At 74.6% G+C, this 55645-nt stretch carries 59 protein-coding genes (2 of these 59 cut by a window edge); 25 read left to right on the forward strand and 34 right to left on the reverse strand.

Annotated features, from left to right (window positions below):
• The 5 genes from N555_RS0119420 to N555_RS0119440 all read left to right on the forward strand — a co-directional run.
• On the forward strand, positions 1–383 hold the final stretch of the coding sequence (locus N555_RS0119420; RefSeq protein WP_029433157.1) for a hypothetical protein. The gene continues 721 nt to the left of window position 1, outside the view; only the last 383 of its 1104 coding nucleotides appear in the window; the start codon falls outside the window, past its left edge; it ends in the stop codon at positions 381–383.
• Between the two features lie 71 nt (positions 384–454).
• Entirely contained in the window at positions 455–895 is a 441-nt protein-coding gene (locus N555_RS0119425; RefSeq protein ID WP_029433158.1) for a hypothetical protein, read from the forward strand.
• 113 nt (positions 896–1008) lie between these two features.
• Positions 1009–1266 (forward strand): type II toxin-antitoxin system Phd/YefM family antitoxin, encoded by a 258-nt coding sequence (locus N555_RS0119430; RefSeq protein WP_034511514.1) that lies wholly within the window; start codon positions 1009–1011, stop codon positions 1264–1266.
• Positions 1263–1688, forward strand: a complete 426-nt coding sequence (locus N555_RS0119435; RefSeq protein WP_029433160.1) for a type II toxin-antitoxin system VapC family toxin — start codon at positions 1263–1265, stop codon at positions 1686–1688. The genes N555_RS0119430 and N555_RS0119435 overlap by 4 nt, the downstream gene beginning before the upstream one ends.
• A 103-nt stretch (positions 1689–1791) precedes the next feature.
• The gene (locus N555_RS0119440) at positions 1792–2823 is read left to right on the forward strand and encodes a hypothetical protein (protein WP_051684264.1); all 1032 of its coding nucleotides are present in this window, start codon (positions 1792–1794) and stop codon (positions 2821–2823) included.
• A gap of 48 nt (positions 2824–2871) precedes the next feature.
• Here N555_RS0119440 and N555_RS0119445 read toward each other — a convergent pair whose 3' ends face one another.
• Entirely contained in the window at positions 2872–3909 is a 1038-nt protein-coding gene (locus tag N555_RS0119445) for an aldo/keto reductase (RefSeq protein WP_029433162.1), read from the reverse strand.
• Between the two features lie 148 nt (positions 3910–4057).
• Between N555_RS0119445 and N555_RS0119450 the strand changes: the two genes are divergently transcribed.
• A complete protein-coding gene (locus N555_RS0119450; protein ID WP_029433163.1) occupies positions 4058–4675 on the forward strand; it encodes a hypothetical protein in 618 nt (205 codons plus the stop codon).
• A 3-nt stretch (positions 4676–4678) separates the two neighbouring features.
• On the opposite strand, the gene N555_RS0119455 is transcribed toward N555_RS0119450, so the two are convergent.
• Positions 4679–5542: a tryptophan 2,3-dioxygenase gene (locus N555_RS0119455; RefSeq protein WP_029433164.1), complete on the reverse strand. Its 864-nt coding sequence runs from the start codon at positions 5540–5542 to the stop codon at positions 4679–4681.
• Between the two features lie 139 nt (positions 5543–5681).
• A complete protein-coding gene (locus N555_RS0119460) occupies positions 5682–6176 on the reverse strand; it encodes a DUF4234 domain-containing protein (protein ID WP_081866366.1) in 495 nt (164 codons plus the stop codon).
• A 219-nt stretch (positions 6177–6395) separates the two neighbouring features.
• Between N555_RS0119460 and N555_RS0119465 the strand changes: the two genes are divergently transcribed.
• Positions 6396–6764 (forward strand): DUF6221 family protein, encoded by a 369-nt coding sequence (locus N555_RS0119465; RefSeq protein WP_029433166.1) that lies wholly within the window; start codon positions 6396–6398, stop codon positions 6762–6764.
• A gap of 77 nt (positions 6765–6841) precedes the next feature.
• On the opposite strand, the gene N555_RS0119470 is transcribed toward N555_RS0119465, so the two are convergent.
• Together N555_RS0119470 and N555_RS29165 are read right to left on the reverse strand one after the other, a co-directional pair.
• Positions 6842–7624, reverse strand: coding sequence for a hypothetical protein (locus N555_RS0119470; RefSeq protein WP_029433167.1), 783 nt, complete (start codon positions 7622–7624; stop codon positions 6842–6844).
• Between the two features lie 255 nt (positions 7625–7879).
• On the reverse strand, positions 7880–11140 hold the full coding sequence (locus N555_RS29165) for a DEAD/DEAH box helicase (protein WP_029433168.1): 3261 nt from the start codon (positions 11138–11140) through the stop codon (positions 7880–7882).
• Positions 11141–11434: 294 nt separating this feature from the next.
• Here N555_RS29165 and N555_RS0119480 point away from each other — a divergent pair, with 294 nt between their 5' ends.
• Positions 11435–11758, forward strand: a complete 324-nt coding sequence (locus tag N555_RS0119480; RefSeq protein ID WP_156036458.1) for a hypothetical protein — start codon at positions 11435–11437, stop codon at positions 11756–11758.
• Between the two features lie 81 nt (positions 11759–11839).
• Here the strand turns inward: N555_RS0119480 and N555_RS0119485 are convergent, their stop codons facing one another.
• The 5 genes from N555_RS0119485 to N555_RS27045 all read right to left on the reverse strand — a co-directional run bounded on the left by N555_RS0119485 (position 11840) and on the right by N555_RS27045 (position 14964).
• Positions 11840–12424: a dihydrofolate reductase family protein gene (locus N555_RS0119485; protein WP_029433170.1), complete on the reverse strand. Its 585-nt coding sequence runs from the start codon at positions 12422–12424 to the stop codon at positions 11840–11842.
• An 83-nt stretch (positions 12425–12507) separates the two neighbouring features.
• A complete protein-coding gene (locus N555_RS0119490) occupies positions 12508–12879 on the reverse strand; it encodes a type II toxin-antitoxin system death-on-curing family toxin (RefSeq protein ID WP_029433171.1) in 372 nt (123 codons plus the stop codon).
• Positions 12876–13082, reverse strand: a complete 207-nt coding sequence (locus tag N555_RS0119495) for a ribbon-helix-helix protein, CopG family (protein ID WP_029433172.1) — start codon at positions 13080–13082, stop codon at positions 12876–12878. Before N555_RS0119495 ends, N555_RS0119490 begins: the two co-directional genes overlap by 4 nt.
• Before the next feature lie 59 nt (positions 13083–13141).
• Complete coding sequence (locus N555_RS0119500; RefSeq protein ID WP_051684265.1) at positions 13142–14011, reverse strand: DUF4253 domain-containing protein; 870 nt, start codon at positions 14009–14011, stop codon at positions 13142–13144.
• 92 nt (positions 14012–14103) lie between these two features.
• Positions 14104–14964 (reverse strand): MaoC/PaaZ C-terminal domain-containing protein, encoded by an 861-nt coding sequence (locus tag N555_RS27045; protein ID WP_051684266.1) that lies wholly within the window; start codon positions 14962–14964, stop codon positions 14104–14106.
• Between the two features lie 101 nt (positions 14965–15065).
• Between N555_RS27045 and N555_RS0119510 the strand changes: the two genes are divergently transcribed.
• The gene (locus N555_RS0119510) at positions 15066–15686 is read left to right on the forward strand and encodes an antibiotic biosynthesis monooxygenase (RefSeq protein WP_029433175.1); all 621 of its coding nucleotides are present in this window, start codon (positions 15066–15068) and stop codon (positions 15684–15686) included.
• Positions 15687–15776: 90 nt separating this feature from the next.
• On the opposite strand, the gene N555_RS0119515 is transcribed toward N555_RS0119510, so the two are convergent.
• The 6 genes from N555_RS0119515 to N555_RS0119540 form a co-directional block, all read right to left on the reverse strand.
• Entirely contained in the window at positions 15777–16301 is a 525-nt protein-coding gene (locus N555_RS0119515) for a hypothetical protein (RefSeq protein ID WP_029433176.1), read from the reverse strand.
• 76 nt (positions 16302–16377) lie between these two features.
• A complete protein-coding gene (locus N555_RS0119520; protein ID WP_029433177.1) occupies positions 16378–16782 on the reverse strand; it encodes a MaoC/PaaZ C-terminal domain-containing protein in 405 nt (134 codons plus the stop codon).
• Positions 16782–17276, reverse strand: coding sequence for an FAS1-like dehydratase domain-containing protein (locus N555_RS0119525; RefSeq protein ID WP_029433178.1), 495 nt, complete (start codon positions 17274–17276; stop codon positions 16782–16784). Before N555_RS0119525 ends, N555_RS0119520 begins: the two co-directional genes overlap by 1 nt.
• Positions 17269–18360, reverse strand: a complete 1092-nt coding sequence (locus N555_RS0119530) for an acyl-CoA dehydrogenase family protein (protein ID WP_197029093.1) — start codon at positions 18358–18360, stop codon at positions 17269–17271. The genes N555_RS0119525 and N555_RS0119530 overlap by 8 nt, the downstream gene beginning before the upstream one ends.
• A 2-nt stretch (positions 18361–18362) precedes the next feature.
• Positions 18363–19286: an SDR family oxidoreductase gene (locus tag N555_RS0119535; protein WP_029433180.1), complete on the reverse strand. Its 924-nt coding sequence runs from the start codon at positions 19284–19286 to the stop codon at positions 18363–18365.
• Positions 19283–20500 (reverse strand): acyl-CoA dehydrogenase family protein, encoded by a 1218-nt coding sequence (locus N555_RS0119540; protein ID WP_029433181.1) that lies wholly within the window; start codon positions 20498–20500, stop codon positions 19283–19285. The genes N555_RS0119535 and N555_RS0119540 overlap by 4 nt, the downstream gene beginning before the upstream one ends.
• Positions 20501–20608: 108 nt before the next feature.
• Between N555_RS0119540 and N555_RS0119545 the strand changes: the two genes are divergently transcribed.
• Positions 20609–22174, forward strand: a complete 1566-nt coding sequence (locus N555_RS0119545) for a Na+/H+ antiporter (protein WP_029433182.1) — start codon at positions 20609–20611, stop codon at positions 22172–22174.
• Positions 22175–22177: 3 nt separating this feature from the next.
• Here N555_RS0119545 and N555_RS0119550 read toward each other — a convergent pair whose 3' ends face one another.
• From N555_RS0119550 to N555_RS0119560, 3 genes are all read right to left on the reverse strand, one after another.
• Positions 22178–23572 (reverse strand): DUF4407 domain-containing protein, encoded by a 1395-nt coding sequence (locus tag N555_RS0119550; protein WP_029433183.1) that lies wholly within the window; start codon positions 23570–23572, stop codon positions 22178–22180.
• A gap of 47 nt (positions 23573–23619) precedes the next feature.
• Positions 23620–24645 (reverse strand): isopenicillin N synthase family dioxygenase, encoded by a 1026-nt coding sequence (locus N555_RS0119555; protein WP_029433184.1) that lies wholly within the window; start codon positions 24643–24645, stop codon positions 23620–23622.
• Positions 24646–24900: 255 nt separating this feature from the next.
• On the reverse strand, positions 24901–25878 hold the full coding sequence (locus N555_RS0119560) for a TIGR03619 family F420-dependent LLM class oxidoreductase (protein ID WP_029433185.1): 978 nt from the start codon (positions 25876–25878) through the stop codon (positions 24901–24903).
• 20 nt (positions 25879–25898) lie between these two features.
• On the opposite strand from N555_RS0119560, the gene N555_RS0119565 reads away from it, so the two are divergent.
• Complete coding sequence (locus N555_RS0119565) at positions 25899–26939, forward strand: zinc-binding dehydrogenase (RefSeq protein ID WP_029433186.1); 1041 nt, start codon at positions 25899–25901, stop codon at positions 26937–26939.
• Here the strand turns inward: N555_RS0119565 and N555_RS0119570 are convergent.
• Genes N555_RS0119570 through N555_RS0119580 form a run of 3 tightly spaced genes read right to left on the reverse strand, consistent with a single transcriptional unit; the run spans position 26936 to position 29233 of the window.
• Positions 26936–27691: an enoyl-CoA hydratase-related protein gene (locus N555_RS0119570; RefSeq protein WP_034511637.1), complete on the reverse strand. Its 756-nt coding sequence runs from the start codon at positions 27689–27691 to the stop codon at positions 26936–26938. The two genes, N555_RS0119565 and N555_RS0119570, sit on opposite strands and share 4 nt — an antisense overlap.
• A gap of 55 nt (positions 27692–27746) precedes the next feature.
• Entirely contained in the window at positions 27747–28631 is an 885-nt protein-coding gene (locus N555_RS0119575) for an SGNH/GDSL hydrolase family protein (RefSeq protein ID WP_156036460.1), read from the reverse strand.
• A gap of 17 nt (positions 28632–28648) precedes the next feature.
• Positions 28649–29233 carry a TIGR03086 family metal-binding protein gene (locus N555_RS0119580; protein ID WP_029433189.1) on the reverse strand — a complete coding sequence of 195 codons (585 nt, stop codon included), beginning with the start codon at positions 29231–29233 and terminating at the stop codon, positions 28649–28651.
• Positions 29234–29335: 102 nt separating this feature from the next.
• Between N555_RS0119580 and N555_RS0119585 the strand changes: the two genes are divergently transcribed.
• The 4 genes from N555_RS0119585 (at position 29336) to N555_RS0119600 (ending at position 32501) form a co-directional block, all read left to right on the forward strand.
• On the forward strand, positions 29336–30094 hold the full coding sequence (locus N555_RS0119585) for a DUF6308 family protein (RefSeq protein WP_051684268.1): 759 nt from the start codon (positions 29336–29338) through the stop codon (positions 30092–30094).
• A gap of 138 nt (positions 30095–30232) precedes the next feature.
• A complete protein-coding gene (locus tag N555_RS0119590) occupies positions 30233–30544 on the forward strand; it encodes a hypothetical protein (RefSeq protein WP_029433191.1) in 312 nt (103 codons plus the stop codon).
• A 5-nt stretch (positions 30545–30549) separates the two neighbouring features.
• On the forward strand, positions 30550–31338 hold the full coding sequence (locus tag N555_RS0119595) for a hypothetical protein (protein ID WP_029433192.1): 789 nt from the start codon (positions 30550–30552) through the stop codon (positions 31336–31338).
• Positions 31335–32501 carry a hypothetical protein gene (locus N555_RS0119600; protein ID WP_029433193.1) on the forward strand — a complete coding sequence of 389 codons (1167 nt, stop codon included), beginning with the start codon at positions 31335–31337 and terminating at the stop codon, positions 32499–32501. Before N555_RS0119595 ends, N555_RS0119600 begins: the two co-directional genes overlap by 4 nt.
• Here N555_RS0119600 and N555_RS0119605 read toward each other — a convergent pair.
• Positions 32449–33996, reverse strand: coding sequence for a class I adenylate-forming enzyme family protein (locus N555_RS0119605; RefSeq protein ID WP_029433194.1), 1548 nt, complete (start codon positions 33994–33996; stop codon positions 32449–32451). The two genes, N555_RS0119600 and N555_RS0119605, sit on opposite strands and share 53 nt — an antisense overlap.
• A gap of 175 nt (positions 33997–34171) precedes the next feature.
• On the opposite strand from N555_RS0119605, the gene N555_RS0119610 reads away from it, so the two are divergent.
• Both N555_RS0119610 and N555_RS0119615 read left to right on the forward strand, forming a co-directional pair.
• A complete protein-coding gene (locus N555_RS0119610) occupies positions 34172–34591 on the forward strand; it encodes a DUF1810 domain-containing protein (protein WP_029433195.1) in 420 nt (139 codons plus the stop codon).
• Positions 34592–34634: 43 nt separating this feature from the next.
• Positions 34635–35675 carry a glutathione S-transferase family protein gene (locus N555_RS0119615; RefSeq protein ID WP_029433196.1) on the forward strand — a complete coding sequence of 347 codons (1041 nt, stop codon included), beginning with the start codon at positions 34635–34637 and terminating at the stop codon, positions 35673–35675.
• 9 nt (positions 35676–35684) lie between these two features.
• On the opposite strand, the gene N555_RS28445 is transcribed toward N555_RS0119615, so the two are convergent.
• Together N555_RS28445 and N555_RS28020 are read right to left on the reverse strand one after the other, a co-directional pair.
• Complete coding sequence (locus tag N555_RS28445) at positions 35685–35975, reverse strand: hypothetical protein (protein WP_197029094.1); 291 nt, start codon at positions 35973–35975, stop codon at positions 35685–35687.
• 387 nt (positions 35976–36362) lie between these two features.
• Positions 36363–38084, reverse strand: a complete 1722-nt coding sequence (locus N555_RS28020; protein WP_156036461.1) for a hypothetical protein — start codon at positions 38082–38084, stop codon at positions 36363–36365.
• 96 nt (positions 38085–38180) lie between these two features.
• Here N555_RS28020 and N555_RS0119630 point away from each other — a divergent pair, with 96 nt between their 5' ends.
• Both N555_RS0119630 and N555_RS0119635 read left to right on the forward strand, forming a co-directional pair.
• On the forward strand, positions 38181–38834 hold the full coding sequence (locus N555_RS0119630; RefSeq protein ID WP_231503019.1) for a nucleoside/nucleotide kinase family protein: 654 nt from the start codon (positions 38181–38183) through the stop codon (positions 38832–38834).
• Between the two features lie 104 nt (positions 38835–38938).
• The gene (locus tag N555_RS0119635; protein ID WP_029433199.1) at positions 38939–39559 is read left to right on the forward strand and encodes an antibiotic biosynthesis monooxygenase; all 621 of its coding nucleotides are present in this window, start codon (positions 38939–38941) and stop codon (positions 39557–39559) included.
• 39 nt (positions 39560–39598) lie between these two features.
• Here the strand turns inward: N555_RS0119635 and N555_RS0119640 are convergent, their stop codons facing one another.
• From N555_RS0119640 to N555_RS0119655, 4 genes are all read right to left on the reverse strand, one after another.
• Positions 39599–40672: an acyl-CoA dehydrogenase family protein gene (locus tag N555_RS0119640; RefSeq protein ID WP_029433200.1), complete on the reverse strand. Its 1074-nt coding sequence runs from the start codon at positions 40670–40672 to the stop codon at positions 39599–39601.
• The gene (locus tag N555_RS0119645) at positions 40669–41832 is read right to left on the reverse strand and encodes an acyl-CoA dehydrogenase family protein (protein WP_029433201.1); all 1164 of its coding nucleotides are present in this window, start codon (positions 41830–41832) and stop codon (positions 40669–40671) included. The genes N555_RS0119640 and N555_RS0119645 overlap by 4 nt, the downstream gene beginning before the upstream one ends.
• Before the next feature lie 86 nt (positions 41833–41918).
• Positions 41919–44183 (reverse strand): SpoIIE family protein phosphatase, encoded by a 2265-nt coding sequence (locus N555_RS29170; protein ID WP_304412926.1) that lies wholly within the window; start codon positions 44181–44183, stop codon positions 41919–41921.
• 5 nt (positions 44184–44188) lie between these two features.
• Positions 44189–45004, reverse strand: a complete 816-nt coding sequence (locus N555_RS0119655; RefSeq protein ID WP_029433203.1) for an alpha/beta fold hydrolase — start codon at positions 45002–45004, stop codon at positions 44189–44191.
• 166 nt (positions 45005–45170) lie between these two features.
• Between N555_RS0119655 and N555_RS0119660 the strand changes: the two genes are divergently transcribed.
• Positions 45171–45902, forward strand: coding sequence for a hemerythrin domain-containing protein (locus N555_RS0119660; protein ID WP_029433204.1), 732 nt, complete (start codon positions 45171–45173; stop codon positions 45900–45902).
• 18 nt (positions 45903–45920) lie between these two features.
• Here the strand turns inward: N555_RS0119660 and N555_RS29010 are convergent, their stop codons facing one another.
• Positions 45921–46055 carry a hypothetical protein gene (locus N555_RS29010; protein WP_255347371.1) on the reverse strand — a complete coding sequence of 45 codons (135 nt, stop codon included), beginning with the start codon at positions 46053–46055 and terminating at the stop codon, positions 45921–45923.
• Between the two features lie 219 nt (positions 46056–46274).
• On the opposite strand from N555_RS29010, the gene N555_RS27055 reads away from it, so the two are divergent.
• Positions 46275–46982 (forward strand): hypothetical protein, encoded by a 708-nt coding sequence (locus N555_RS27055; protein WP_051684270.1) that lies wholly within the window; start codon positions 46275–46277, stop codon positions 46980–46982.
• 40 nt (positions 46983–47022) lie between these two features.
• On the opposite strand, the gene N555_RS27060 is transcribed toward N555_RS27055, so the two are convergent.
• Positions 47023–48423: a BTAD domain-containing putative transcriptional regulator gene (locus N555_RS27060; protein ID WP_197029095.1), complete on the reverse strand. Its 1401-nt coding sequence runs from the start codon at positions 48421–48423 to the stop codon at positions 47023–47025.
• 34 nt (positions 48424–48457) lie between these two features.
• Between N555_RS27060 and N555_RS0119680 the strand changes: the two genes are divergently transcribed.
• A complete protein-coding gene (locus tag N555_RS0119680) occupies positions 48458–49123 on the forward strand; it encodes an alpha/beta fold hydrolase (RefSeq protein WP_051684272.1) in 666 nt (221 codons plus the stop codon).
• A 73-nt stretch (positions 49124–49196) separates the two neighbouring features.
• Positions 49197–51500, forward strand: coding sequence for a HelD family protein (locus tag N555_RS0119685; protein ID WP_029433208.1), 2304 nt, complete (start codon positions 49197–49199; stop codon positions 51498–51500).
• 100 nt (positions 51501–51600) lie between these two features.
• Here the strand turns inward: N555_RS0119685 and N555_RS0119690 are convergent, their stop codons facing one another.
• The gene (locus tag N555_RS0119690) at positions 51601–52338 is read right to left on the reverse strand and encodes a hypothetical protein (protein WP_029433209.1); all 738 of its coding nucleotides are present in this window, start codon (positions 52336–52338) and stop codon (positions 51601–51603) included.
• 185 nt (positions 52339–52523) lie between these two features.
• Between N555_RS0119690 and N555_RS0119695 the strand changes: the two genes are divergently transcribed.
• On the forward strand, positions 52524–54548 hold the full coding sequence (locus tag N555_RS0119695; RefSeq protein ID WP_029433210.1) for a sensor histidine kinase: 2025 nt from the start codon (positions 52524–52526) through the stop codon (positions 54546–54548).
• Positions 54545–55207, forward strand: coding sequence for a response regulator (locus N555_RS0119700; RefSeq protein ID WP_231503020.1), 663 nt, complete (start codon positions 54545–54547; stop codon positions 55205–55207). The genes N555_RS0119695 and N555_RS0119700 overlap by 4 nt, the downstream gene beginning before the upstream one ends.
• Before the next feature lie 5 nt (positions 55208–55212).
• Here the strand turns inward: N555_RS0119700 and N555_RS0119705 are convergent, their stop codons facing one another.
• Entirely contained in the window at positions 55213–55446 is a 234-nt protein-coding gene (locus tag N555_RS0119705; RefSeq protein WP_029433212.1) for a hypothetical protein, read from the reverse strand.
• A gap of 121 nt (positions 55447–55567) precedes the next feature.
• Positions 55568–55645 carry the end of a cytochrome P450 gene (locus N555_RS0119710; protein ID WP_029433213.1) on the reverse strand. It continues 1152 nt past the right edge of the window, so the window shows 78 of its 1230 coding nt (coding positions 1153–1230); the start codon falls outside the window, past its right edge — the gene reads right to left on this strand; its stop codon occupies positions 55568–55570.

Here is a 55645-nt window from a genome sequence, read left to right on the forward strand (position 1 = left end):
TGCCGGGGAGCATCGACGACGTCGACCTCGACGCAGTCACCGCCGACTTCCTGGCCAGCCCGTGGGGCCGTCCCTGGACTCGCGGAGGTCTCCCACTGCTCGCCGAATCGGTCCTCGGAGACGGGCTGGGCAACGGCATCGGCGATCCGCTGCTGTGGGCTCCTCACCACGTCCGGCGGCTGCTCAGCCCCGATCCCTCCTACGAGATCCTCGAGCACCTGGACGCCGACCGCACGCCTGAACTGCTACGGGACGTGATCCGCTACGGCCACGCAAAGAGGGGCCTGCGCCCGGAGCTGACGGACCGCACCCTGGCCGCGGTCGACCGGTACGCCGGCGCGTTCCTCGATTCCGTCCGCGGATGGGACGCCGATGCGGGTTGACCGTCTCCGCGCCCGGGGGTCCTGTGGACAACTCCGGACGCCGTCCGCCGAATGGGCCAGAGTGCCGGGCCATGTCGACCCGACCGCACCCCGACGTCCGCACCACCAACGACGCCGAGCTGACCGAGCGCTGGCGCGCGCTCCTGCAGCTCGACGGCCCTCCGGCCCGCCGCTCGCTGTGGCTGGCCTGGCTGCGCCGCGACGGCTCCATGGTCCCGATGCTGATGCCCATCGATGAAGTGCCGCTCGAGCCGGACCGCATGGTGCTCGGCAACCTCGCGCTCATGCACGACACCGTCGCCGAGACCGAGGACGTCGAGCCGAGCGAGCTGCACCTGGCCATGCTCTTGGAGCGCCGCGGCCCGGCCGGTCTGTCGCCCGACGACCACGCGTGGTCCTCAGCGATCGAGGCGGTCCTGCGCGACCGTGCCGGCGTGGACTGCAGCCTGCACGTCGGGAACGGGCGGACCGCCGTCGCCGTCCTCCCGCGGTTGCGGTGGCCGACGCGGTGAGTCCCTCAGGACCTGCCTCGGGCAAGAGCGGGGATGACGTGCCCGTCAGACAGTCTCGGGGCGATTGGGTTGTGGCTACAGTTGAGAGAAGAATTGTGGCCACAGGAGGTGGGATGACCAGCATCGGGATCCGCGAGCTGCGCGACAACCTCAGCAAGCACATCGCTGCGGTGGCAGGTGGCGCCACGATCACCGTCACCGATCACGGACGGCCGGTCGCCCGCATCAGCCCGATCGACGTGCCGTCCCAGTTGGACCAGCTGGTCGCCGAGGGGATCGTCACGGTGCCGCGAGGTCCCAAGCGCACCGCCCCGGACCCGATCGTCGCCGATGTCGCGCTGTCGAAGATCGTGCGCGCCGACCGAGCGTGAACCTCTACCTCGATACGTCGGCTCTGGTGCCGCTGCTGGTGAGCGAGGCGTCGTCCGCGCGCTGCCGGCAGCTGTGGAATGCCGCGGACGTCGTGCTCTGCTGCGCCATCGGACACGTCGAGGCGTCCGCAGCGCTGGCCCGGGCCGGTCGCGGCGGCCAACTCCCCGAGGCCGCCGTCCGACGAGCCGCCGCGCTCCTGGACGAGCTGTGGAGCGACATCGCGGTGATCCCGGCCGACCGGGAGCGCCTGACCGCCGCTTCGGCCGCCGCCCACCGCCACGGCCTCAGGGGGTACGACGCCGTCCACTGCGCCGCCGCTCTCGCCATCGCCGGGGACGACGTCGTGGCCGCCACCGGCGACCGGGAACTCCTGGCCGCGTGGCGGGCGGACGGTCTCGCTGTCGTCGACGCGAACGCCTGACTTCCTCCGCCAGGCCTCGGTAGCGTCTCGGGCGATGCCGAAGAGCAAGAAGCGGAAGCCTCCACGGCCGAGGCAGCGACGGACCAGCCCCGAGACGGAGCTGATGGATGGGCTGCGCGCCGGGCTCGACGCCCCGACTCCGGGGCCCTTGCTCGGCCTCGTCGGGATGCTGCTCAGCGTCGCCGCCTCCGACGATGACCCGGCGACCGCGCTCGCCTCCATCGTCCGCGCCCTCTCCGATGCCGACCGCGAGGAGGCGTCGGCAGCGCTGCTGGCTGTCGCCACGATGACGGTCGAGCCCGAGCTGCGGCGCCGGGTGCGACGGGAGCTCGCCGAGCGCGGTCACGTCCTCCCCCGCTGGCTCGCCGACCTGCACCGCGCAGAACCGGTCGACCGCGCCGTCGAGGTCAGCACGGTGTTCCGCGACACCGACGAGCTGTACGTCAGCGTGTCCGTGCCGGGCGGTCACGTCCTCACCGCGATGGTGCTCGTCCACAACGAGATCGGGGCCGTCGCCGTCGACGCGTCGGTCGTGGAGCTACCGCTCGAGGAGGTCCTCGCGCTCGTGACCGAGGACGACGACCCGGACCTCCGCGTGCGCGACGTTCGCCCGGCAGACGCTGCTGCGCGCGTCCACGGTGCCCTCGCCGCACTGGACAGCTGGCCCCACGACGGACTCGGATCGCCGACGCTGGTCGAGTCGCGCGGGCTGATCGAGTGGATGGTCTCGCTCCTGCCCGAGGGCGGCCGGGACGACGTGCTCCAGGAGCTGTCGGACGACGAGCTCGACCTGCTGGCCGAGGGCTTCCTGACCAGCCCCTTCGGCACGCCGTGGTCGGATGCGGGTCTCCGGCCGCTCGTCGACGAAGTGCTCGCGGCCGGTAGCTCCAACGGCATCGGGGATCCGCTGGTCTGGAGCACGCACAACGTCGAGGCGGTGCTCGACCCCGACGGCCGGCACTTCGGCCGCCGGACGCCCGGTGCCGAACGGGCACCCGATGTGCTCCGCGACCTCATCCGGTACGGACACACCGAGCGTGGCCTGCGGACGGCTCTCACCGATCAAGCGCTCACCGCGATCGACGCAGGTGCCGACGCGTTCCGGCGGGCCGTCGCCGCTCCGGGAGGACGCTGACCTGCCCCGGCCCTCTGGCGGCAGCCGGGGCGACGTCCGCCTCCTCCGTCAGCGGCGGCGCAGCGCGGCGTTCCCGATCCACGGCGGCACGTAGCCGGCGTCGTCCGCCCGGATGTTGGTGCCCGGGGGGACGATCTCGTCGATTGCGTCCAGGACGTCGTCCGACAGCACGAGGTCGGCGGCGGGCAACTGCGACGTCAGCTGGTCCATCGTGCGCGGGCCGATGATCGCCGAGGTCACACCGGGGTGCCGGATCGTCCAGGCGATGGCCATCTGCACCAGCGTCATGTCGTTCTTCTCGGCGAGCTCGGCCAGGGCATCGGCCGCGTCGAGCTTGCGCTGGTTCACCGGGTCGGAGAGGTCGTAGCGGCTGGCCATCGCGCCGCCGAACGCCGTCGCCCGGCTCGTCTCCGGCGCGTCCGCGCCCTTGCGCCACTTGCCCGACAGCCAGCCACCGCCCAGCGGGCTCCACACCAGCGTGCCCATGCCGTACTGCTGACAGACCGGCAGCACCTCGCGCTCGATGCCGCGGGCCAGCATCGAGTACGGCGGCTGCTCGGTGACGAACCGGCCGCTGTGTCGCCGCTCGGCCGCCCACTGCGCCTGCACGATCTGCGACGGCAGGTACGTCGACGAGCCGAAGTAGAGGATCTTGCCGGCCCGCTGGAGGTCGGTCAGCGCGTCGAGGGTCTCCTCCACATCGGTGTCCGTCGACGGGCGGTGGATCTGGTAGAGGTCGATGTGGTCGGTGCCCAGCCGGCGCAGGCTGTCCTCGACGGCCCGCACCAGCCACCGGCGGCTCCCGCCGCGCTGGTTCGGGTCGCGGCCCATCGGGCTGAACGCCTTCGTCGCGAGGACGACGTTCTCGCGCCGCGCACCGGCCAGCGCCTTGCCGACGATCTCCTCCGACTCCCCGGCCGAGTAGACGTCGGCGGTGTCGACGAAGTTGATCCCCGCGTCCAGCGCCGCGTGGATGATCCGGACCGAGTCGTCGTGGTCGGCGTTCCCCCACTCGCCGAACATCATCGCGCCGAGGCAGAGCGGGCTGACCTTGACGCCGGTACGACCGAGCGTGCGCATCTCCATGACCCCACCGTTGCCCTCGCCAACCATCCCGGCAACCCCGGACACGACCTCATCCCCTGCGGTCGATGCCGGCCGGGCGCGAGGGCGACACAGTGGTGGATCGAGGCGTTGCCGCCCGGGCGCCGCCCCACCGGAGGGGAGCGGCAGCATGCACGCACGGTCCACCACCATCCACGGCGATCCTGCCTGCATCGACGACGCCGTCGCCTACCTGCAGAACAAGATGCTGCCGGAACTCATCCAGCACGAGGGCTGCCTCGGGCTGTCGGCCCTGACCGACCGGGAGACCGGCCGCTGCATCGTGACGACGGCGTGGACCGACCAGGCGCTGATGCGCGCCACGGCCGAGGGCATCCGCCCGTGGCGGCACAGCGTCGAGCACATGCTCGGCAGCCAGCACTCCGACGTCCAGGAGTGGGAGATCGCCGTCCTGCACCGCGACCGCCCGGCCGGCGACGGCGCCGCCGCGCAGGTCACCTGGGCCCGCACCGCACCGGAGGACGTCGACGGGCTGCTCGGCGCCTACCGGACCGACCTGCTGCCGCGACTGCAGCAACTGCCCGGGTTCTGCAGCGTCAGCGTGCTGGTCGACCGGCGCGCCGGCCGCACGGTCGCCGTCACCAGCTTCCAGAGCGAGGAAGCGCGGTCCCGCGACCGCGCCCGGCAGTCGCACGCGCAGTTCGCTCAGGGGAAGGGCTCGACGATCATCGACGTCCACGACATGGAGCTGGCGCTCGCGCACCTGCGGGTGCCCGAGCTGGTCTGAGCCTCAGGCGCCGATCTCGGTGCGGACGGCGTAGAGCTCGGGGAAGAACGTGAGGTCCAGCGCCCGCTGCAGGAAGTTCAGGCCCGACGACCCACCGGTGCCGGTCTTCCCGCCGATGGTCCGGCGGACGGTCAGCAGGTGCCGGAACCGCCAGAGCTGGAAGTTGTCCTCGACGTCCACGAGGCTCTCGCAGGCCTCGTAGACCCGCCACGGGGTGTCCTCGGACTCGTAGATCCGCCGGAAGACCGGCACGAGCTCCGGCTGGAACGCCCACGGCTCGCGCTTGTCCCGCTCCAGGACGTGCGCCGGGACGGCGAAGCCGAGCCGGGCCAGCAGGGCGAGGAACTCGTCGTAGAGGGTCGGCGAGTCCAGGAGCTCGGCGAGCACCGCCTGCGCCTCTGGCTCGCTGTCGAAGACCTTGAGCATGGCGGCGTTCTTGTTGCCGAGGATGAACTCCACGGCCCGGTACTGGGCGGACTGGAAGCCCGACGCGCTGCCGAGCGAGCCGCGGAACTGGGCGTACTCCCGCGGGGTCAGCGTGGCCAGCACCGACCACTGCTCGGTCAGCGTCCGCTGGATGTTCTTGACCCGGGCCAGCGACTTCAGCGCGGCTCCCACGGCGTCCGACGCCAGGTAGGCCCGGGCGGCCCGCAACTCGTGCAGCACCAGCTTCAGCCACAGCTCGCTGGTCTGGTGCTGGACGATGAAGAGCATCTCGTCGTGGTGCTCCGGGTTGCTGGCGGGGTGCTGGGCGCCGAGCAGCCGGTCGAGATCCAGGTAGCGGCCGTAGCTCATCCGGCCGGCGAGGTCGGTGGTCACCGACTCCTCGATCGGCCGCACCTGGCGATCGGAGTGATCCCCGGCCATGACGCTCCCTCCCCTGCCTGGCGCCGCCGCCGGACGACGGCAGTCTCATCCTCCCGCGGTCAGACCAGGGATGTCCGGCGGACGACGACGGAGCCCGCCCCCTCCAGGAGGAGGGAGCGGGCTCGTGTCGGTACGGAGGTCAGCGGGCGCCGACGCTCCGCCAGTAGGCGTTGAGCGCCCCATTGGTCTTGATCATCCAGACCAGCGGGCCGACGAGGATGAGCGAACCGAAGATCACCCAGAGGCCGGTCGTGGCCGTCACGGGACGGGGGCGGCCCTGCCGGGCGTACAGGTGCCCGACCTCGTTGGGGAGGGCGAAGACCGTGACCAGACCGCCCGTGAAGATCGAGAGGACGAGGCCCAGCGCGCCGCCGAGGCCCTCGCCGGAGTGCTGCTTCATCTCCTCGAACGTGGCGTAGTAGTAGAAGAGGCCGTAGATGCCGAAGGTGATGATGCTCAGGCCGATGACGGCCCAGGTGCTGCGCACCTTGCCCACGGGCCCGAGCGGGCGGCCGGCCACGACCGGCATCTGCTGGCCGTAGGGCATGGGCGCCTGCTGGTACCCGTAGGGCGCCGGGGCGTACTGCGGCGCGGTTCCGTACGGCTGGGCAGGCGGCTGGTCCAGGGTGGACATCGAATTCCCCGTTCTCTCGCCGGACTGTCCGGCGGGTCGGCAGAACGGTAGGAGCGCAGCCACCCCGGATGCGCGACTGCACAGTTCTGGATCCGCGCGTCGCGCGCCTCCTGTCCCAGCGGCATCGGGACGACGGAACTGTCGCAGCGCTCACAGTCCCGAACGCCCCACCCGTCGCAGCCGCGAGCGCGCCGTCCCCGGAACGGGGAGGATCGCGACATGGAACTGGCCGACTTCCTGATGTTCCGCATCGAGGAGGACGAGGGCTTCGCCCGAGACGCGGTCGACGCCGATCACGACTGGCGGGTCAAGGAGAGCACCATCCGGCTCTGGCCCGAGGACCGCGAGCCCGCCGACGGCCACCTGGCCTTCCCCCGCGAGGCCCACGCCCGCCACGCGACGATGTGGTCCCCGGCCCGCGTCCTGCAGGAGTGCGCCGCCAAGCGGTTCATCGTGGAGGACTACCGGGCCGCGCTGAACGCCCACCGCACCGGCTGGGACGTCCGCTCCCCTCGGGACTACCCGCTGCGCGCCCTCGCCGTCGCGTACGCCGACCACCCCGACTACGAGGAGGGCTGGCGGCTCTGACCGGACGTCAATCGGCCGCGTGGCGAGGAGCTCCCCGGACCACCGCGGAGCCCTGCCGATAAAGCCCGTGGCGGCGGCTAGTAGCCATATCCAGATGCGGCAGCGAGGCCGATGGGGCACTCATCGCCGTAAAGATCGATCGAGAAAGATCCTGCGCCCCCGGCCGGGAGTTCGTCCTCTTCGGCGTAGGAGCGGGCGTAATCGATCAGGCTGCCGTCGAGCCCGAAACACATGACGTCGGCGCTGATGGGGCCACTCACGGCGACGCTGTTCTCGTTCGTGACGGCTCCGATGATCTGGCTGCCGTTGTTGTTGATCTCGGTGACGGTGACCGGGAGGAAGTAGTCGTCGACGGAATCCGCGTCGACGCTGAACTGAAACGTGGATCCCGGCGGGATCTCGGAGTCGAAGTACACGTACCCGTACGCGATCTCACCGGGTGCGACGACCTGTGGTTGGAATCCTTGGGACGAGCCGGACCCGACCAAGGCGCCGGCGGAGTCGCGCGCGGTCCCGGTGACCTCGATACGGCCGACTTCGTCGGAGGTGTTGTTCCGCACGACCATGTTGACAGCGCCGCCACTGTCGGTGGTCTCACCGGCTACGACGATGCCCACCACCCCCGGATCGCCAGTCGGCAGCGACACGGCACTCAGGTCACCGAACCCGATGACGTACCGGGATGCGTCTGGCGCCGCCGGCCCGGTCGAGGTCGTCGGCGCCGCCGAGGTCGGCGGAGCGGTCTTCGTGCGGGCTGCGTCAGGTTCGTCCTGCGCGGCCGTGTCGCCGCCGCCAGCCGTTCCACACCCAGCCAAGACGAGGGCTGCACCGACGAAGAGAACCCACATCTGCCGCTTCACGGGCGGACCCTACCCAGCCGTACCGGAACTCCTCGGGTTCTCGCCGGGCGCGTCGACCGCGTCACGCAGGCAGCGCCGGGGGCTCACGTCCGAGCCTCGCGCTCTGTGCGCGGACCAAATCGAGCACGGCTGCTGCACGAGCGAAAGGAGGCTCTCACCGCCGCCCTGCTCGCCGCTCTTGACCTGGAGGACCCGCCTCTCCTCGGCTGACAGCGGACCGCACTCGGCGCATAGGGGCCAGCCAGTGAACGCAGGTCAACTGAACAGGCCTCGGATGTCGTCGGCCGTCAGCGGGCCGGTCAGCGCGCCGTCGTCGCCGTCCACCACCCGGGCGAACAGGTCGCGCTTGCGCTCCTGCAGCGCCAGCACCTTCTGCTCGATCGTGTCCGCGGCGACCAGCCGGTAGACCATCACCGTCTTGTCCTGGCCGATCCGGTGCGCCCGGTCGATCGCCTGCGCCTCCGCGGCCGGGTTCCACCACGGGTCGAGCACGAACACGTAGTCGGCCTCGGTCAGGTTCAGCCCGAACCCGCCGGCCTTGAGGCTGATCAGGAAGACCGGCGCCCCGCCGTCCCGGAACGAGGAGACGGCCGCGTCGCGGTCCCGGGTCGACCCGTCCAGGTACGCGTACGGCAGCCCCTCGGCGTCCAGCCGTTCGCGGACCGTGCCCAGGAAGCCGGTGAACGAGCTGAACACCAGCGCCCGGTGCCCCTCGGCGACCACCTCCCGCAGGTGCTCCAGGAACGCGTCGGCCTTGCTCGACGGGATCCCGGCGTAGGCGTCGTCCACCAGCGAGGCGTCCAGCGCGAGCTGCCGCAGCAGCGTCAGCGACCGGAAGATCGTGAACCGGTTGCGGTCCAGGTCGTCGACCAGGCCGAGCACCTTGCGCCGCTCCCGCTGCAGGTGGGTGTCGTAGACCTTGCGGTGCTTGGGGTCGAGGACCACCTCCAGCACCTGCTCCTGCTTGGGCGGCAGCTCGGCGGCCACCTGCTCCTTGGTGCGGCGGCGCATCAGCGGCCGGATCCGCCGGCGCAGCGCGGCCAGCCGCTCGGGATCGCCGGTGCGCTCGATCGGGGTGCGGTACTGCTCGGTGAACCGCTTCGGGTGCGGGAACAGCCCCGGCGCGACGATGGAGAGCATCGACCACAGGTCCATCAGGTCGTTCTCCACCGGCGTGCCGGTGATCGCCAGCTTGAACCGAGCCGGCAGCCGGCGCGCCGCGGCATAGGTCTTGGCCTGGTGGTTCTTCACGAACTGCGCCTCGTCGAGCACCAGCCCGCTCCACGGCAGGGCCCGGTACTCCTCCTCCCCCAGCCGCAGCAGCGTGTACGAGGTGACCACCAGGTCCGCGTCGCCGACGACCGAGGCCAGGTCCGTGCCGCGCTTGCGGCCGGTCGCGGCGATCGTCCGGACGCGGAGCCCGGGCGCGAACCGCGCCGCCTCCCGCGCCCAGTTCGACACCACGCTCGTCGGCGCCACGACCAGCACCGGAGCGGTCAGCTCCCCCGCCTCCTGCGCCCGGCACAGCAGCGCCAGCGTCTGCAGCGTCTTGCCCAGCCCCATGTCGTCGGCCAGCACGCCGCCCAGCCCGAGGTCCCACAGCGTCGACAGCCACTGGTAGCCCTCGAGCTGGTACGGGCGCAGCTCCGCGTCGAGCGAGGCAGGCGCGGCCGGGGGCGCCACCGACTCCACATCGAGCAGCCGGCCGACGTCGCGTTCCCACCGCTCGCTTTGCTCGTCGACCACGCCGAGCTCGACGAGCTCCTCCCACAGCCCCGCCTGGTAGCGGGTGATCCGCAGCCCCGGCCGGTCGGCGTCCTGCAGCGCCCGCGCCTCGTCGATCAGCGCGCGCAGCCGGTCGAACTCCGGACGGCGGACGTCGAACCACGTGCCGCTGGGCAGCAGCAGGAACTCCTCGTTCTGCGCCAGCGCCGCGAAGAGCAGGGCGAAGGGGATGTCCTCGTCGTCCACTGCGACGGCCACGCCGAGGTCGAACCAGTCGCCGTCCGAGGGGTCGGTCGCCGACAGCCGCACGACCGCCGCGGCGTCGGACCGGCGGTAGTCCGGCGCCTTCCCGGTCTGCTCGACCTCGACCCCGGCGGCGGCCAACCGCGGCAGGAACTCGGCGGTGAGGACGGCGGCGTCCATCCCGGTCACCTCCGCCGTGGGGATCGGCCGCGGCGGGGCGACGTGCCACAGTCGCAGCAACCGGTCCGGCGGCTGCGGGAGCGCCCGCAGCAGCCGGTCCTCGGCGGCGGCGTCCCGCCCCGCATCCGGGACGACGCCCGTGCCCCGGGCCAGCGGCACCCGCCGCACCTCCTCCCCCGACCGGTACAGCACCGACCAGGTCAGCCGGGCCCGATGGCCGGCCGCGTGCTCGACCAGCAGGTGCAGCCGCGGCGGCAGCACCTCCGGCAGCTCCACCGAGGCGTCCGGCGAGCGCACCGGCAGCGCTCGGCGCAGCGCGGGATAGAAGCCGGTCAGGAAGCGGGCCCGGTCGTCGGCCGGCACGCGGACGTCGCCCGCGGCCAGCAGCTTCTGCACGGTCCGCGGGATCCGCTGCAGCGGGACGAGCACCAGCCCGCTGCCCGCCTCCTCCGGCAACCTGTCGGCGCCGGGCACGAGCGCTGCGCCGTGCGGTGGGTTGCCGAGCAGCAGCAGCGACCCGGCCGGGACGCGGACGCCGTCGCCCAGTTCCGCGACCGCTTGCAGCCGCAGCCCGTCGCCGTCGGACCGCACGTCGACGACGAGCTCGCCGGGGTCGGTCAGCACACGCACGGGCTCGTTGCGCCTGGTCAGCAGGGTGACGCCGTCGTCGACGGCCTGTCGCAGCGCCGGCCACAGCCCGGGACCGGCGGCCTCCAGCAGCACCGGGGGTTCGGCGCCGTAGTAGTAGCCGGACGCCTCGGGCCCCCGCGCCGCCTGGTGGACCGCGAGGAGGGCGGCCACGTGCGCGGCGTCGCGGTTGGTGTGGTGTTCGTACGGGAGATTCCGCCACGAGACGCCGGTGCGCACCCACCGGCTCCGCGCGCCCGGCACGACCGGCTGCAGCCGCACCGAGGCCGGGCGCCCCTGCTGCGGGTCGACCTGGAACTGCAGCCCCATCGCGACGACCCGGCCCGCGCGGGACGGCACGCCGTCCTGCACCAGGTCGGCCAGCGCCCGTTCCCACGCGGGCGGGCCGGCGACGGCCGGCGCAGAGGGGCCGACCAGGGCCACGATGCCGCTCTCCCGCGCGGCGACCAGCATCGCGGCGACGTGCTTGCAGTCCATCCCGATCGGACAGCTGCACGCGCCCCGCCAGCGGTGCTGGATCGCGTCGTACCGCGCCATCGGCCGGTAGAGGAGCCCACCGCTGCCGGCGACGTCGGCGCTCATCTCCCGGGTGGCGATCCGGAAGTCGATGTCCAGCACGCGCCCCTCGTCGGCATAGAGGGCGCCGCGCCGGAACGTGTCCTCACCGACCGACCGGTGGATCACCGAGTCGGCCAGCAGGTGGCGCAGCTCCTCCAGCACGGCCCGAGGCTAGGTGCGCCCGGCGACGGACGGCGCGGCCGTCCACAGATCCGCCGTCCTCGGCTCTGCGTCGGATGCGGCTGTGGACGACGAACTCGCGGATCGCGCCGAGCTGCCACGGTGCGCCACATGACGACGACTTCAGTTCCCCACGCGAACCGGCCGACCGACCAGCCGCCCCGGAGGAGACGTCCCGGAGGTCCGGTGCTCATGTTCGTCGGTGCAGTGGCCGCGCTGGGAGGCACGACGGCGCTCGCCCTCGTTGTCGGTGGAGTCGGGGACCCGTCGCCACCGATGACTCCGCGAGCCGCCGTCGAGGCCTACTTCACGACCGTCCTCAGCGGAGACGGCGATGCCCACTGGGACCTGATGTGCCGCGACGAGCAGCACGCCGTGGGACCGCGCGAGGAGTACCTCCGGTCCGTCGACAGGATCGCGGCGGCGGACACCGACGATCTCTTCCACCCACACGTCACCGGCGTGCGCCCGGCCGACCCGGCGGAGCGCGAAGGCGTCGAGGTCGACCTCGTCATGCAGTCACCTGATGGCGGCGGATGGGCGGACTCGCTGCTCGTCGTCTGGGAGGACGGTGGCTTTCGCGTGTGCGGGACCGTGTGATCCGCGCTCCGTCGTGCTCTGCCCACATATCTGGGCAGAGCACGAGCATGGGGAGGGGAACCTGCTCGGCGGCCTGCGTTCTCAGCCGTGCAGGGTGGGCCGGTAGACGAGCTCCTGGATGCTGCCGTCGAGCGTCCGGCTCTCGAGCAGTTCGAGGTCGAAGTCGGCCGCTCCGCCGAAGATCGGGTCGGTCCCGGTCCGGCCGGTGATCACCGGGAAGATCGTCAGCTGCAGCCGGTCGACCAGGCCGGCGGCCATCAGCGACCGGTTCATCGACAGGCTCCCGTGCGAGCGCAACGGCACCGCCGACTCCTCCTTCAGCCGGGCCACGACGTCGACGGCGTCCCCGCGGACCAGCGTCGCGTCCGGCCAGTCGAGGGGTTCCTGCAGGGTCGTCGACACGATCGTCGTCGGCATCGACTTCATGCGGTGGTTGATCGGGTCGTCGGCCTCGGAGATCCCGGGGCTCGAGCCGAGGAACTGCTGGAACTCCCGGAAGGTCTCCGCCCCGAGGACCAGCCGCTGCTCCGGCTGGTACTGGGCCAGCCGCCGGGCGAGGAACTCGGGCCCCTGCTTTCCCCAGTAGCCGCCCCAGTCGCCGTCCTCCCCGTACGAGCCGAAGCCGTCGAGGCTGCAGAAGACGTCCCAGGTGTAGGTCGCGGTCAATGAACTCGCCCTCCGGTGCGGTGGTCGGTGGCTGGAGTAGAGACCGGCCGCGGAGGTCGAGCTCATCGCACCGGAGCCACGGGTCAGCGCGAGACCACCGCCAGTCGGGACGCGATCTCCTCGACATCGACGGAGCCGGCAGCCACGTCGACCACGAGGCTGAACGCAGCCTCGTCGTCGAGGTCAGGAGCGGCGCCGTTCAGGTCGAGGAACACCACCGTGGCCAGCCACCCGAGGCGCTTGTTGCCGTCGACCAGTGCGTGGTTGCCGACGAGGGAGTGCAGGAGCGCACCGGCCTTGAGAGCAAGGGTTCCGTAGGCGTCGAGACCAAAGGCCTGGGACCGGGGCCGAGCGGCCGCGGAGTCCAGCAGTCCGATGTCACGGACGGGGCCCGCACGCAGGCGGCGGACCAGACCGAGCAGATCCTCGAGATCCAGGTACTCGACCGCCGTCACGCGTCGCCGAGACGTCGCAGGACATCGCCCCACCTGTCAGCGAGGCGGCCGGCGCTCTCGTCGACCCGGGACACGTGACTGCTGCGCTCGTACCGCTCCAGCACGGCTCGACGCACGACCTCCTGGCGAGAGGCGCCCTCGGCCTCCGCGAGGGCGGACAGCGCCCGCTCCATCTCGTCGTCGACGCGCAAGGTCATCGCCATGAGCGGGATGATACCAATCTGATACCAGATCGGGCTGACGGGCAGAAGTGGGGCGTGGTTCAGTCCCACCACAGCGTCCACACCGGCTCGCCAACCAGGCAGCGCGCCAGCCCCTCCACCGTGCCGCCGGAGCGGTACCCGAAGGCCTCACCTGGCCCGTCCACGCGCAACGTGTCCCGGCAGAACGCGGCCACCTCCGCAGCGACCGGCAGAGCCTCCGACACGCTCGCCGGCGGATGGGGCAGGAGCAGGTCCATCGAGCCGCCGAGCAGGCCGGTGAGGACGACGCCGAACCGGTCCTCCCAGCTACGCAGCACCGCGGCCACCTCCGCGGTGCCGCAGTAGTTGCCGGCGCCGGTCCAGCCCAGAGCCGCCACGGCGTCCGCCGGCCGGTCGCAGCGCACGAGCCCGAGGCGCCGCAGGCCCCAGTCGCCGAGCAGTCCGGAGGTCGCCGATGCCGGATCGCCGTCCCGCACGAGCGGCGGCGCCAACCCGGGGAAGTGCGCGCCGTACGGAGTCAGGTGTTCGACGTACGGGTGCTCACCGATGGGCACGAGCCAGCCCGCCCACTGGTCGGCCAGGAACACCGCCGGGTCGACGGCGTCGACGTCGGCCGGCGGGACCGGGTCCGTCTCCCGCGAGCGCTCGAACGGCGTCGCCAGCAACGGCCAGAGCCCCGTCTCGGGGAACAGGTCGACCAGCCGCCGCCACACCTCGGCGGTGTCGGGCACGCGGTCGTCGGTGAGCCACAGCGCCGGGGCGGGCGTGCCCCCGACCGGCCGCCCCGATCCCAGCGAGACGTCCCCCAGCCGCAGCGGTCCGGCCGCCGGCAGGGAAGCCGAGGTAGGTCGCACAGGGCCCAGCACCGGCACGTCGATGTGCGCACCGAACGAGGGTTCGAAGATCCACGAGGAAGAGGAACGGGTCATGCCCCGACCCTCCGGCGCCCGAGACCCGAACGAGCCGCAGCCCGGCGACGTGTGGACGACGCTCCCGGCTGGGGACGGTCCCCGCCGAACTGTCAGACCCCGTCGACCTCGACGCGGCCGTGCTTCAGCACCGTCTGCCCGCCCGACTCGGCCTCGAAGGCGAACGCCCGCCGGCCCTCGGCCGTGGTCCCCGCGTCGTACACCGACACCGTGATCTCGTCGCCGGGGAACGCGTACCGCGCGAAGCGCACCGCGATCCGCCGGATCCGGTCCGGCTCCCCGCCGGCCGCCAGCGCCACCAGCGCGCGGCTGGCGATACCGAGCGTGCACAGGCCCTGCAGGAACTTGCCGCGGTCCCCCGTCATCGGCCGGGCCGCCCGGTCGTCGACGTGGATCACCGCCCGGTCCCCGGACGCCCCGGCGTAGCGGAACGTCTGGTCCGCCGTCGTCGCCAGCACCATCGAACCGACCCGCCGCGACCGGGCCTCCTCCGGGAACGTGTGGTCGGCCATCGGGCCGCCCTGGTCCCCTCCGGTCACCTCGCCCAGGTAGATCACCGACCAGAAGTGCTCGTAGACCAGCTCGCCGGCCTCGTCCACGCTGGCGACGCGGTTGAACAGGTTGAGCCCTCCGCGGTTGGTGACGGCCGAGCTGACCTCACCGGTCGTCCGCAGCACGGTCCCCGGCCGCAGCGGACGGTGGATGTAGAGGTCGGTCTCCCCGTGCCCCGCACCGAAGCCACCGGCCAGCGCCTCGGAGTCCGGCCGCAGCACCGACGACAGGAACGCCGGCAGTCCGGGCACCACGGCATACGTAGGCGGCACCGCACGGCCGTCGGCGTACAGCGGGTTGTCGTCGTTGATCGCCAGCCCGAACGCCGCGATCTCCCCCGCGTCGCTCGAGCTCTCCACCGGCGCCGACGCCTGGCCGAACGGGATCTGCGTGGTGTCCATGCGCTCTTCCTAGCGGAGCCGCGGACCTCTGGTCCCCGGGCCCGGACGCGAGGACGCTGAGAGACCACGGCGGAGCGCCACCGCCGGGGAGGGGGAGCGACATGTACGCCCGATCCACCACCATCCGCGGCCTCACCGGGGCCATCGACGCCGGCATCGCCTACATCCGCGAAGAGGCCCTGCCCGCCGTCCGGGAGATGCCCGGATGCGTCGGCCTGTCGCTGCTCACCGACCGCGACACCGGCCGCTCCATCGCCACCTCGGCCTGGCGGGACGAGGAGACGATGCGGGCCAGCGCCGAGCTCGTGCACCTCATGCGCGAGCGCCTCGTCGCTGCCTTCGGCGCCGAACTGGAGGTCGAGGAGTGGGAGATCGCGGTCCTGCAGCGGGCGCACACCATGCACGACCACGGCGCGGCGCGGGTGACCTGGCTCCAGGTCGACGACGGGCAGATGGACCGGCTCCTCGACGCCTACCGCTCCGCGCTGATGCCGCGCCTCCAGGAGCTGCCGAACTTCTGCAGCCTGAGCCTCCTGGTCGACCGGGCCGCCGACCGCGCGGTCAGCACCGTGACCTTCCACAGCCGCGTCGCCCTCGAGGCGGTGCGCGACCGGGCGCGGGTGATGCGCGACGAGCTCACCGGGTCGGTCGGCGCACGCGTCCTGGACGTCGCCGAGACCGACGTCGTCCTCTCCCACCTGCGCGTTCCCGAGATGGTCTAGCCCCCGACACACAGCAGCCGCCCGGACCGAGGTCCGGGCGGCTGTTGTGGTGGTCAGGACCGCGACGCTGCGGCCCGGTCGGTCAGCTGATCAGTGGGTGTGACCCTCGTGGCGCTCGTGGCCGAGCGCGGTGCGGGCGCCGTGCCAGTCGTCGTCACCCTCGGGCTCCTTGGCCAGCAGGCCGGCACCGACCGACCAGACGATGCCGCCGAGCAGCGCGATCCAGACGCCGATCTCCACCTCGACGTCGACGTCGCCCGAGGCGACACCCGTGGCGTCGAACAGGTTGCTCAGCGCCAGCAGCGTCGCGGCGATGCCCGCGGCCATGGTGACCAGGGTCAGGCCACGGTGCTGGCCGCCGCGGGCGCGGGTCATCGCGTAGAAGAGCGCGATGACCAGGCCGATGCCGAGGTAGGCGGTCAGCGGGTTGGCACCGTCGGCGTCGTAGCCCGAGATGTTCTCGTCCAGGGCGTCGGACGAGAACCAGTCGAGGAAGACGGCGATGGTGAAGATGACGACGCCAGCAGTAGCGACATAGGCGCCGACGGGGTTCGCCTTGCGCTCACGGGTGAGCGGGCGGTCCGACGCGTATCCGGGGTTCTCTGCAGATGCCATGTCCAGGGAGTTCCCAGGAACGGCTGATTACAACCGGGCTGTTTCCGGAACGTCACCTGTTCGTGTCACGGGCGGCTCACGTCTCGAGTCGCGCCGAGGCCGTGCCGACGACGACGTCGCGGCCGTCCTGGTTCGTCGTCCGCACCGCGAGGTCGACCGAGTCGTCGTGCACGGCGGTCACCGTCAGCGTGGTGACCAGCGTGTCCCCGGGCCAGACCTGGCCGCGGAACTGCACGCCGTAGGACAGCAGCGCGTCCTCCCCCACCCAGTCGGTGAGCGCCCGCCCGGTCATGCCCATCGTGAGCATCCCGTGCGCGAACACCCCCGGGAAACCGGCCACCTGCGTCGCGAACACCTCGTCGGAGTGCAGCGGGTTGTAGTCCCCCGACGCACCCGCGTACATGACGATCTGCGTCCGGGTCAGGTCGTCGACGACCGTCACCTCGCGCGCGTCCCCGACCGCGACCTCCCCGCGCCGCATCACGCCTCCCCGCCGTCGGACGCCGACGGCGGGCGACCCGTCGTCACCGCGACCGACCGCGCCGTCACCACCAGCTCGCCGCCGGCGTCCCGGTACTCGGTGACGTAGGAGGTGAACTGCAGCGATCCGCCGCGCTTGCCCTCCTTGGTCCACTCCTCGCCGGGCCGGCTGGTCGCGGTCAGCACGTCGCCGACCCGCACCGGCCGGTGGTAGGTGAAGTGCTGCTCGGCGTGCAGCGTCGACGCCGACCCGCCGGCCGGGTCCCCGCCCGGGACGCCACCCCCAGAGGTCGCCGTCCCCGAGGGTGTCCGGCCCGAGCCGAACCACGGCTCCCCGGGCGTCGGCCGCAGGGGGTGCGTCGGCGCGAACTGCGCGCCGGCCGACACGAACGTCGGCGGCGCGAGCCCCTCCGGCTCGAGGGTCGCCGCTTCGCCGATCGCCCGCCGGAACATCAGCACGTGCCCGGCCTCGACCGGGAAGCCCTGCTCAGTCACGCCCGGCCTCCAGGATCGTCATGAGCTCCTCCCGCTGCTCGGCCGGTGAGCCGAACAGCAACTGCGCGCTCTTCGCCCGCCGGTAGTACAGGTGCGCGGGGTGCTCCCAGGTGAAGCCGATCCCGCCGTGCACCTGGATGTTCGCCGCTGCCGCCGCGAAGTAGGCGTCCCCGCAGAACGACGACGCCACCCGCGCGGCCACCGGCAGGTCGGGCGCGCCGGCGTCCACCGCAGCCAGCGCCGCGGCGGCCGCCACCCGCATCCGCTCCACGTCGATCAGCATGTCCGCGCACCGGTGCTTGATCGCCTGGAACGAGCCGATCGCCCGGCCGAACTGGTACCGCGTCCGCGCGTACTCGACCGCCATCTCCAGCACCCGCTGCGCGCCGCCCAGCTGCTCGGCCGCCTGTGCTGCCCGCGCGCGGTCCAGCAGCGCCGCCGCGATCCGGTCGCCGTCCCCGGCCGACCCGATGAGCGTGGCCGGCGTCGCGTGCAGCCCCACCCGCGCCTGCCGGCGGGTCAGGTCCAGCGTGCGCAGCGGCGTCCGCGACAGCCCGGCGGCATCCGCGGGGACGGCGAACAGCGACGTCCCGCCCTCGCACGAGGCGAAGACCAACAGCAGGTCCGCGGTCGCGCCGTCGATCACGCCCTCCGCGGTCCCGTCGATCAGCCAGCCCCGCGATCCGGTGACCGCCTCACACCTCGGCGTGCCGACCACGCCGCCGACGGTCACCCGCAGCTCACCCGAGGCGATGCCCGGCAGGTGGGCTGCCTGGGCCGACGCGTCCCCGGAGAGCAGCAGCGCCCCCGCCCCGAGGACGACGGTGGAGAGGAACGGCGACGGCAGCAGCACCCGCCCCATCTCCTCCAGGACGACGCCCAGCTCCGCGAACCCCGCCCCCGAGCCGCCGAACTCCTCGGGGACCACCAGCCCGGTCAGCCCCAGCTCGCCGGACAGCCGCCCCCACAGCGCGGCGTCGAACCCGGACGGCGAGTCCGCGATCCGCCGCACCTCCGGCTCGGCGGCGGTATCGGTGAGGAAGCCCCGCACCGAGGCGCGCAGGTCGTCGGCAACAGACGTCACGGTCATCCCCAGTACGGCCGGTTCAGCTCGAACTCGACGGTCGCGAAGTGCGCCGCCTCCTTCTCCAGCTCGGCGATGGTCCAGCGCTCGTCCGGCTTGGTGATCGCGTCGACCACCGCCCACGGCTGGAACAGGTGCACCCCGCCGCCCTGCACGTAGAAGACCCGGCCGGTGATCGGGCAGTCCTTCGTCGCGAGATAGCCGACGAACGGCGACACGTGGCCCGGGTCGTACGCCACGAACGACCCGTCGTCGGGCAGCGGCGGCGCCTCCATCGGCAGCTTCCCGTCGACCGGCGGCTGGATCAGCCGGGTCGCCGCTGCCGGCGCGATCGCGTTGACCCGCACGCCGTACCGGGCCAACTCGTCCGCGGCGATCATCGCGAACGTGGCGATGCCGCTCTTCGCCGGGCCGTAGTTCGTCTGCCCGACCATCCCGAACAGCCCCGACACCGAGGTCGTGCAGACCACCGACGCCTCGGTCGGCTCGCCGGCCTTCGACTTGGCGCGCCAGTGCTGCGCCGCGGCCCGCGTGGGCAGGAAGTGCCCGGTCAGGTGCGTGCGGAGGACGGCGTCCCAGTCGGCGTCGACCATGTTCACGAGCATCCGGTCGCGCAGGATGCCGGCGTTGTTGACCAGCACGTGCAGGTCGCCGAACTCGCTCAGCGCCGTCTCGACCAGCCGCGCCGCGCCCTCGGCGTCCGCGACGTCGTCGGTGTTGACCACCGCCTCGCCGCCGGCCGCGCGGATCTCCTCGACCACCCGCTGCGCCACCGCGGGGTCGCTGCCCTCGCCGTGCGGGGAGGTCCCGAGGTCGTTGACCACGACCTTGGCGCCCTCCGCGGCGAACAGCAGCGCGTGCTGCCGGCCGATCCCCCGGCCCGCGCCGGTGACGATCGCGACCCGCCCCTCCAGCGCCCCGCTCACGACGTGCCCCCGCCCACGCGCAGCTCGCGGAACGGCACGTCGCGGTCGACGGCGGGCTCTCTCGGCAGTCCCAGCACACGCTCTCCCAGGATGTTCTTCATGATCTCCGGCGTGCCGCCGGCGATGGCGTTGCCCGGTGCCCCGAGCAGGGACGTCGTCCAGCGCTCGGCGTCGGCGTCGTCGTCGGTCCACGCCGCCGTGCCCAGCACCTCGAGCCCGACCTCCGCCGCGTGCTTGGCCAGCTGCGCCCCGGCGAGCTTCGCGACCGAGCCCTGCGGCCCGGGGGTGCGGCCGGCCTTGGCGTCCTCGCGCATCCGCGACGACAGCAGCTCCAGCAGCCGCTCCTCCACGAACACCGACGCCAGCGACTGGCGCAGCACCGGGTCCGCCGTCGCGTCGCGCCGCCGGGCCAGGTCGGCCAGCGCCGCGTACTCGCCGCCACCCAGCCGCCGGCCCAGCCCGCCGCCGCCGGCCCCGATCGACACCCGCTCGTTCATCAGCGTGGTGACGGCCGCCTGCCAGCCGCGGCCGACCTCGCCGACCACGGCGTCGCCGGGGACGTGCACGTCGTCGAAGAAGACCTCGTTGAAGTTCGCGCCGCCCGTGATCTGCCGCAGCGGCCGGATCGTGACGCCCGGCGCGCGCATGTCGACGACGAACATGGTCAGCCCCAGGTGCTTGGGGACGTCGGGGTTCGTGCGGGCGAGCAGCAGCCCGTAGTCGGAGTAGTGGGCGCCCGAGGTCCACACCTTCTGCCCGTTGACCACCCAGTCGCTGCCGTCCTGCACGGCGCGGGTGCGCAGCCCGGCGACGTCGGACCCGGCGCCCGGCTCGCTGAACAGCTGGCACCACACCTCGTCGCCCCGCAGCATCCGCGCCAGGTGCCGGTCGCGCTGCTCCTGCGACCCGACCTCCTGCAGCGTCGGCGCGCACATGCCCAGCCCGATGAGCAGCGGCATCGTGGGGACGACGTAGGGCTCGGCCTCCTCGTTGAACGCCAGCTGGTGCGCCTGCGTCAGCCCCTGGCCGCCGTACTCCTCGGGCCAGGTCAGCCCGGCGAGGCCGGCGTCGAAGAGCGCGGACTGGAACCGGCGCGCGGCGTCGACGCCCTCCAGCGACTCCGCGGACCCGCCGGTCAGGTCGACGTGGGCGGCGAACCACTCGCGGACACGCACCCGGAACTCGGCGAGCGACTCGCTCGTGGTCTCCGTCACATCCGGAAGCTAGCGACGGTCCGCCGTCGTCGTCCAGCCGGGTCCTGCTGGAACCCCCGACAGCCGCTGCCACCCACCTGACACAACCGCGGCCTACTGTCCAAGACCGTGCTGCCGCTGGTCGTCATCGTCGTCTTCTGCCTCTGCGTCATCGTCGGCCAGACGATCGGCGCGCGGTACAGCGTCGCCCCGCCGGTGCTGCTCATCGTGTTCGGCGCGGCCCTCGGCCTGATCCCCGCGATCGGCGACGTGGAGCTCGAACCCGACGTCGTCCTGCTGCTGTTCCTCCCGGCGATCCTCTACTGGGAGAGCCTCAACGTCAGCATCCGCGAGATCCGCGCGAACTTCCGGGTGATCATCCTGTCCGCGGTCGTCCTGGTCATCGTGACCGCGGCGGCCGTCGCGGGGGTCGCGATGTCGCTGGGCATGGACCCGCACGCCGCCTGGGTGCTCGGCGCCGTGCTCGCCCCGACCGACGCCGCCGCCATCGCCGGCCTGGCCAAGAAGATGCCGCGCCGCACCCTCACCACGCTGCGCGCCGAGAGCCTCATCAACGACGGCACCGCGCTCGTGCTGTTCGCGGTGACCGTCTCCGTCGCGACCGGCGAGGCCGACCCGGGCCCGTGGGAGATCGGCTGGCGGTTCCTCGGCTCCTACGGCGGGGGCATCGCCGCGGGCGCGCTGGTCGGCTTCGCGGTGATCGGCGTGCGCCGCCGCCTCGACGAGCCGCTGCGCGAGGGGGCGCTGAGCGTCGTCACCCCGTTCGCCGCCTTCCTGCTCGCCGAGCTCGTGCACGCCAGCGGCGTGGTCGCCGTCGTCACCGCCGGGCTGCTGCTGACCACCGCCGGACCGCGGGTGATCCGCGCGCGCTCGCGGGTGCAGGCCTACGCCTTCTGGGACCTGGCGACCTTCCTGATCAACGGCTCGCTGTTCGTGCTCGTCGGCGTGCAGGTCCCGGGCGTGGTCGACGACCTCGAGGACGGCCGCAAGATGCACGCCCTCTGGGTCGCCCTCGTGCTGACCGCGGTCGTCGTCGGCACCCGGCTGATCTGGGTGCACGCCATGACCGGCGTCATCCGCACGCTCGACCGGCGGCCGTCCCAGCGACTGCGCCGGGCGACCTGGCGCGCCCGGACGGCGACCGGCTGGGCGGGCTTCCGCGGCGCCGTCTCGCTCGCCGCCGCACTGGCCGTCCCGGCGTCCGTGCCCGACCGCGACCTCATCGTGTTCACCACGATCGTGGTCATCCTGCTCACGATCATCGTGCAGGGCACCACGCTGCCGGCCGTCGTCCGCTGGGCCCGGCTGCCCGAGGACACCGCCCGCGGCGAGGAGATCCGCCTGGCCCGGGTCGCCGCGTCCGAGGCGGCGCTCGACGCCCTCCCCCGCGTCGCCGAGCAGCTGGACATCGACGGCGACCTGCTGCAGCGCATCCGCGCCGAGTACGAGGACCACGCCCGCGACCTGAAGGCCGAGTACTCCGACGACGGCGACGGCGGAGCCGACCTGCGGGAGCAGGACCGGCAGCTCCGCCTCGGCCTGCTCGGCTACAAGCGGCAGGCGATCATCGCGCTGCGCGACGGCCGGCAGATCGACGACATCGTGCTCCGGGAGATCCAGTCGCAGCTCGACATCGAGGAGGTCCGGCTGCTCGGCCCGGCCCCCGCGGACTAGTGCCTAGGCCGGGACGCCGGGACGGCGGGTCGCGGTGCGCACCGTCCGGGCGGCGCTGCGGGCGAGCCGGATCGGGCCGGTGTCCCAGAGGGCGCGCAGCGAGTCGTCGCCGCCCGCCGCCGGGGCCTCGGCCGGCGCGGCCGCCGGTGCGGTCGTGGTGGCCTGCTGCACCGCCGAGGCGAGTGCCGCCCGACGGCGGGCCAGGATCGCCTGCTTCTGCCGGTCGACGCGTTCCTTCTCGGCCATCACCAGGAGCTCTTCCTGGGCCTGGGCGATGTCGACGCGCGACTGCTTCTGCAGCTCCTCGACCTCGATGTCGCCCCGGTCGCGGAGCGCGGCGAGCTCGTCGTAGGCCGACGGCGGGCCGAAGTTCAGCAGCAGCTTGACCAGCACCGGGAGCATCTCGACGCAGAGGAAGAGCAGCGACAGCATCGTCTTGGCCGCCCACAGCGTGCTGTTGCGGTCGCTGAGCCGGTCCAGCGCCTCGAGCCGGAGCAGGATGCCGCCGGAGCCCTCGTTGGCGGCGTCGAACTGGGCCTGCAGCCGGTCCTGGTCGGCGGTGAGCCGCTCCAGCTGGGCGGTGTCGGTGGCCAGGGAGGTCTGCGCCAGCGCGAGGCTCCGCTGTTCGGCCTCGGTCGCGGTGTCGCGGGCGTCGTCGAGCGCGGTCCGGGCGGCGGCCACGGAGGCGGTGGCGGCGTCGGCGGCCGCGGCGGCCGACTGGTACGCCGTCCCCTGGCCGGCCTCGCCGGTGCCGCAGGTGCCGTCCAGCTCGCACTGGGCGCGGGCCTGCAACTGCTGGTGGGTGGCCATCGCCTGGTCGAGGGCGGTCTGCTTGGCGGCGACGTCGGCCTGCACGCCGACCAGCGCCGGGTCGGCGGCGCCGCCGGTGGCGACGATCTGCTCCTCGAGCGCGACCTTCTGGGTCAGGTCGGGGAGGCCGGCGAAGCGGGTGTCGGTGTCCAGGGAGGCCCGATACTCGTCGGCGGCCTCGGCCTGCATCGTGACGATCTCGGTGTCGATCTCCTTGTGGAATACCTGCAGCGTCAGCGGCGTCGCGATGACGACGCCGAGCACGAGCGCGAGGCCCAGCCGCGGGATCGCCAGCGCGATGTTGCGCCCGACGGAGGCGTCGTGGGCCATGCCGACGAGCAGCATCCGGTCCAGGTTGACGACGACGAAGCCCCAGCCCAGCCCCACGAGGAGCGCGACCGGCCACCAGACGCCGAGCGCCATCGCGACGGCGAAGGCCATGGAGACCACGGCCAGCCCGCCGGTGCTCAGCAGCACCCCGCCGAGTGCGACGAACCGCGGGCGGGAGCCGGGGGACGCCTCCAGCAACTCGGGGCGGGCTCCGCCGAGAGTCGCGAGGCCGTCCCCGATGCGCCGTCGTCTCGCCATGTCCTCTACATCGGCACCCGGAGGCGGTCACGGGAAGGTGACGGGGGCTACTCGCGGCTGGCGAGGACGCGCTCGGTCTCCCGACCGGTCCTCGGGTTGCGGACGCCCGCCCGTGAACCCGCGAGCTTCGCCGTCAGGTGCTCCTCGACGGTCACCGGCTCGTAGCGGTCGGGGTGCTCCGCGTCGACGCACTGCGGCAGCGTGGCCACGACCGCGTCGAGGTCGCCGTCGCAGAAGAAGGCCGCCGACCGGCGCCGGCGGATCGTCCCGTCGACGACCGGCGGCTGCACGCGGTGCAGCGTCGACAGCCAGCGGTCGTTGGTCCAGCGACCGGTGAGGTCGCCGAGGTTGACCAGCAGCGCACCGTCGGCCGGCTGGACGTCGTGCCACGACCCGTCGCCGCCGAGCACCTGCAGCCCGGGCACCTGGTCGGCCCACAGCACGGTGACGATCCCGTAGTCGGTATGCGCGCCCATCCCGGTCGGCTCGCCGGTCACCGTGCCGGGCGGGAGGGCGTAGTCGTTCATCCGGAGGACGTCGACCGAGTGGTCGAGGTAGGCGTCGAAGAACCCCTCGGCGAGGCCGAGCGCGTCGGCGGCGACCCGGGTGAGCGTGCGGGCGACCCGGCGCGCCTCGAGGAAGTAGGTCCACACCCGGGCCTCGAAGCCGGGGACCTCGGCCGGCCAGAGGTTCTCCGCGTAGTGGTCGGCGGGCAGGTCGTCGCGGCCGTAGGTCGACCGGGCGGCGCCGACGTTGAACGCCTCGAAGAAGTCGTTGCCGGCGGCCGCGTCCACCCCGAGGGAGAGCGACAGCGACTCCGACTTCGGCGGGCTGTAGCCGCGGTTGATCTCCGGCGGCGTCCGGTAGCCCTTCTTCGTCTCCATGTCGAGGGCGAAGAACCCGTCCATCGCCGTGGTCAGCCCGCCGATCACCGCGTCGGGCACCCCGTGCCCGGTGACCTGGACGAACCCGACCTCGCGGCAGGCGGCGTCGAACGCGGCCGCCGCCGCGGCCCGGTCTCCTTCGCCGGTGACGTAGGGACTGATGTCGACGGTCGGCACCCGGAAGCTCACGCCCGCCGACGCTAGGCCGGTGGCGTTACGCCGCCGTGTCGCCGGCGGCACAGGTGCCTCCGCGGACTGTCGTGCTCTGCCCACATATCTGGGCAGAGCACGAGCGTGCGGCGGAGTACCTGCCGGCTGCTCCGAGATTGCCCAGTGGGGCGGGGCAATGTCGGAGCGCGCGGGGGGCGGTGCGGGCCGCCGATCAGGCCGGCGGGATCCGGCGCCCGCACCTGCCCACGTGCGCGGCAGCCAGGGCATCCCCGGTCACCCCGGGACCCCCGGCCGCTCGGTGAACGCCGGGAGGACGTGCTCCGCGATCCAGTGCAGACCCTCCAGGTGCCCCTCGAGGCTGTCGGGGGCGTCGGCGAGGGAGGGCACGCTGGTGTGGGTGACCCCGAGGCCGGCGAGCCGGCCGCACTCGTCGACGATCTGCTGCGCGCTGGTGGGCTGGAACGACGCGGGCTGCACCGTGTGGTTCGGCCCGATCCGCGGCTGCATGAGCGGGTAGTTGACGTCCAGAGGCCGCCCGTCCCGGAGCTCGGCCACCTGCTCCAGCATCCCGGGCAACTGCTCGGGCTCCTCCAGCCACGGCCCCTTCCCCAGCAGCCCGCCCGCCGGCGCCCAGCCGTCACCCTCGCGCGCGGCCCGGCGCAGCGACACCAGCGACCGGCCGCCGAACCACAGCGGCGGGTGCGGGCTCTGCACCGGCTTCGGCTCGAAGACGACGTCCTCGAACCGCACCCACTCCCCCGCGAACGACGGCGACTCCGCGGTCCACAGCTCCTTCATCACCGCGACGTACTCGTCCATGACCGCGCCCCGGTGCTCGAACGGCACGCCCAGCGCGGCGAACTCCCCCGGCGCCATGCCCACGCCGAAGGTCAGCGTGACCCGCCCGCCGGACAGGACGTCGAGGGTCGACACGGCCTTCGCGAAGTCCACGGGGTGGTGGTACGGCAGCACGATCACCGCCGAGTTCACCCGGATCCGCGTCGTCGCGCCGGCCAGGAACGCCATCGCGGTGAACGCGTGCGGCCAGTGCGCGCCCATGTTCGCCGTCAGCGACGTGGGGACGACGATGTGCTCCGACACCGAGATCGAGTCGAACCCGAGCTCGTCGGCGGTGCGGGCGATCCGCTGGAAGTCCGGCGTCGTCAGCCGCGCCTGCCACGGCTCGGTGTCCCCGGCGTACCGGCTCGGCGGATAGCGGTCGAGGCCGGGGAGCCCCGTCGAGAACCTCATCGTGTGCTCTCCTTCACGGCGTGCTGACCACCAGCCTCGACGCCGCGCGCACCGTATCGGTCCGTGAGGTGGCCGAGCCGGTCGTCGTGCGGCCCACCGACGCCGTCGTCCGCGTCACCGCGACCTGCATCTGCGGGTCCGACCTGCACTCCTACCGCGGCGCCGGCGCCCCGCTGCCGATGCTCATGGGCCACGAGTTCCTCGGCGTCGTCACCGCCGTCGGTGCCGCGGTCACCACCGTCGCCCCGGGCGACCTCGTCGTCCCGCACTTCGCGGTGGTCTGCGGCACCTGTGCCAGCTGCCGGCGCGGCGTCCCCGGGTCGTGCGTACGGCTGTCCTTCTACGGGCAGCCGGACGCCGACGGCCTGCCCACGGTGGGCGGCCAGTCCGAGCTCGTCCGCGTGCCCCTGGCCGACGGCACCCTGCTGCGCGTGGGCGACCGCCCCGCCGACGTCACCGACGCCGACCTGCTGGCGCTCTCCGACGTCATGGGCACCGGCCACCACGCGGCCGTCGCCGCCGGGGTGGGCCACGGGTCGACGGTCGTGGTGGTCGGCGACGGCGCGGTGGGACTGTCCGCTGTCCTCGCCGCCCGCCGGCTCGGCGCCGAACGGGTCGTGGCCCTGTCCCGGTACCCGGACCGCGCCGCCCTCGCCCGGGAGCTCGGCGCCACCGACGTCGTCGCCGAGCGCGGCCGGGACGGCGTGGCCGCGGTCCGCGAGCTGCTGGGCCGCGACGGCGCCGACGCGGTGTGCGAGTGCGTCGGCAGCCAGGACGCCGTCGACACCGCGGTCGCCGTCACCCGGCCCGGTGGAGCCGTCGGCTTCGTCGGCGCACCGCAGGCGGTCCTGCCGTTCCGCCGCCTGTTCATGAGGAACGTGCGGGCCGGCGGCGGTGTGGCACCGGTGCGCGCCTACCTGCCGGAGCTGCTCGACGCGGTGCTGACCGGCGGCCTGCGCCCCGGCCGGGTGTTCGACCGCGAGCTGCCGCTGGCCGACGTCGCCGAGGGCTACCGGGCGATGGACGCGCGCGAGGCCGTCAAGGTGCTGCTGCGCCCCTAGCCCTTCTCCGCCTGGCGCCGCATGGACCACATCTGGGCCGGGCGCTCGAACTGGGTCGCGATCTCCCACGACACCGCCGTCGCCGTCTCCTTGCGGAAGTTGCCCACGGTCACCCGCGCCAGCTCGGGGTCGGCGGCGACGCGGGCGGCCAGCTCGCGGGCGCGGCCCTCGACGGCGTCGGCGTCCACGGCCTCCCAGGCCAGTCCGAGCTCGACGGCCTTGGCCCCGCTGATCTCCTCGCCGAACAGCACCATCGCCGCCGCGGCCTCGCGGCCGATCAGCCGGGACAGGATGACGAAGTGCCCGCCGCCGGGGTGCATGCCGCGCTTGAGGAAGCCGGCCAGCAGCCGGGCGTCGGTCGCCACCACGCGCAGGTCGGTGGCCAGCAGCATGTTCATGCCGGCGCCGACCGCCGAGCCGCGCACGGCCGCGATGGTCGGCACCGTGACCTGGCCCAGCCGGTAGAAGGAGTCGTAGATCGCCGACATGCCCTCGTAGAGGTCGGGGGCGGCCGGGTCCTCGCCCGCGGCCTTGAGCGTCGCGACGTCGCCGCCGGCGCAGAACGACTTGCCGACGGCGGTGATGACGAGTGCGCCGACCTCCGGCCGGGCGTCGACCTCCTCGAGCACCCCGGTCAGCTCGCGGGCCATCGCCGGCGTGAGCGCGTTGCGCCGGTCGGGCGCGTTCAGCGTCACCACCGCGACACCGCCGTCGATCTCGAGCAGGACCTCACCGGAGCCGGACTCAGCCACGACCACACCTCTTCGTGTCGACGAACATCTCTTCGCAGGAATCACACCACGAGGGTCACAGCACGCTCTCCACGGCGTCGGCGAGCAGCCGCTGCCCCTCCAGCGTCGGGTGCACGTCGTCGGGCAGCACCAGCCCGGCCGCGATGGAGCTGCCGCCGGCCTCCTCGGCGACCGGCCGGAACAGCTCGGTGGAGTCGGCGTACTCGGCGTCGTTGGCCTCCGCCGCGGCCGACAGCGCCTCGTTGAGCCCGTCGCTGCCGGCGATCGACACCGGGTCGCCGTAGTCGAGCGAGTAGTAGCCGACGACGACGATCTGCCCGTCGTACCCGCCCTCGTCGCGCAGCGCGGAGAGGATCCCGTCGACGTTCTCCTGCAGCCGGCCGGTCAGCGCCTCGAGCCCCGCGGCGTCGTCGCACTCGCCGCCGGCCCGGCAGAGGAACCCGTCGTTGGCGCCGATCTGCAGGGTGACCAGTTCGACGTCGTCGGTCTCCTGCAGCACCTGGATCGCCTCCTCCAGCTGCGTGCCGTCGTAGTCGACGTGCAGCGGGAACGCGTCGCGGTAGCCGGGGTCGCGCCCCTGGACGTTCGTGCAGCCGAAGCTGACCGCGGTGAGATCGACGAAGCTCGTGGTGGTCTCACCGGGGCAGGTCGCGTTGACGACGTCCAGCCCGCGGTCCTCGCCGATCAGCTCCGGATATCCGACGAAGGCGTCCTCGTCCTGGTACCCGCCCGGGTTGTCGTCGATGTAGCCGAAGGGCACCGAGTCGCCGAGCGCGAGGTAGGTCCCGCCGCCGTCGTCGTCCACCGCACTGCTGCCGGCCGCCGGGGTGTCGTCGGCCGCGTCGTCCCCGGAGTCGCCGGAGTCGCCGGAGCTGCAGGCGGCCAGGGCCAGGGCGGTCAGGGCAGCGAGCAGGGCGGAGCGGCCCCGGGGCGTGCGCATGGCCCCATCATCACGGGTCAGCCGGCCGGCGGCCGCCACCCCGGGTCACGGCCCGTCCGGCCCAGCAGCCGGTCGAAGGCGGGCGCCTCGGCGGGGACGTCCACGGGCGGGCCGAACAACCCCTCCACCGGCGGTCCCTCACCCGTCGCGGCGAACACGAACCCCGTGGCCACCTCGGTCGCGCCGGGGTCCGCACGGTAGGGCGCGCCGACGGCGACGGCGAGGTCCCAGCCGTGCACCAGGACCTCGTCCACCGCGACGGCGGCCATCGCCTGGGCCGGCATCGTCACCCCACCCGCCTCCGCGTCGCCCTCCCACGCCGCCGGATCGCGCCAGGCGGCCGCCAGCGCCGCCAGCCGCTGCGGGATCCGGGTCCGCCAGTCGGGGGTGAGGGCGTCGGCCGAGGCGCTCGCCGTGCCGCCCACCCGCTTCTCCGCGGCCAGCCGGAAGGCCAGCGTCAGACCGTCGAGGTGGTCGAGCAGGGCGGCGACCGGCGTGTCCGCGCAGGGTGTGGCGGCGGGGAGCTGGTCGTCACGGATCGCGGTGACCACGCGCGCCGTCTCGGTGGCCGCGGCGGCGAGGGCCTGCTGCATCGTCTCCATGGAGGGTCGACCGCCGGAGCGGCCGGAACTCAGCGGTCCGACCGGCCGGACCAGCCGACCGTGGGTACCGTCGGCGGGACGCCGACGTCGGAGGGGGAGCCGATGGACGCCGCACTCCTGCTGCCCAGCGCCGGTCCGGAGCCGATCGGCGCGGACGACGCGCTGGCCGCCGTCGTCGGGTACGCCCTGGGCCGCCGGCCGCTGCGCTTCCGGGCGCCCAACGCCCGCGAGGGGCGCTGGGTCCGGGTCCGCGCGTTCGCGTTCGAGCGCTTCGACCGCCAGCCGCCGGAGACCTCGGCCCGGATGACCGACCGCGACGTCCTGCTCGCCGAGGGCCTGCACGGACGGCTCGACCCCGACGGCTGGACGGCGGTGCGGACCGCGCTCGACGGGGCGCTGCCGGGAGCCGAGGCGGCGGTGCGTGGCGCCGCCGGCCGGGCGTTCTGGGAGCTGCCGGAGGAGCAGACCAGCGTCCTCGCCGAGCCCGGCACGGTGGGCGCGGCGCTGCGCGGCCTGGCCGGCGGACCACACGGCACCTACGTGCTCGCCGCGCTGCACCACCGCCGGCCGGACCTCTTCCCGCTGCTGGACGGCGTCACCCGACGGCAGCTGTGGCCGCACACCGCGGAGGGCGACAGCGGCGTGCACGCCGTCGTGCTCCGGGAGCTGCGGGCCAACGCGGCCGCCTTCGCCCTCCTCGAGGCCCGGGTCCGCGCCGTGCTCGGGATCCGGCTGACCCGGCTGCGCCTGCACGACGTGCTGCTCTGGCTCTCCGCCTCGCTGCGCTGGGACACCGCCGTCGCGTGGGGACGGGACTCCGAGGAGGCCGGCCCGCTCGCGGTCGCCGCCGCGGCCCGCTGACCACCTGAACGGGCGACCTGGACACGGACGGGGTCCCTCGGGAGGGGCAGGAACGGCCCGGGCCACCCCGCCGCCGGTGACGCACGGTCATGCTCCGCCGTCACACGCCCGGGTCCCGGGCCGTCAGGTGGAGGAACCATGGGCGAGAAGGGCAACTGGGCTCCCGGGCCTGCCGCGAGCGACGTCCTCGGCAAGGGGACGGGCAGCCTCCCGGCCACAGCCGACGGCAAGGGCTTCGAGACCGCGTTCGACAGCAAGGGCCTGTCGGCCCCTGCGGACGCGGCCAAGGGCGCGGCCTCTCCCGCGGACGCCGCGAAGGGGTTCTCGTCCGCCTCGGACGCCGCCAAGGGCACCGGAGGCGACGGCCGGTCCGCCGGACTGCCTCCGCTCGGCGGCGTCCTCCGCCGGCGGGACGGCGGGGACGGGCCCGGCTCCGGTCCGGAGAGCTGACGCCGGTGACCTCGCCCCGACTGCCGCGCGGCCGGGACCTCGCCCGCACGGGGGGTCCCGTCCTGTCCGACCGTCCGCCCGGCCGGGGCGTCACCCTCCCGGCCGAGCGCGACCCCGTCACGGGGAAGTGGTTGTCCGGCGACCCCGCCGGCCGGGCCGACAAGGGACGGCAGAGCGTTCCGCACCGGCCACCGGTGGCAGCGCTCGTCACGGCGGGCGCGCTGCTCGTCGCCGGCGCCGTGGCACTGGTCGTCCTCCTCGGCGGCGGGGACGACGACCCGGCGCCGGCCGCCGCGCCCACGCCCAGCTCGGCGTCCGCCGAACCCACCCCGGAGCCGACGCCGGAGCCCACACCGGCGTTCACCGGCCCGCGGACGGTGCCGATCGTGCTCACCACCACCGAGTTCGTGTCGCCGCCCGGGTTCGGGCCCGACCCCTCGCTGGGCTCGGTGGGCGAGGTCCGGCAGCGGACGTGGGAGCTCACCGGCCCCTGCGACGGCACCGGCACGTGCACCGTCGTGCACTGCCGGGCTCCGGGGAACTGCAATCCCCCGTTCGAGGCCGCGCCCACCGGCACCGGCGAGTACGCCGCCATCTCGACGACCCCCGTGGTCTGGCAGAACCCGTCCTGCTCCGGCGGGATGGCCACGGCGACGATCACGTTCCGCGTGTCCGGGCCGCCGGAGAAGCCGACGCTGACCGGCACCTGGGTCGAGAGCGCCGACCCGGTGATCATCCCGGGGCCCGCCCTCTGCGGCGTCTACCTCGGCACCTTCACGTTCACGTCGGCGTGACCGCAGCGCTGGGCGGGCTGGTCGTCCCGGACCCGCGCGCCCGGTGCGGGGTCGAACAGGAGTTCGCGGTCCGCGACGCCGCCGGCCTCGCGGTCGACGTCCGGGAGCGGATCGACGGGTGGGCGCTGGGCGCCCGGTTCGACCCCGGCGACCCCCATGCCGCCCGCGGCCGCTGGGGCGGCGTGGTCACCGCCGACGGCCCCGAGGCCGAGGTGGTGACCCCGCCGGTCGTCGTCGGCCGCGGCACCGCGGCCCAGGTGCACGCCTGGGCCGCGGCCGGGCGGGACGCCCTGGCCGGCGAGCTGCCGCCGGGCTGGACGCTGGCGGGCTACTCGACGCACGTCAGCACGTCGGTCGACGACGACCTCGTGGTGCAGGCGGCGCGCCTCGTCGTCAGGCGGCTGGCGCCGGCACTCATGCTGCTGCTGGACGGCCCCGACTCCCCCGGTCTGCTGGTCCGGCCCCGGCCGGGGCGCCTGGAGATCTGCGGCGAGTACGCCGAGGGACGGTCACTCCGGCACGCCGCCGCCGTCGCGGTCGCCGCCTCCGGACTGGCCGCCGACGCCGTCCGTTCCCGGCGCACCCGCGCCCTGCTGCCTCCCCCGCTCCGGGTCCGCACCCAGCGGGCGGTGCAGCGGTACGGCACCTACGTCGACCGGCGGGCGTTCGGTCCCGACCTCTACGCGGAGGGACGGACGGCCCGGCTGCGCTCGCGCGGCGGGACGACGACCGCGGGCGCCCACCTCGCCCGGGTCGTGGACCTCCTGGGCGACCGGCTCGCCGAGCTCCTCGACGCCGACGACCTCGCCGCCCTGCACGCCGTGACCGCCGGGGACCTGCCCCTGCCGGTCGAGCGGGACACCCCCGAGCGCGACGACGCCCCGCGTGCCACGCCCCGGCCCATGGACCTGCGTCCCCGCGCGGCGGCCCGGGTCCGGGTCGAGGTCGTGACCGCCACCTGGTGGACCTACGTGGTCCGGCTCGACACCGCGCACCGCAGCCGCTGGCTCACCCTGCCCGGCAGCTGGATCGAGTCCTTCCTCGAGGCGCTGCACGCCGGGCGGCTCGACGACGTCCTCGCCGACCTGGTGCCCGCGCCGGCCGGCACCGTCACCGGCGCGGCACCTCGATCCACCCGGTGGGCTGGCGCAGCGGCGCCTTGAGCACCTTGCCGCCGGCGTTGCGCGGCAGCGGTCCGCTGAGCACCCGCACGAACTGCGGCACCTTGAAGTCCGCCAGGCGCTCGCGCGCGAACGCCGCGAGGTCGGGCACCAGCGCCGCGGGGTCGACGCCCTCCCGGGGCAGCACGACGGCGCCGACCTTCTCCCCCATCACCGGGTCCGGCACGCCGACGACCGCCACCTCGACCACGTCGGGGTGCTCGGCGAGGGCGTTCTCCACCTCGACCGAGTACACGTTCTCCCCGCCGCGGTTGATCATGTCCTTGGCGCGGTCGACGATCCGCACGATGCCCCCGGCCGGCACCTGGTCGATCCGCGCGACGTCGCCGGTGCGCAGCCAGCCGTCGACGAACGTCTCCGCCGTGCGCGCCGGGTCGCCCCAGTAGCCGGCGACCACGTTAGGCCCGCGGACGAGCAGCGCCCCCACCCCGGTGACCGGGTCGGGCCGGTCGATCCGCACGTCGTCCACCGGCGCGGCGAAGCCGACGGCGTCGGCATGCTCGGCGGCGTACTCGTGCGGGAGGAACGTCGCCAGCGCCGTGGTCTCGCTCAGCCCGAAGCCGTTGCCCACCCGGGCACGCGGGAAGGCGTCCACCAGACGGTGGACCAGCTCCGGCGCGATCGGCGCACCGCCGTAGCTGACCGTGCGCACGGTCGAGACGTCGGTGGTCGCGGAGTCGGGGTGGCGCAGCACGAGCTCGTAGATCGTCGGCACGGTGGTGATCAGCGTGATGCCGTACTCCGGGATGGCGGCGAGGAAGTCGGCCGGCCGGAACTGCGGCATCACGACGGCGAGGCCGCCGAGCTCGACCTGGGTCATCAGCTGCGAGCAGCAGCCCGTGACGTGGAACAGCGGCACGGAGATCAGCGTGGAGTTCGCCAGCGCGGGGTCGCGGTCGAGCTCCCGGCAGCGGATGACGTTCTCGATCGTCGTCAGGAGGTTCTCGTGCGTGACCATGGCGCCCTTGGGCCGGCCGGTCGTGCCGCTCGTGTAGAAGAGCGCGGCCACGTCGGTGTGCGCGCGGTCGGCGTCCGGCGTCCCGTCCGGGTCGGCATCGGGCAGCGGCTCCCCCGGGCGGACGACGTACGCGGCGCCGCAGTCGGCCAGCACGTACTCGGCCTCGGCCTCGGCCAGCCGGGTGTTCAGGGGGACGACGACGCCGCCGGCCAGGTGCGTCCCCCAGTAGGCCAGGACCCAGTCCAGGCCGTTGCCGATCCGCAGCGCGACCCGGTCGCCGGGGCCCACGCCCGCTCCGCGCAGACCGGCCGCCACCCGGCGTCCGCGCTCGACCAGCTGCGCGTAGGTGACGCTGCCGCCGCCGAGCTCGGCGACCGCGGGGCGCTCCGGGTACCGCGCGGCGACGTCGAGGAGCAGCGCCACCACGTTGCGCCGCAGGCCCGTGTACCGCCGGATCCCGTCCGGGCCGGTCTCGATCCCGCTGGTGTCGAAGGGGTAGCTCCCCCGGTCCCGCTGCATGCCGTCCTCCTCGACCACCGTTGCTCGTCGCAACCATCTTCCGCCTGGGTGCGAGCCCACTCGCGGGCGGCTGGTGTGCCCCGAGCGTCCCTGTGCTCTGCCCACGGGTGGTGGGCAGAGCACAGGGACGCTCGGAACAGGTTGGTGGCGTCCCGGGCCGGGGCATGGAGCGGCGGTGAGCGATCGGTTCGACCTGCAGCGCTTCGTCGACGCGCAGTCCGGCACCTACGAGCAGGCGCTCGCGGAGCTGCGCGCCGGCGCGAAGCGGAGCCACTGGATGTGGTTCGTGTTCCCTCAGGTGGCCGGCCTGGGTCGCAGCTCCACGGCGCAGCGGTACGCGGTCCCCGGACTCGACGAGGCGCGCGCCTACCTGGCCCATCCGGTGCTGGGTCCGCGGCTGGTGGAGTGCGCCCGGGTGCTCGCCCGGCTGGAGGGGCGCACCGCCGAGCAGGTGTTCGGACCCGTCGACGCGGTGAAGCTGCGCTCGTCGATGACCCTCTTCGCTGCGGCGGCCCCCGACGAGCCGGTGTTCGGCGAGGTCCTCGACGCCTTCTTCGCCGGCGAGCGGGACGACGCCACGACGTCCCGCCTGTGAGCTCGAGCGGGCGCGAGTGGCCCGCGTCGGCGAGGCTGGGGCGGTGAGCGAGGACAGCAACGGATCGGGCTACGTCGAGCAGGGCCGGGACTACTCCCGGGACACCAACTACATCACCGACCGGATCACCGCCGACGGATCGGGCGGGTGGAAGGTGGAACCCGGCCGGTACCGGCTCGTCGTCGCCCGGGCCTGCCCGTGGGCAAACCGGTCGACGATCGTCCGGCGGCTGCTGGGCCTGGAGCCGGTGCTGTCGATGGGCATCTGCGGCCCGACCCACGACGAGCGCAGTTGGACGTTCGACCTGGACCCCGGTGGCCGCGACCCGGTGCTGGGCTACGAGCGGCTGCAGGAGGCCTTCCTCGCCCGGGACCCCGACTACTCGCGCGGCATCACGGTCCCGGCGATGGTCGACGTGCCGACCAAGGCCGTCGTCACCAACGACTTCGCGCAGATCACCCTCGACCTCTCCACCGAGTGGACGGCGTACCACCGCGACGGCGCTCCCGACCTCTACCCCGAGCACCTGCGGGACGAGATGGACGAGGTCATGCAGCGCGTCTACACCGAGGTCAACAACGGGGTGTACCGCTGCGGGTTCGCCGGTTCGCAGCGCGCCTACGACAAGGCCTACGGGCGGCTGTTCACCGCGCTGGACTGGTTGTCGGAGCGGCTGGCCGACCGCCGCTACCTGATGGGCGACACGATCACCGAGGCCGACGTCCGGCTGTTCACCACGCTGGCCCGGTTCGACGCGGTCTACCACGGCCACTTCAAGGCCAACCGCTCGAAGCTGAGCGAGATGCCGGTGCTGTGGGGCTACGCGCGGGACCTGTTCCAGACGCCGGGGTTCGGCGACACGACCGACTTCCCGCAGATCAAGGAGCACTACTACGTCGTCCACGCCGACATCAACCCCACCAAGATCATCCCGATGGGGCCGGACACCTCGAACTGGCTGACCCCGCACGGTCGCGAGCAGCTGGGCGGCTCGCCGTTCGGGGACGGGACGCCGCCCGGTCCGGTCGCCGCCGGCGAGGAGGTCCCGGCCGACCACGGGCCGGGGGGCATCGGCCACCGGTAGGCCCGTCGGTCAGTCCCCGCCGCCGCCTCCGCCGTCGCTCCCGCCGTCGGAGCCACCGTCCGAGCCGCTGTCGCTGCCGCCTGACCAGCTCCCGGGGTCGGAGTCGCGGCGGTCGCCGTAGCTCGCGCCGCCGTCGCCGGCCCATGCGGTGGAGCTGTAGTCGCCGCCTCGGTCGTCGTATCCCCGGCTCCGCCGCCGACCGGTCCGCCGCGGCCAGCGCGAGTACACGAGCGCGGCGGCGATGACGACGACCGCCACGAACAGGGCGACGGCCAGCAGGACCGGATCGGCGTTGTCCACGGGCGCACCCTGCCAGGTGACGGGGAGCCGGCGGAGGACGTGCCACACGAGCTGCACGTCCCCCGCCGGCGATGTCCCGGCCGGTGCGGAGAGACCGGGAGTTCCCGGACGCCGCGGCGTCCGTACAGCGGAACTCCAGCCCCCGTTGTCTCCCCGCCTCGTGCCCTCCGCCCGCCCCGTGACCGGCGGAGGGCACGACCGCTCTCGCGGTCGGCCGACTGCGTCGCTCGCGGAGGAGAACCAGGGACCCGGACCGGTCGGCCGCGGCCGACCGGGGTGCGGGGAGCGTCTGATGGCCTCCTCCGGGAGCGCGCGTTCGCGCTCCTCAGGCGGCCGCACCCGGCACCCGCGTGACGCGGGCACGGCCGGGTGCGGCCGGGAGGAGGGTCAGTCGGGCGAGGTGCCCGGACCGTCGAGCACGCCGCCGGAGGAGCCGGCGGGCGCGGAGTCGACGGGCGTGGTCCCGCTCCCCGGGGTGGGGAGGACGGGGACGGGTGTCGCGTCCGGGGACGCGAACGGCGAGGCCGCCGAGGAACCCGGGGATGACGACGCAGGTGCGGGTGCCGGCGCGGGCACCGGCGGCTGCGGGATCGCCGGGAGGGGCGACGGCGGGGCGGTGTCCGCCTGCGCCGGCGAGACGTCCGCCGCTCGACCGGCAGAGGTGGGCGTCGTGGTCAGGACGGACGCAGTCAGGACCGGCTCGACCGCAGGCGTGGGGGCGATCGCAGGGACCGGGAGCGGGGCCGGGATCGGCTGGACCGCGGAGGCGCCGGGCTCGATGTCGCTGGTCGTCGTGCTGACGGCGGGAGCCGGAGTGGTCGACAGCGGCTCGGAGGCGGGTGCGGGGCCGGGCGCCGGCGGGGTGGGCACGTCCACGACGAGCTGGACGACGGGAGCCACGATCTCGACCACCGGCTGGACGACGGGCTGGACCGCGTCCACGACCGGCACCGACACCGGAGCGACGACGTCGACCACCGGAGCCACGACCTCGACCACCGGCTGGACGACCGGAGCCACCACATCGACCACCGGGGCCACGACCTCGACCACCGGCTGGACGACCGGAGCCACCACATCGACCACCGGAGCCACGACCTCGACCACCGGCTGGACGACCGGTGCCACGATCTCGACCACCGGCTCCAGCACCGCAGGCACGACGGGAACGACCGCGTCCACGACCGGCTCGACGGCATCGACGACCGGGACGAGCACCGGCTCGACGGCATCGACCACCGGCTGGACTACGGGCTCGATCGCATCCACGACCGGAGCCAGGACCTCGACCACCGGATCCAGCACCGCAGGCACGACGGGAACGACCGGAGCCAGGACCTCGACCACAGGCTCCAGCACGGCAGGCACGACGGGAACGACCACGTCGACTACCGGCTCCAGCACTGTGGGCAGGACGGGCTCGACTGCGTCCACGACCGGCTCGACGGCATCAACGACATCGACGACCGGGACGAGCACCGGCTCGACGGTATCGACCACCGGCTGGACGACGGGCTCGATCGCATCCACGACCGGAGCCAGAACGTCGACCACCGGCTCCAGCACCGCAGGCACGACGGGAACGACCGGAGCCACGACCGCCTCGACCACCGGGGTCACCGTCGCCACGACCCTCTCGACCACCGGGGTCACCGTCGCCACCACCGGCTCCACCACCGCGGGCACCGTCGCCACGACCGGCTCCACCACCGCGGGCACCGTCGCCACGACCGGCTCCACCACCGCGGGCACCGTCGCCACGACCGGCTCCACCACAGCGGGCACCGACTCGACGACGGTCTCGACCACCGGGGTCACCGGCGCGACGACCGGCTCCACCACCGACGCGGCCACCGCCTCGACCGGTGCGGTCACGGTCGTGACGAGAGACCCCAGCGGTCCCGAAACGGGCGTCTCGTCGGCACGCGCAGCCGAGGAGAGGCCCACCATGACCACCACGAGCGCGCCGAGGAACCCGACGAGCAGCAGCAGCCGGACGACCCACGGGTCCAGCCCGCCGTCCGCGGCGTCCCGGCGGCCGGGCAGCGCGAGAGGCGGACGTGACCGTCCCGCTCGGCTGACCGACTCCGCGTTCATCGGAACCGCCATGCCCCGTTAGCGACGCACTCACGCACGACGCACGGCGTTTCCTGCGAGCAGATCCCGGCCGTGCCACCCGGCCTGCGCAGCGGCATGCTGCCTCCTGTGAGTGCTCCCGTTCCCGACGACCTCCTGGACCGGGTCGCCACCCTGGTCAAGCGCCGGCCGCGGGTGCTGCTGGGCATCGCCGGGGCGCCGGCCGCGGGCAAGTCGACGCTGGCCACCTGGCTCGTGTCCCGGCTGTGCGCACGCGGCCTCCCGGCCGTCGGCGTCCCCATGGACGGCTTCCACCTCGCCGACTCCGCCCTCGACGCCCTCGGCCGCCGCGACCGCAAGGGCGCCGTCGACACCTTCGACGGGCACGGCTACCTCGCCCTGCTGCGCCGGCTGCGGGCCGAGCAAGAGACGACGGTCTACGCGCCGGCCTTCGAGCGCGACCTCGAGCAGCCGGTCGCCGGCAGCATCGCCGTCCCGCCGGGGACGCGAATCGTCGTCTCCGAGGGCAACTACCTGCTCCTCGAGGAGCCCCCGTGGCCCGACGTGTGGGGCGCGCTGGACGAGGTCTGGTACGTCGGCCTGGACGACGCCACCCGCCGCGCCCGACTGCTCGACCGGCACGTCCGTTTCGGCAAGTCCCCCGACGCCGCGCGCGCCTGGGTCGCGGCCGTCGACGACCCGAACGCCGAGCTCATCGCGGCCACCTCCGGCCGGGCCGACCTCTGCCTCGACACCTCCGGGCTCGACCTCCGCACCGACTGACCGCACGGGGTCGGAGGTCCCTGTCCCCCGCGGGGCCGCGCGAGGACGGTGGGCGACGCGGCGGCGCCGCACGGGCGCCGCCGCGCCCCGTGAGGAGGAGCGGCATGTACGCACGGACGACGACCGTCCACGGCGACCCCACGCGCGTGGACGACGGGATCGCGCACGTACGCGACCGGGTCATGCCCGCCGTCATGGACATGGACGGCTGCGTGGGTCTGTCGATGCTGGCCGACCGGGAGTCCGGCCGCTGCATCGTCACCGCCGCCTGGACGGACGAGCAGGCCATGAGGGCCAGCGCCGACGGCGTGAAGACGATGCGGGAGCAGGCCCGCGAGATCATGGGCGGCGAGATGGAGGTGCACGAGTACGAGATCGCCGTCATGCACCGCCGCCACGAGGCCCCCGAGGGTGCCTGCACACGGGTGATCTGGAGCCGGGCGGACACCGGGCAGATCGACCGCGTCCTCGACGCCTACCGGATGACGATGGTCCCGCAGTTCGACGAGCTCCCCGGCTTCTGCAGCGTCAGCCTGATGATCGACCGGGAGACCGGCCGCGCGGCCTCCGCGGTGACCTTCGACGACCGCGCCTCCATGGAGGCCAGCCGCGAGGACGCCATGCGCATGCGGGACACCTTCGTCTCGGCGATGGAGGTCACCATCACCGACGTCGCCGAGTTCGACCTCGTGCTGGCCCACCTGCGGGTGCCCGAGATGGCCTGAGCGGCCGGGGCGGGTCCGGCACCGGACCCGCCCCGATGCTCAGCCGAGCCGGGTGAGCGTCCCCCAGAGACCGTCCGGGCCGTCGGCCAGCACGCCCGCACCGAGGAACCGCGACCACGTCGCCTCGTTGCCGGCCTCGTCCCGCCACGACCAGCAGCGCCGGGTGAGGTGGTGCAGCCGGTACTCCTGGGTGAAGCCGATCGCGCCGTGCACCTGGTGCGCGAGCCGGGCCACCACCTCGACCGCCGCACCCGCCCGCACCTTCGCGGCGGCGGCCAGCAGCGGCAGCTCCGGCGAGCCCCGCTCCAGGCCCTGGACGGCGGCGTCGACGATCGCCGTCACCGCGGTCACCTCGCCGGCCATCTCGGCCAGCTCCATCTGGATGGCCTGGAACTTCGCCAGCGGACGGCCGAACTGCTGCCGCTCACCGGCGTACTGCACGGTCCACGCCAGCACCTGCTCCAGGGCCGCGGCCAGCTGCACCGACCGGGCCAGGGCGTACCGGGCGCGCAGGTGGGCCGCCTGTTCCGGCCGCAGCAGCGCACCGGACGCCGGGACGCCGTCGAGCACCAGCGACCCCCGCGGCTCGCCGGCGAGGTTCACCGCCCGGGTCGTGGTCAGCCCCGTGGCGTCGACCAGGGCGAGCACCGAGCCCTCGATCCCGGCCGGTGCCGCGGCCAGCACCGCGACGTGCCGGGCCACCCCGGCCCACGGGACGTCGGTCGCCGTGCCGCTCAGCGTCCAGCGGCCGGGGCCGTCGCCGTCGTCGGAGGGCTCGGCGGTCACGGCGTCGGCGACCGCGAACGTCAGCGGCTCCTCGGGGGCGGGTAGGTCGAGGTCGGCCGCGACCACCGCGGGCGCCGCCACGAGCAGCTGCTCGGCGACCGGCACCGCCCCGGCTCCGGCGGCGAGTGTGCGCACGATCGCCACGGCGTCGGCGAGCTCACCGCCGGACCCGCCGGCCTCCTCGGCGATGCCCACACCGGTCAGCCCGGCCTCCGCCAGCGCCGTCCAGAGGCCGGCGTCCCACTGCTGCTCGGCGTCCAGCAGCAGCGGCTCGTGCCCGGCGAGGATGTCCCGGACGGTCTCGACCACCAGGTCCTGATCGCTCATCGCAGTCCCAGCCCTCGTGCCACGATCCCGCGCAGGATCTCGTTGGTCCCACCGCGCAACGTGTAGCCCGGTGCGTGCAGCTGCGCCTCGGCCAGCGCCCGCCCGAGTGGATCCGGGGAGTCCAGCGACGCCGGCACGTCCACCACCCGCCGCACCTCGTCGACCACGTCGGCCTCGAAGGTGGTGCCGACGTCCTTGACCAGGGCGGCGGCGATGTTGGGCAGCTCCCCGCGGTCCAGCGCCGCCGCGATCCGCAACGACAGCTGCCGCAGCGCCAGCAGCCGCGCCGACAACCGGCCCAACGCCGCCAGCTGCGCGGCATCCCCCGTCGAAGCGGCCCGGCGACCGAACTCCGCTAGTAGCGGATAGGTGGACAGGAACCGCTCCGGCCCGCTGCGCTCGAAGGCCAGCTCCGCGGTCACCTGGTGCCAGCCCGCGCCCTCCTCACCCAGCAACATGTCGCCGGGCACGACCACGTCGTCGAACACCACCTCGTTGAAGTGGTGCCCGCCGTCAAGGATCCGGATCGGGTTGATCGCGATGCCCGGCAACGACAGGTCGACCAGTAGCTGGCTCAGGCCCGCGTGCCGGTTGGCCGGATCCGCCGGCGAGGTCCGCACCAGCACGATCCCGTAGTGCGAGTGGTGCGCGTTCGACGTCCACACCTTCGCCCCGGTGACCAACCAGTCGCCGTTCGCGTCCCGCGACGCCTTCGTCCGGATCGAGGCCAGGTCCGAGCCCGAGTCCGGCTCCGACATGCCGATCACGAAGAAGCACTCACCCGCCGCGATCCTCGGCAGGATCTCCTGCCGCTGCTTCTCGGTGCCGTAGCGCAGCAGGTTCGGGCCGGACTGCCGGTCGGCGATCCAGTGCGCCGCCACCGGCGCCCCGGCCGCGAGCAGTTCCTCCGTGACGGCGTAGCGCTCCATCGCGGTCCGCTCGTGCCCGCCGTACTCCTTCGGCCAGGTCATCCCCAGCCAGCCCCGCTCCCCCAGCTTCCGGGAGAAGTCGGGGTCCACCCCCGACAGCCAGGTGTCCACGTGCGTGCTGAACGAGCCCGCGGCCAGCTCGGCGGCCAGGAACTCGCGCACCTCCGCCCGCACCTGCTCGGCCGCCTCGGACCGCGGCGCGGGCGCCAGGGTCAGTGCATCGCTGCTCATGGTCGCCGATCTCCCCACATCGGTGTGGTGCTGTCCGCTCCGGTTGTACCTGCCCGCGGCCGATGTCACCCGCGCGGGGACCGACCTCACACGCGGGCGACCGCCAGGAGGGCGACGTCATCGGCGCGGTGGTCGCCGGTCAGCTCGGCCAGCAGCCGGTCGCACAGCTCGTCCGGGCCCGCACCACTGGCCGCCCGCGCCACGTCCCGCAGCGCCGCCAGGCCCGCGTCGATGTCGGCGGTGCGGCTCTCGACCAGCCCGTCGGTGAAGAGGACCAGCGTGGCGCCCACCGGGAGGACGCCGGCCCACTCCACGGCCGGCGCCGGTGCCGGCGGGGCGCCGAGCATCCGGCTGGGCCGCACGTCCAGGTACTCGACGCGGTCGCCGGTGATCAGGAGCGGGCTGAGGTGGCCCGCCGAGGCCAGCCGCAGCTGACCGGTCGCCGGGTCGAGCCGGCCGAACAGCGCCGTCGCCATGCGCTGCAGCCCGAGCAGGCCCCAGCCGGCCTGGAAGCGGTCGATGATCGCGCTGGGCGACGGCCGCTCGGCCAGCAGCACCCGGTGGACGCTGCGCAGCTGCCCCATGACCGCCGCGGCCGTGATGTCGTGCCCGACCACGTCGCCGACGGCGAGCGCGACCGTGCCGTCGGCCGGCAGCGGCACCACGTCGTAGAAGTCACCGCCCACGTCGGCGCCCTGGCTGGCCGCCATGTACCGCACCGCCACGGCCAGCCCGGGCACCGGCGGCGGCGCCGGCGGCAGCAGGTTGGCCTGCAGCGCGTGCGAGGTCCGGGTCTCCAGCTCCAGCCGCTGCGCCTTGTCCACCACCTGGGAGACCTGCAGCGCCAGCTGCTCGGCGACCTCGACGTCGGCCGCGGTGAACGGCCCGCGCTGCCGGCTGCTGCCCAGGGTCAGGACGCCGAGGAGCCGGCCCTCGGCCATCAGCGGGACGGCGACCAGCCCGGTCAGCCGCAACTCGTGGAGCACCGCGAGGTGCCGGTCGTCCTGCGCGATGCGGGCCATCCAGGCGTCGGTGACCTCGCGCACCCACACCGTGCGCCCGCCGTCCGCGGCCTGCACGCTCGGGTGCGCACCGCCCGACGGCGGCAGGTGCACGTCCCGCAGCCGGTCGGCCAGGTGCTGGAGCGCCGGATCGGCGTGCCGCGCGGCCGGGCGGGTCCAGCCGTGCTCGGTCATGAGGTCGATCAGGCACAGGTCGGCCAGCCGGGGGACGGCGAGCAGGGCCAGCCGCTCCACCGTCTCCGCCACCCCCGCGGCCGCCGACATCAGCCTGGCTGCGTCGAGGAGGAACGCCGAGCGGGCCGCCTGCCGCGCCGTCTCCTCGTACAGCCACACCCGCTCCAGCGCCTGCCCGGCCTGCCGGCCGAGGGTCCGGAGCAGGTCGGCGTCGGCCACGGCGAGGTCCCCGCCGGTCCCGGGTTCGGTGAGGCTGATCAGCTCGCCGCCGCCCTCGCCGTCCGCGGACCGGACGAGCACCAGCAGCCCGCGCGGGCGTCCCTCGGCGGTCACGGGCACCAGGACCAGCGCGTCCACCCGTTCCGCGGCCATCACCGCGGCCAGCCCCGGCTCCTGGCGCTCGAGGTCGGGGCCGAGCGGCACGACCCGGACCCCGCCGGGCCGCACCAGCCGGGTCGCCCGCGCGCCGAGCCGCTCCAGCTCGGCCCGCAGCGGAGCCGAGATGCCCGCCTGGGCCAGCAACCGCGGTGGGGTGCGGCCCGGTCGCCGGCCGGGCGCCTCCTCCGCGGGGAACAGCCACAGCCCCCCGCCGTCCGCGGCGACCGCGGCCCGTGCGCCCTCGACCAGCACCACCGCGACGTCGTGCACCGACACCGCCGCGGCCAGCTCCGACACCGCTTGGTGCAGCGCGCGCGACCGCGTCTCCGACTCGGCCGCGGTGCGCTGCGCTGCCAGCAGGGCCCGCTCGTACCGGCGGCGGGAGGTGGCCTCGAACAGCGTCGCCCGCACCAGCACCGGGGCGCCGGCGTCGTCCCGCAGCTCGACCGCGTTGACCAGGCACGGCAGCGTCGTGCCGTCGGGCAGGGCGAGGTCGAGGGCGACCTCGCGGACCGCGCCCTGCATGCGCAGCAGCGGGGTGAAGTGGGTCTCGTGGAACACCCGCCCGCCCACCGTGAGCAGCTCCGGGAACGAGGCGCCGAGCAGCTCCTCGGCCGAGCGGCGCGACCACTGGGCGAAGGTGCGGTTCACCTTGATGATCCGCCCACCGGGCAGCATCGACAGGTAGCCGCAGGGGGCGTTCTCGTACAGGTCGGCCGGGTCGTCCTCGATGAGCCGGCCGAGCTCGGCCGGCCCGGCGCCGGGCGCGTCCTCCACGGGGCTCAGGCTCGCACCCGTCCGGCCGGCTCGCGCAGCCAGGCCCGGATCGCCTCGACGGTCTCCTCCGGCGCGCTCAGGTGCGGGCAGTGGCCGGTCGCGGCCAGCTGGACGAACGTGCTGCCCGGTACCTGCTCGTGGACGAAGCGCCCCACCGCGTCGGGGGCGATCGCGTCGTCGGAGCACTGCAGCACCAGCGTCGGCACGCTCACCGCGGGGAGGTCGGCGCGGTTGTCGGAGAGGAAGGTGACCCGCGCGAACTGGCGGGCGATGTCGGGATCGGTCCGGCAGAAGCTGTTGGTCAGCTCCTCGGTCAGCTCCGGCTGCCCGGGGCCCATGATCACCGGGGCCATCGCGGCCGACCAGCCGAGGTGGTTGGCGTCGAGGGAGTCCAGCAGCCCGGCGATGTCGGCGCGGGTGAAGCCGCCGGTGTAGTCGCCGTCGTCGACGTAGCGCGGGTTGGGCCCGACCATCACCAGCGCCCCGAACAGCTCCGGCGCGGCGCGCACCGCGAGGACGCCGATCATCGCGCTGACCGAGTGGCCCACGAGGACGACGTCGCTGAGGTCCAGCTCCCGGCAGATCTGCACCAGGTCGTCGGCGTAGCCCTGCAGCGAGCCGTAGCGCGCCGGGTCGTAGGCCGAGAGATCGGAGCCCCCGGCGCCGACGTGGTCGAACAGGACGACGCGGTGGTCGGCCTCGAAGGCCGGCGCCACGAGCCGCCACATCGTCTGGTCGCAGCCGAAGCCGTGGGCGAACAGGATCGGCCGTCCGGTGGGGACACCACTGATCCGCACCCGGTTGCGAAGCACCACCGACACGGCCGCGAACCTACGTGAGACCGCGTGGTCCGGCACCCCTCCGCCGCCCGCAGGTGCCCGGCCGGGGCGGGACGGAAAACCCTGGCGCCCGGGACCGCCGCGGCCCTAGCGTCCCCGCCATCCCGAGCCGCTCCCGGGCCCGGTCCGCTCCCGCATCGAGGTCGCCATGCCCACCGCCGCGGTCCGTCCTCCCGTCTCCCCTCCCGGGTCCGCTCCGGTGGCCCCCGCGACGCCGTGCCGGGCCACGGCGCACCAGCTCGTCGTCCACCGGCTGGTGCGCCGCGAGTTCCGCGTCCTCACCCGGCTGGCCACCTGGGCCGCCCCGGACGACCCCGCCCGCACCACGGCGCTGGCCGCGCACGCCGACCTCGTCGGCCGGGTCCTCCTCCAGCACCACGCGCTCGAGCGCGACCTCATCTGGCCCACGCTGCTGCGCGCCCTGCCGGCGGAGGACGCCGATCGGGCGCGGGGCCGGATCGCCGACTGGACCGCGCGCACCGCCCGGGTGGACCGGCTGCTGCGCGACGTCGGCACCGCCGCCCGGCAGTGGTCGGTCACGGGGACCGCCGCCGCCCGGGACTCGTTCGCGATGGCCTGCCTGGTCCTGGCCGGCACCCTCGACGGGCAGACCGCCGAGGAGGAGCGGGCGCTGCTGCCCCTCCTGGCCGTCCTGCCCGCCGAGCAGTGGTCGGCGATCACGGCCGCGGCCGGCTGCGCTCTCTCGGCGAGGGAGCAGATGTTCGTGCTCGGCCTCGCCCTGGAGGACGCCGGCCCCGGCGAGCAGGCGCGGTTGCTCGCCGCCCTGACCCCGGCCACCCGGACCGCCTGGCGGCTGAACGGCCGGCGTCGCTACCGCGCGGCGGTCATCCGGCTGCGCGGCGAGCCGCCCGCGGCCTGACGCCGCGTCGTCCCGCCCTCAGTGGCGGGACGTGCCGCAGTCGGCGCAGCGCTTGCGGTGGGCGCGGCTCTCGCCCGAGCAGTTCGGGCAGGTCCAGGTGGCCTGCTCGACGGTGCTGGTGGTCGGTCGCTCGATGGTGCTGGTGGCGCTCATGGCCTCCCCCTCTGGTGCGGTGACGGCCGCGGGTCTCGCAGCGTCCCGATCGACGGTAGGCACGCCAGATGACGCGGAGGTGACCTCCCGGTTGCGCTCCCGGACGGGCCGGGTGAGCCCGCTCACCTGCACCTTTCCGGGCTTCAGCGGTCCTTCAGCGGCCTCCGTCACGGTCCTCGCATCGGAGCCGACCGGCTCCCTCGTCCGAGGAGACCAGCCATGACCCGCACCCGCCTGACCCGCACCCTGCTCCGCAGCACCGTCCCCGCCGCGGCCGTCGTCGCCCTGGCCGTGACCGGCGCCGGCACCGCGTCGGCCGACACGACCGCCTTCATCGCCTACGACACCGACGCCAACGGCTACTACGACACCTACGGCTTCGACGGCGACTCCGACGGCTACGAGGACACCTACGGCTACGACTACGACGAGGACGGCTACCTCGAGCAGATCGGCACCGACACCGACGGCGACGGCTGGGAGGACACCTGGGCCTTCGACGAGGACCAGGACGGCTACGTCGAGGCCGTCGGCGTCGACACGACGGACAACGGCGCGCCGGACGTGTGGGGGGCCGACGACGATCTCGACGGCTACGTCGACACCCTCTACTACGACGTCGACGACGACGGCTACGCGGACTGGTCCGAGGCGGCCGGCGACTACTCCTACGCCTACGCCTACGAGGCGGTGACCTTCGCGTTCGTCGAGTCCGACGGGTGGGTCTACTGGGAGGCCACCTACGAGTACGGCGCCGGCTACGACTACTTGTCGGCCGGGGACGACGCCCCGTCCGCCGGGGACCCCACCGAGGCAGCGACGGCGGCACCGTCCCTGGAGGCCGCGGCCGTGGACTCCTCGACCGGTGCGCCGGACACCGTCCGCGAGGTCGCGGCCGACCTGTTCGGCTCCCTCTTCGCCGGATGACGGCCGGCACGAGGGCCGGTGCGCCGGCCGGGCGCCGGGGTCACGCCGAGGCGAGGCCCAGCACGCGGGCCCGCTCGGCGAGGGCCGGCACCCGGCCCGGCCCCCCGTCCGGCGCACCGAACCGCCGGCACAGGACCGGCACCACCGCGATCACCCGCTCCACCGGCAGTCCGAGGGCCTCGGCGAGCAGCTCCTCGGGCCGCCCGCCGGTGAACCCGCCGGCCGGGACGGCGAGCACCGTGGCCAGCACGTCCTGCTCCTCGGGCGAGAGGCCGGCGAGCAGCCGGACCGGCGCCTCCGCGGTCGCCAGTGCGGTCTCCGGAGCCGTCGCCGGCCGGGCCGAGACGGCGGAGCGGAACAGCAGGACCGTCTCCCCGATCCGCAGGACCGCCCCGTCGCGCAGCAGCCGCCGGCCGCCCCGGACCAGCACGCCGTCCACCAGCGAGCCGTTGCGCGAGACGTCGACGAGCACCCAGCCCAGCCGGCTCCACTCCAGGCGGGCGTGGACGCGGGAGACCTCGCGGTCCCAGACGAGCGCCACCGGGTTCTCCGGCGCGCGGCCGATCGTGACGGGGCTGCGGGCGGGGTCCAGCGGCTCGGCCCGCTGCGCGCCGGTCGCGTCCTGGTGGAGCAGGAACGGCATGCTCTCGCGCTCCAGTCCGCGCAGGTCCTCGGCGTCCAGGACGGCGCGCTCGAGGTCGCGCAGCTCGGCGCCGGGGTCGGCGCCGAGCTCCTCGGCCAGCACCCGGCGACCGGCCCGGAGGACGCCGAGCGCGTCGGCGGCCCGCCCGGCCCGGTAGAGGCCCCGGACCAGCAGCGCCCGCAGGTGCTCGTGCAGCGGGTGCTCGGCGACCAGCTCGGTCAGCTCGGCGACCAGCGACACCGACGGGCCGAGGGCGAGGTGGGCCTCCGCGCGGCTGGCCACGGCGGCGAGCCGGTCCTCCTCCAGGGCACGCAGCTCGGCGGCCAGCCCCGGCTCGTCGGCCAGGTCGGCCAGTGGGGGCCCGGCCCAGAGCTGCAGGGCGGTGTCCAGGGCCGGGACCGCCGCGTCCGGCCGTCCCTCCCGCAGCGCCGTCCGGCCCTCCTCGACCGCGCCGCGGAACCGGGCCAGGTCCAGGTCGGCACCGGCGAGGTCGACGGCGTAGCCGGGGTCGCGGCGCACCACCGCCGGCGCCCCGGCCTGGCCCAGGGCCCGGCGCAACCCGGAGACGTGCGCCTGCAGGGTGTTGCGCGCCGTCGAGGGCGCGTCGTCGCCCCACAGCACGTCGACCAGGCGGTCGGCCGAGACGGGACGGCCCCCGGCGAGCAGGAGCGTGGCGAGCACCAGCCGCTGCTTGCGCCCGCCGAGGGGCAGTGGCCAGCCACCGGCACGGACCTCGAGCGGGCCCAGGACCCGGCACTCCACGCGACCGGGGGCGAGAGGGACGGGCACGGCCGGCACGCCGGCATGCTGCCACCGGAGGGGCCCGCTGCCGATGAGTTCGCGCGCGCTGCCCGGTCCTCCTCCCGTGCTCCCCACCTTCGTCCTCGTCCCCGGTGCCGGCGGCTCGGCCTGGTACTGGCACCGGCTCGTGCCCGAGCTGCGCTCCCGGGGGGCCGAGGCGGTGGCCGTGGACCTCCCGGCCGACGACGACACCGCCGGGCTGGCCGCCTACGCCGACGCCGTCGTCGCCGCCGCCGGGGACGCCCGCGACGTCGTCCTCGTGGCGCAGTCGATGGGCGGGCTGACCGCGCCGCTGGTCTGCGACCGGCTCCGGGCGCGTCTGCTGGTCCTGCTCAACGCGATGGTGCCCCTCCCCGGCGAGACCGGCGGCGACTGGTGGGCCGCGACCGGTCAGGACGTGCCGGCGTCGGACGAGGTGTTCCTGCACGACGTCCCCGCCGAGGTGCTGGCGACCGCGCCGCCGCAGCGGGACCAGTCGGGGCGGCCGTTCGCCGACCCCTGGCCGCTGGCCGCGTGGCCCGACGTCCCGACCGTCGTCCTGGCCGGCCGCGACGACCGGTTCTTCCCGCCGGACTTCCAGCGGCGGGTCGCCGCCGACCGGCTCGGCCTCGAGGTCGAGGAGGTGCCGGGCGGGCACCTGGCCGCGCTGTCGCGTCCGGCCGAGCTCGCCGAACGGCTGGTGGCCCTCGCCGGGTGAGCCGCGGCCCCCTGCCGGTCGCGAACGCGCACAATGGTCGGTCCGTCCCGACGACCCGACCCCGAGGAGCGCGTTGACGACCACCCGGTCCGATGTCGTCCCCGACTCCGAGCTGGCCACCGAGCAGGAGTACGTCACCGATCTGTACCGGCGCCTGGACGCCGCGCGCGACCACGCCGCCCACCGGCTGCGCCAGGCGATCACCTCACCGGCGGTGTCCCCGCAGGACCTGCAGGAGCGCGACGCGACCGTGCGCTTCCAGTCCGAGCGGGTCACCGCCCTCGACGCCGCCGAGCCCGGCCTCGTCGTCGGCCGGATCGACCGCACCGAGGACGGCGCGCTCTACGTCGGCCGGATCGGGCTGGCCGCCGACGACGCCACCACCGACCCGGCGCTCGTCGACTGGCGGGCGCCCGCGGCCCGGCCGTTCTACACCGCCACCCCCATGCACCCGCTCGGCATCGTCCGGCGCCGGCACATCCGCACCCGCGGCCGCACGGTCACCCGGATCGACGACGAGCTGATCGACGCCGTGACGGCCGCCGACACCGACGGGCTGCAGATCACCGGCGAGGCCGCGCTGCTGGCCGCCCTCGGCGCCTCGCGCACCGGCCGGATGACCGACATCGTCCGCACCATCCAGGCCGAGCAGGACCGGATCATCCGCGCCGACGCCAACGGCGTGCTGGTCGTGCAGGGCGGGCCGGGCACCGGCAAGACCGCCGTCGCCCTGCACCGCGCCGCCTACCTGCTCTACACCCACCGCGAGCGCCTGGCCCGGCGCGGACTGCTGGTGGTCGGGCCGACGCCGACGTTCCTGCGCTACATCGCCGACGTGCTGCCCTCCCTCGGCGAGACCGGCGTGCTGCTGTCGGGGCTCGGGCAGCTGCGGCCGGGCATCGACGCCCGGGCCGCGGAGTCGCCGCAGGCCGCCGCCGTCAAGGGCCGGCTGGAGATGGTCGAGGTGCTGGAGCGGGCGGTCCGCGCCCGCCAGGTCGTGCCCCAGGCGCCGGTGCAGGTGGTCATCGACGGGACGCCGCTGCGGCTGCGCCCGGTCGACGTCGCGCGCACCGGCAGCGCGGCCCGCCGGGCCGCCCGGCTGCACAACCTGGCCCGGGCCGAGTTCGCCCGCCGCCTGGTCGACCTGCTCGCCAAGCGCCTGGCGGAGAAGCTCGGCGAGGGCATCGACGGCGCCCGCGACCTCTTCGGCTCCGACGACCTCAGCTCGCTTCGGCGCGAGGTGGCCGGCGACCCGGGCGTGCGGGCGCTGACCCAGCAACTGTGGCCGCGGCTGACCCCGGAGGGCTTCCTGCGCGAGCTCTACGCCGACCCCGCTGCGATCGCCGCCGCCACCCCCGGGTGGAGCGAGGCCGACCGCGCGCTCCTGCACCGGCCGGCCGGGGACTGGACCCCGGCCGACGTCCCGCTGCTGGAGGAGGCCGACGAGCTGCTGGGCACCGACGACTCGGCCGAGCGCGGCCGCGCCGGCCGGGACCGCCGCCGCCGGCTCGCCGAGGCCCAGGCGACGCTGGACCTGCTGCACGGCTCCCGCTCCACCGACCTGGAGGACGGCGAGGAGGGCGAGGTGCTCAGCGCCGGCGACCTGCTCACCGCCGAGCGGCTGGCCGACCGGCAGCAGGAGCTCGACCTGCGCACCACCGCCGAGCGCGCCGCCGCCGACCGCACCTGGACCTTCGGCCACGTCGTCGTCGATGAGGCCCAGGAGCTGTCGCCGATGGCGTGGCGGCTGCTGGTCCGCCGCTGCCCCACCCGGTCGATGACCGTCGTGGGCGACGTCGCGCAGACCGGGTCGCTGGCCGGTGCCGACCGCTGGGCCGAGGTCCTCGACCCGCACGCGCAGGGGCTGTGGCGGCTGGAGGAGCTGACCGTCAACTACCGGACGCCGGCCGAGATCATGGCCGTCGCGGCGGACGTCCTGGCGGCGGGCGGCACCGGGCTGACCCCGCCGCGGTCGGTCCGCGAGGGCGGCGAGCCGCCGTGGGCCGCGCGGGTCGGGGAGTCCGACCTGGCCGGCCGGGCCGCCGCGTGCGCGGCCGAGTGGAACGGGCACGAGGGGACGCTCGCGGTGATCGTCCCGCCGAGCCGCGTCGCCGCGGTGACCGCCGGGCTGGCGGCCGCGTTGCCCGCGGTCACCTCCGGGCCGGAGGCGGACTCGGCGGCCGGCCCGGTGGTGCTCACACCGACCGAGGCGAAGGGGCTGGAGTTCGACTCGGTGCTCGTCGTCGATCCGCAGGGCGTGCTCGACGAGGGGGTGCGCGGTCGCAACGATCTCTACGTCGCGCTCACCCGCGCCACCCAGCGGCTCGGCGCCCTCACCCCCGGCGAGCTGCCCGCGGAGCTGAGCCGGCTGGCCTGACGCGGCGACGATCAGGTCCCCTGATCACGAAGCGTCCTCCCTCACGTGCTGCGGTGAGGGAGGACGCTCGATGATCAGGGGACCTGATCCTGGCGGGCGCTCAGATGCGGTCCCACACCTCGTCGCGCATCCGGAAGACGATCACGCCGGCCCAGGCCAGCCCGATCGCGGCCAGGCCCGTGCCGATCGAGGGCAGCCACGCGTCGCCGGAGAAGAACGTGAACACGACCCAGCCGACGATGCTGAGGACGACGGGGTAGACCGGGATCGCCCGTGCCCACCAGGCCGCGAACACCGCGAGGTTGGTGCCGACCGCGAGGCCGAGGATCGCCGGCGCGACGATCAGCGCGCCCTGCCCGTAGCTGCCGGCCAGGTCGAAGATGCGCAGGGCCTCGTCCTGGGGCAGGCCGTTGGCGAGGGCGACGTCGTAGAAGTCGACGACGATCACGCCGGAGAGTGCGGCGCCCATCCCCGCGAGGACCATCGCGATCGTCGACAGCTTCCGGGCACCCCGGCGGGCGACGTGCACGAGCGTGAGCGCGGCCGGCAGGAGCAGCAGGTAGCCGTAGTGCAGCACCACGGCCGCCCACAGGATGTTGCTCTGGTGGTCGACGCCGGTCTGCAGGTACGCCTCCTCCGTCTGGTTCTCGTACGGGATCATCAGCAGGCTGGCGAAGACCAGGGTCCCCGAGGTGACCAGCGACAACGCGCCGCCGATGCGGCGGAACCGGGCGCCGGGCCGCAGCCCGCCCTGGACGTCGGTCGGGATCTGCGGCGCGGGCGGCTCCTGCACGGGGAGGCCGATCTGCGGGGCGGGGGCGGCGGGCGGGGTGCTCATGGTGTCCTCCGGGTGCGGTGTGTGAGTCGTCCGGTGCTGGCGACGACGGTCCGGCGCCCCGCGTCCCGGACCCCAGGGCAGCGCGTCCCGTCTTCCCGGGCACCGGCCCCCGGGCGGGCGGCCGCCCGGTTCCGGGGGGTCTGCGTCCCTCCCCTCCGGGACGTCGGCGCGGCACCATGTCCCCCGTGCCGGGCCCGACCGTCGTCCGCACCCCCGCCGCCGGGACCCGCTCCCGGCTGCCGGGGCTCCTCGCGCTGACCGGCGTGCTGTGCACCCTGGCCGCCGTCGCCGTCGGGGCCTGGTTCGGCGGCACCCCCGTCTACGGCGCGGACGCCGTGATGGGCCTGCTCTACCCGCCGGTCGCCGCACTGGTCCTGCGCCGCCAGCCGGGCAACCGGGTGGGGTGGCTGCTGCTGACCACCGCCGTGTTCGGTCCCTACCTCCTGGCCGGGCAGTTCGCGCAGGGCCCGGCGCTGGAGCACGGCTGGTCCGGGCCGCTCGCCGGCGCCGCGATCTGGCTGACGGCCTGGGGGTTCACCCCCTACTTCGTCGTCCTGGCCCTCGTGCCGCTCTACTTCCCCACCGGCGTCCTGCCCTCGCCGCGGTGGCGGCCGTTCGCCGGGGTGCTCACCACCGTCGTGGCCGTCACGGTGCTGGCCACGATGGTGCGCGGGCACTCGGACCTCACCGACGCGCTGGACAACCCGCTGTCGGTCACCTCCACGGAGCTCCCGGAGTACGTCCTCGCGGCCGGCAGCACGGTGATCTTCGTGCTGGGCGCCCCCGCCGGGGTGCTCGCCCTGGTGCTGCGCATGCGCCGGTCGCGCGGGGTGGAGCGGACCCGGCTGCAGTGGCTGGTGCTGGGCGCCACCACCCTCGTGCTGTCGACGCTCGCGACCCTCGTCCTGGGCAGCACCCCGGTCACGGACGCCGTCTTCGCCGTCGGGTTCGCCGCGGTGCCGGTGAGCGTGGGGATCGCCGTGCTGCGGCTCGGGCTGTTCGACGTGGGTCAGGTGGTGGGCCGCGCCGTCGTCTTCACCCTGCTCTCCGCCCTGCTGCTCGTCGCCTACGCGGTCGTCGTCGCCCTGGTCGGCGAGTTCGGCGCCGGCGAGCGCCGGATCGCGGTGGCCGCCGCCGCGGTGGCCGCCCTGGGAGCCGCCGCGGGCTGGGAGCGGGCGCAGCGCGGGGTCGACCGGCTCCTGTACGGCGAGCGCCGGGACCCGCTGGCCGTCGCCAGCCGCGTGGGCAGCTCGCTGGACCTGGCCGGCGGCCCGGTCGACGCCCTGCAGGCGCTGGTGGACGAGGTCGCGCGGGCGCTGCGGCTGCCGCGGGTGGCCGTCGTCCCGGCCGATCCCCGCCTGGGGCCGGTCGTGTCGGCCGGCGCGCCACCGGAGATGGACGTCGAGGTGCTGCCGCTCACCGCCCTCGGCACCGGCGTCGGCGAGCTGCGGATCTGCCACCGCTCCCCCGGCGAGCACTGGCGCCGCACCGAGCGGGCCGCGTTCGACGACGTCGCCCGCCGGGCCGCCGTGCTGGTGTGGGCGGCGGGGCTGGTGGCCGACCTCCAGGTCAGCCGCGAGCGGATCGTGGTCAGCCGCGAGGAGGAACGCCGCCGGCTGCGCAACGACCTGCACGACGGCGTCGGACCGGAACTGGCCGGCATGGCGCTGCAGCTGGAGCGGCTGGCCGGACAGCTCGCCGGGTCCGACGACGCCGCGGCCCTCGCCGGCCGGCTGCGCGACCAGATGCGCCGGACGGTGGCGGCCGTGCGCCGCGCCGTCGACGACCTCCGGCCCCCCGCCCTGGACGAGCTGGGCCTGGTCGGGGCGCTGCGGGAGCACGTCGCCGCGTACCGGATGGCCGCGTCGGGCGGCCCCGGCGACGCGCCCGTCACGGTGGTCGCCGCCGAACTCCCCCCGCTGCGCGCCGCGGTCGAGGTGGCCGCCTACCGGATCGCGACCGAGGCCGTCGCGAACGCCGTCCGCCATGCGGGCGCGGCCGGCTGCCGGGTCTGCCTGGCCGTCGAGGGCGACGACCTGCTGGTCGAGGTCAGCGACGACGGCGCCGGGATCGACCCCGGCGCGGTGCCGGGCGTGGGGTCGACCAGCATGCGTGAGCGTGCCGCCGAGCTCGGCGGCACGCTGGAGATCGAGACCGCTCCCGGCGAAGGGACGACCGTGCGCACCCGCCTCCCGTTGGCCACCTCGTGACCCGCCCCATCCGCGTGCTCGTCGTCGACGACCACCCCGTGTACCGGGACGGTGTCGCCGACGCCCTCGGCGACGAGGCGGACCTCGAGGTCGTGGGCACCGCCGCCGACGGCGAGGCCGCCGTGGCCGAGGCCGCCCGGCTACGCCCCGACGTCGTGCTGATGGACCTGCGGATGCCGGGCATCGGCGGGGTGCCGGCGACCGCACGGATCGCCGCGGCGCAGCCGGAGACGTCGGTGGTCGTGCTGACCATGAGCGACGACGACGACTCCGTGTTCGCGGCCCTGCGCGCCGGCGCCCGCGGCTACCTGCTGAAGGAGTCCGAGGCCGGCGACATCGCCCGGGCGGTGCGCGCCGCGGCCCGGTCCGAGGCGGTGTTCGGCCCGCGGATCGCCGACCGGGTGCTGGCGTTCTTCGCCTCGTCGCGGGCGCGCGCGGCCGCCGTCCCGTTCCCGGAGCTCACCGACCGCGAGCGCGAGGTGCTCGACCTGGTCGCGCACGGGCTCCCCAACGCGGCGATCGCCGCGCGGCTGTACCTGTCGGAGAAGACGGTCCGCAACCGGGTGTCCGACGTCCTCGCGAAGCTGCACGCGGCCAGCCGGGCCGAGGCCGTGGCGCTGGCCCGCGACGCCGGCCTGGGCCCCGCGCCCGCGAGCTGAGCGGTTCAGCGGGTGCGGGCCGCCGGGGCGCGGCGCGCGGGTGTCCGGTCCGCCGGCCGGTGGGCCGCCGCGTACTCGGCGAGACCCACGGCGGCGCCGGAGAGCACGAGGCCGACGACGCCCCAGAGGACCATCGACACCCCGGCCGTCGTCGCCCGGTCGGTCTCGGCCCGCAGCAGACCGACGAAGAGGAGGAGCAGCGACACGGCTGCTCCCAGCGGAGCGATCCATCGGGTCATCGCGGCACCTCCTCGTGCGGTCGTCGCGACCACGTTCCCGCACATGTGTGCGACCGGCCACGACCGCGGAGGGCGCGCCGGTCGCGCCCTCGCGCTGCGTGACCTCCTCGACCACAGCACGTCACGACGCCACCCGCAACACCACGCCGCTCGCCGGGCGGGCCGGGATCCGCCGCAGCGAGATGGTCAGGTCCTGCTG

The organism is Blastococcus sp. URHD0036, assembly GCF_000701365.1.
Classification (GTDB): Bacteria; Actinomycetota; Actinomycetes; order Mycobacteriales; family Geodermatophilaceae; genus Trujillonella.

Excerpts from the sequence above, each read along its gene's own strand:
- N555_RS0119660 (WP_029433204.1), top strand. The coding sequence starts at position 45,171 with ATGCCCACCGCCGCGGTCCGTCCTCCCGTCTCCCCTCCCGGGTCCGCT.
- N555_RS0119515 (WP_029433176.1), bottom strand. The coding sequence starts at position 16,301 with ATGGCATCTGCAGAGAACCCCGGATACGCGTCGGACCGCCCGCTCACC.
- N555_RS0119445 (WP_029433162.1), bottom strand. The coding sequence starts at position 3,909 with ATGGAGATGCGCACGCTCGGTCGTACCGGCGTCAAGGTCAGCCCGCTC.
- N555_RS0119575 (WP_156036460.1), bottom strand. The coding sequence starts at position 28,631 with ATGCGCACGCCCCGGGGCCGCTCCGCCCTGCTCGCTGCCCTGACCGCC.
- N555_RS0119590 (WP_029433191.1), top strand. The coding sequence starts at position 30,233 with ATGGGCGAGAAGGGCAACTGGGCTCCCGGGCCTGCCGCGAGCGACGTC.
- N555_RS0119680 (WP_051684272.1), top strand. The coding sequence starts at position 48,458 with ATGAGTTCGCGCGCGCTGCCCGGTCCTCCTCCCGTGCTCCCCACCTTC.
- N555_RS27045 (WP_051684266.1), bottom strand. The coding sequence starts at position 14,964 with ATGGACACCACGCAGATCCCGTTCGGCCAGGCGTCGGCGCCGGTGGAG.
- N555_RS0119460 (WP_081866366.1), bottom strand. The coding sequence starts at position 6,176 with ATGTCCACCCTGGACCAGCCGCCTGCCCAGCCGTACGGAACCGCGCCG.
- N555_RS28020 (WP_156036461.1), bottom strand. The coding sequence starts at position 38,084 with ATGGCGGTTCCGATGAACGCGGAGTCGGTCAGCCGAGCGGGACGGTCA.
- N555_RS0119635 (WP_029433199.1), top strand. The coding sequence starts at position 38,939 with ATGTACGCACGGACGACGACCGTCCACGGCGACCCCACGCGCGTGGAC.
- N555_RS29010 (WP_255347371.1), bottom strand. The coding sequence starts at position 46,055 with ATGAGCGCCACCAGCACCATCGAGCGACCGACCACCAGCACCGTCGAG.
- N555_RS0119465 (WP_029433166.1), top strand. The coding sequence starts at position 6,396 with ATGGAACTGGCCGACTTCCTGATGTTCCGCATCGAGGAGGACGAGGGC.
- N555_RS0119580 (WP_029433189.1), bottom strand. The coding sequence starts at position 29,233 with ATGGAGACGATGCAGCAGGCCCTCGCCGCCGCGGCCACCGAGACGGCG.
- N555_RS0119510 (WP_029433175.1), top strand. The coding sequence starts at position 15,066 with ATGTACGCCCGATCCACCACCATCCGCGGCCTCACCGGGGCCATCGAC.
- N555_RS0119585 (WP_051684268.1), top strand. The coding sequence starts at position 29,336 with ATGGACGCCGCACTCCTGCTGCCCAGCGCCGGTCCGGAGCCGATCGGC.
- N555_RS0119645 (WP_029433201.1), bottom strand. The coding sequence starts at position 41,832 with ATGAGCAGCGATGCACTGACCCTGGCGCCCGCGCCGCGGTCCGAGGCG.
- N555_RS0119520 (WP_029433177.1), bottom strand. The coding sequence starts at position 16,782 with ATGCGGCGCGGGGAGGTCGCGGTCGGGGACGCGCGCGAGGTGACGGTC.
- N555_RS0119560 (WP_029433185.1), bottom strand. The coding sequence starts at position 25,878 with ATGAGGTTCTCGACGGGGCTCCCCGGCCTCGACCGCTATCCGCCGAGC.
- N555_RS0119690 (WP_029433209.1), bottom strand. The coding sequence starts at position 52,338 with ATGAGCACCCCGCCCGCCGCCCCCGCCCCGCAGATCGGCCTCCCCGTG.
- N555_RS27055 (WP_051684270.1), top strand. The coding sequence starts at position 46,275 with ATGACCCGCACCCGCCTGACCCGCACCCTGCTCCGCAGCACCGTCCCC.
- N555_RS0119480 (WP_156036458.1), top strand. The coding sequence starts at position 11,435 with ATGACTCCGCGAGCCGCCGTCGAGGCCTACTTCACGACCGTCCTCAGC.
- N555_RS0119430 (WP_034511514.1), top strand. The coding sequence starts at position 1,009 with ATGACCAGCATCGGGATCCGCGAGCTGCGCGACAACCTCAGCAAGCAC.
- N555_RS0119455 (WP_029433164.1), bottom strand. The coding sequence starts at position 5,542 with ATGGCCGGGGATCACTCCGATCGCCAGGTGCGGCCGATCGAGGAGTCG.
- N555_RS0119450 (WP_029433163.1), top strand. The coding sequence starts at position 4,058 with ATGCACGCACGGTCCACCACCATCCACGGCGATCCTGCCTGCATCGAC.
- N555_RS0119440 (WP_051684264.1), top strand. The coding sequence starts at position 1,792 with ATGGATGGGCTGCGCGCCGGGCTCGACGCCCCGACTCCGGGGCCCTTG.
- N555_RS0119425 (WP_029433158.1), top strand. The coding sequence starts at position 455 with ATGTCGACCCGACCGCACCCCGACGTCCGCACCACCAACGACGCCGAG.
- N555_RS0119550 (WP_029433183.1), bottom strand. The coding sequence starts at position 23,572 with ATGGCGAGACGACGGCGCATCGGGGACGGCCTCGCGACTCTCGGCGGA.
- N555_RS0119495 (WP_029433172.1), bottom strand. The coding sequence starts at position 13,082 with ATGGCGATGACCTTGCGCGTCGACGACGAGATGGAGCGGGCGCTGTCC.
- N555_RS0119705 (WP_029433212.1), bottom strand. The coding sequence starts at position 55,446 with ATGACCCGATGGATCGCTCCGCTGGGAGCAGCCGTGTCGCTGCTCCTC.
- N555_RS0119605 (WP_029433194.1), bottom strand. The coding sequence starts at position 33,996 with ATGCAGCGGGACCGGGGGAGCTACCCCTTCGACACCAGCGGGATCGAG.
- N555_RS0119640 (WP_029433200.1), bottom strand. The coding sequence starts at position 40,672 with ATGAGCGATCAGGACCTGGTGGTCGAGACCGTCCGGGACATCCTCGCC.
- N555_RS0119500 (WP_051684265.1), bottom strand. The coding sequence starts at position 14,011 with ATGACCCGTTCCTCTTCCTCGTGGATCTTCGAACCCTCGTTCGGTGCG.